The 55,501-nt window shown below is 70.8% G+C and carries 54 protein-coding genes, 2 tRNA genes and 1 pseudogene (2 of these 57 cut by a window edge); 22 read left to right on the top strand and 35 right to left on the bottom strand.

Annotation, left to right across the window (positions count from 1 at the left end):
* Positions 1-315 carry the final stretch of an LLM class F420-dependent oxidoreductase gene (locus tag JKJ07_RS05905; RefSeq protein ID WP_202990774.1) on the top strand. The gene continues 618 nt to the left of window position 1, outside the view, so the window shows 315 of its 933 coding nt (coding positions 619-933); the start codon falls outside the window, past its left edge; its stop codon occupies positions 313-315.
* Here the strand turns inward: JKJ07_RS05905 and JKJ07_RS05900 are convergent.
* Positions 300-935: a response regulator transcription factor gene (locus JKJ07_RS05900; RefSeq protein WP_202990219.1), complete on the bottom strand. Its 636-nt coding sequence runs from the start codon at positions 933-935 to the stop codon at positions 300-302. The genes JKJ07_RS05905 and JKJ07_RS05900 overlap by 16 nt on opposite strands.
* The gene (locus JKJ07_RS05895) at positions 887-2,182 is read right to left on the bottom strand and encodes a sensor histidine kinase (protein WP_202990218.1); all 1,296 of its coding nucleotides are present in this window, start codon (positions 2,180-2,182) and stop codon (positions 887-889) included. Before JKJ07_RS05895 ends, JKJ07_RS05900 begins: the two co-directional genes overlap by 49 nt.
* 101 nt (positions 2,183-2,283) lie before the next feature.
* On the opposite strand from JKJ07_RS05895, the gene JKJ07_RS05890 reads away from it, so the two are divergent.
* On the top strand, positions 2,284-3,282 hold the full coding sequence (locus JKJ07_RS05890) for a fatty acid desaturase family protein (protein WP_202990217.1): 999 nt from the start codon (positions 2,284-2,286) through the stop codon (positions 3,280-3,282).
* Here JKJ07_RS05890 and JKJ07_RS49630 read toward each other — a convergent pair.
* A complete protein-coding gene (locus JKJ07_RS49630; protein WP_307834133.1) occupies positions 3,279-4,091 on the bottom strand; it encodes a thiamine pyrophosphate-dependent enzyme in 813 nt (270 codons plus the stop codon). The two genes, JKJ07_RS05890 and JKJ07_RS49630, sit on opposite strands and share 4 nt — an antisense overlap.
* Positions 4,092-4,169: 78 nt before the next feature.
* Positions 4,170-4,934: a thiamine pyrophosphate-binding protein gene (locus JKJ07_RS49625; protein ID WP_236028436.1), complete on the bottom strand. Its 765-nt coding sequence runs from the start codon at positions 4,932-4,934 to the stop codon at positions 4,170-4,172.
* A gap of 27 nt (positions 4,935-4,961) precedes the next feature.
* Between JKJ07_RS49625 and JKJ07_RS05880 the strand changes: the two genes are divergently transcribed.
* Positions 4,962-5,747, top strand: a complete 786-nt coding sequence (locus JKJ07_RS05880) for an SDR family NAD(P)-dependent oxidoreductase (RefSeq protein ID WP_202990216.1) — start codon at positions 4,962-4,964, stop codon at positions 5,745-5,747.
* Here the strand turns inward: JKJ07_RS05880 and JKJ07_RS05875 are convergent.
* Positions 5,731-6,531, bottom strand: coding sequence for an alpha/beta hydrolase (locus JKJ07_RS05875; RefSeq protein ID WP_236028435.1), 801 nt, complete (start codon positions 6,529-6,531; stop codon positions 5,731-5,733). The two genes, JKJ07_RS05880 and JKJ07_RS05875, sit on opposite strands and share 17 nt — an antisense overlap.
* A gap of 57 nt (positions 6,532-6,588) precedes the next feature.
* Here JKJ07_RS05875 and JKJ07_RS05870 point away from each other — a divergent pair, with 57 nt between their 5' ends.
* Positions 6,589-7,275, top strand: coding sequence for a TetR family transcriptional regulator (locus JKJ07_RS05870; protein ID WP_202990214.1), 687 nt, complete (start codon positions 6,589-6,591; stop codon positions 7,273-7,275).
* Here the strand turns inward: JKJ07_RS05870 and JKJ07_RS05865 are convergent.
* The 4 genes and pseudogenes from JKJ07_RS05865 to JKJ07_RS05850 all read right to left on the bottom strand — a co-directional run bounded on the left by JKJ07_RS05865 (position 7,256) and on the right by JKJ07_RS05850 (position 9,189).
* A complete protein-coding gene (locus tag JKJ07_RS05865) occupies positions 7,256-7,939 on the bottom strand; it encodes an ArsR/SmtB family transcription factor (RefSeq protein WP_202990213.1) in 684 nt (227 codons plus the stop codon). The two genes, JKJ07_RS05870 and JKJ07_RS05865, sit on opposite strands and share 20 nt — an antisense overlap.
* Entirely contained in the window at positions 7,936-8,370 is a 435-nt protein-coding gene (locus JKJ07_RS05860; protein WP_236028434.1) for a DUF6069 family protein, read from the bottom strand. The genes JKJ07_RS05865 and JKJ07_RS05860 overlap by 4 nt, the downstream gene beginning before the upstream one ends.
* 7 nt (positions 8,371-8,377) lie before the next feature.
* Positions 8,378-8,834: pseudogene (locus JKJ07_RS05855) on the bottom strand (SRPBCC family protein).
* The gene (locus tag JKJ07_RS05850; protein WP_202990211.1) at positions 8,824-9,189 is read right to left on the bottom strand and encodes an ArsR/SmtB family transcription factor; all 366 of its coding nucleotides are present in this window, start codon (positions 9,187-9,189) and stop codon (positions 8,824-8,826) included. Before JKJ07_RS05850 ends, JKJ07_RS05855 begins: the two are co-directional and overlap by 11 nt.
* A gap of 316 nt (positions 9,190-9,505) precedes the next feature.
* Between JKJ07_RS05850 and JKJ07_RS05845 the strand changes: the two genes are divergently transcribed.
* The 4 genes from JKJ07_RS05845 (at position 9,506) to JKJ07_RS05830 (ending at position 13,827) form a co-directional block, all read left to right on the top strand.
* Positions 9,506-11,521 carry a TRAP transporter permease gene (locus tag JKJ07_RS05845; RefSeq protein WP_202990210.1) on the top strand — a complete coding sequence of 672 codons (2,016 nt, stop codon included), beginning with the start codon at positions 9,506-9,508 and terminating at the stop codon, positions 11,519-11,521.
* Between the two features lie 5 nt (positions 11,522-11,526).
* Entirely contained in the window at positions 11,527-12,519 is a 993-nt protein-coding gene (locus tag JKJ07_RS05840; RefSeq protein ID WP_438871371.1) for a TAXI family TRAP transporter solute-binding subunit, read from the top strand.
* Positions 12,520-12,657: 138 nt separating this feature from the next.
* Positions 12,658-13,353, top strand: coding sequence for a DUF6745 domain-containing protein (locus tag JKJ07_RS05835; protein WP_202990208.1), 696 nt, complete (start codon positions 12,658-12,660; stop codon positions 13,351-13,353).
* A gap of 401 nt (positions 13,354-13,754) precedes the next feature.
* A tRNA-Trp gene (locus JKJ07_RS05830) sits at positions 13,755-13,827 on the top strand.
* A 105-nt stretch (positions 13,828-13,932) separates the two neighbouring features.
* Here JKJ07_RS05830 and JKJ07_RS05825 read toward each other — a convergent pair.
* Positions 13,933-14,322 (bottom strand): VOC family protein, encoded by a 390-nt coding sequence (locus JKJ07_RS05825; protein ID WP_236028433.1) that lies wholly within the window; start codon positions 14,320-14,322, stop codon positions 13,933-13,935.
* Positions 14,323-14,349: 27 nt separating this feature from the next.
* Between JKJ07_RS05825 and JKJ07_RS05820 the strand changes: the two genes are divergently transcribed.
* From JKJ07_RS05820 to JKJ07_RS05805, 4 genes are all read left to right on the top strand, one after another.
* Positions 14,350-14,421, top strand: a tRNA-Met gene (locus JKJ07_RS05820).
* Between the two features lie 102 nt (positions 14,422-14,523).
* Positions 14,524-15,195 (top strand): dioxygenase family protein, encoded by a 672-nt coding sequence (locus JKJ07_RS05815; protein ID WP_202990207.1) that lies wholly within the window; start codon positions 14,524-14,526, stop codon positions 15,193-15,195.
* A gap of 14 nt (positions 15,196-15,209) precedes the next feature.
* On the top strand, positions 15,210-16,880 hold the full coding sequence (locus JKJ07_RS05810; RefSeq protein ID WP_202990206.1) for an AMP-binding protein: 1,671 nt from the start codon (positions 15,210-15,212) through the stop codon (positions 16,878-16,880).
* A 36-nt stretch (positions 16,881-16,916) separates the two neighbouring features.
* Positions 16,917-18,512, top strand: a complete 1,596-nt coding sequence (locus JKJ07_RS05805; protein ID WP_202990205.1) for a glycosyltransferase family 39 protein — start codon at positions 16,917-16,919, stop codon at positions 18,510-18,512.
* A 248-nt stretch (positions 18,513-18,760) separates the two neighbouring features.
* Here JKJ07_RS05805 and JKJ07_RS05800 read toward each other — a convergent pair whose 3' ends face one another.
* Positions 18,761-19,786: a zinc-dependent alcohol dehydrogenase gene (locus JKJ07_RS05800; RefSeq protein WP_202990772.1), complete on the bottom strand. Its 1,026-nt coding sequence runs from the start codon at positions 19,784-19,786 to the stop codon at positions 18,761-18,763.
* Positions 19,787-19,838: 52 nt separating this feature from the next.
* Here JKJ07_RS05800 and JKJ07_RS05795 point away from each other — a divergent pair, with 52 nt between their 5' ends.
* Positions 19,839-21,422, top strand: a complete 1,584-nt coding sequence (locus JKJ07_RS05795) for an AMP-binding protein (protein WP_202990204.1) — start codon at positions 19,839-19,841, stop codon at positions 21,420-21,422.
* On the opposite strand, the gene JKJ07_RS05790 is transcribed toward JKJ07_RS05795, so the two are convergent.
* On the bottom strand, positions 21,419-22,450 hold the full coding sequence (locus JKJ07_RS05790) for a hypothetical protein (RefSeq protein ID WP_236028432.1): 1,032 nt from the start codon (positions 22,448-22,450) through the stop codon (positions 21,419-21,421). The genes JKJ07_RS05795 and JKJ07_RS05790 overlap by 4 nt on opposite strands.
* A gap of 568 nt (positions 22,451-23,018) precedes the next feature.
* Here JKJ07_RS05790 and JKJ07_RS05785 point away from each other — a divergent pair.
* Entirely contained in the window at positions 23,019-24,650 is a 1,632-nt protein-coding gene (locus JKJ07_RS05785) for a GMC oxidoreductase (protein ID WP_202990203.1), read from the top strand.
* A gap of 10 nt (positions 24,651-24,660) precedes the next feature.
* A complete protein-coding gene (locus tag JKJ07_RS05780) occupies positions 24,661-25,173 on the top strand; it encodes a pyridoxamine 5'-phosphate oxidase family protein (protein ID WP_202990202.1) in 513 nt (170 codons plus the stop codon).
* Positions 25,174-25,179: 6 nt separating this feature from the next.
* On the opposite strand, the gene JKJ07_RS05775 is transcribed toward JKJ07_RS05780, so the two are convergent.
* The 3 genes from JKJ07_RS05775 to JKJ07_RS05765 form a co-directional block, all read right to left on the bottom strand.
* Positions 25,180-25,344 carry a hypothetical protein gene (locus tag JKJ07_RS05775; protein WP_202990201.1) on the bottom strand — a complete coding sequence of 55 codons (165 nt, stop codon included), beginning with the start codon at positions 25,342-25,344 and terminating at the stop codon, positions 25,180-25,182.
* 38 nt (positions 25,345-25,382) lie between these two features.
* Positions 25,383-26,123, bottom strand: coding sequence for an SDR family NAD(P)-dependent oxidoreductase (locus JKJ07_RS05770; RefSeq protein WP_202990200.1), 741 nt, complete (start codon positions 26,121-26,123; stop codon positions 25,383-25,385).
* A gap of 77 nt (positions 26,124-26,200) precedes the next feature.
* Complete coding sequence (locus tag JKJ07_RS05765; protein ID WP_202990199.1) at positions 26,201-26,545, bottom strand: histone-like nucleoid-structuring protein Lsr2; 345 nt, start codon at positions 26,543-26,545, stop codon at positions 26,201-26,203.
* A gap of 282 nt (positions 26,546-26,827) precedes the next feature.
* On the opposite strand from JKJ07_RS05765, the gene JKJ07_RS05760 reads away from it, so the two are divergent.
* A complete protein-coding gene (locus JKJ07_RS05760; RefSeq protein WP_202990198.1) occupies positions 26,828-27,955 on the top strand; it encodes a glycoside hydrolase family 12 protein in 1,128 nt (375 codons plus the stop codon).
* Between the two features lie 73 nt (positions 27,956-28,028).
* On the opposite strand, the gene JKJ07_RS05755 is transcribed toward JKJ07_RS05760, so the two are convergent.
* From JKJ07_RS05755 to JKJ07_RS05740, 4 genes are all read right to left on the bottom strand, one after another.
* Positions 28,029-29,000 (bottom strand): GNAT family N-acetyltransferase, encoded by a 972-nt coding sequence (locus tag JKJ07_RS05755; RefSeq protein ID WP_202990197.1) that lies wholly within the window; start codon positions 28,998-29,000, stop codon positions 28,029-28,031.
* A 161-nt stretch (positions 29,001-29,161) separates the two neighbouring features.
* On the bottom strand, positions 29,162-31,201 hold the full coding sequence (locus JKJ07_RS05750) for a xanthine dehydrogenase family protein molybdopterin-binding subunit (protein WP_202990196.1): 2,040 nt from the start codon (positions 31,199-31,201) through the stop codon (positions 29,162-29,164).
* The gene (locus JKJ07_RS51600) at positions 31,198-32,154 is read right to left on the bottom strand and encodes an FAD binding domain-containing protein (RefSeq protein WP_202990195.1); all 957 of its coding nucleotides are present in this window, start codon (positions 32,152-32,154) and stop codon (positions 31,198-31,200) included. The genes JKJ07_RS05750 and JKJ07_RS51600 overlap by 4 nt, the downstream gene beginning before the upstream one ends.
* Entirely contained in the window at positions 32,151-32,603 is a 453-nt protein-coding gene (locus JKJ07_RS05740) for a (2Fe-2S)-binding protein (RefSeq protein ID WP_202990194.1), read from the bottom strand. The genes JKJ07_RS51600 and JKJ07_RS05740 overlap by 4 nt, the downstream gene beginning before the upstream one ends.
* Positions 32,604-32,662: 59 nt before the next feature.
* On the opposite strand from JKJ07_RS05740, the gene JKJ07_RS05735 reads away from it, so the two are divergent.
* Entirely contained in the window at positions 32,663-33,742 is a 1,080-nt protein-coding gene (locus JKJ07_RS05735; RefSeq protein WP_202990193.1) for an NAD-dependent epimerase/dehydratase family protein, read from the top strand.
* Here the strand turns inward: JKJ07_RS05735 and JKJ07_RS05730 are convergent.
* Positions 33,739-36,762 carry a putative bifunctional diguanylate cyclase/phosphodiesterase gene (locus JKJ07_RS05730; protein ID WP_202990192.1) on the bottom strand — a complete coding sequence of 1,008 codons (3,024 nt, stop codon included), beginning with the start codon at positions 36,760-36,762 and terminating at the stop codon, positions 33,739-33,741. The genes JKJ07_RS05735 and JKJ07_RS05730 overlap by 4 nt on opposite strands.
* A gap of 83 nt (positions 36,763-36,845) precedes the next feature.
* Here JKJ07_RS05730 and JKJ07_RS05725 point away from each other — a divergent pair, with 83 nt between their 5' ends.
* Positions 36,846-37,481, top strand: coding sequence for a class I SAM-dependent methyltransferase (locus JKJ07_RS05725; RefSeq protein WP_202990191.1), 636 nt, complete (start codon positions 36,846-36,848; stop codon positions 37,479-37,481).
* Here JKJ07_RS05725 and JKJ07_RS05720 read toward each other — a convergent pair.
* The gene (locus tag JKJ07_RS05720; protein ID WP_202990190.1) at positions 37,471-38,067 is read right to left on the bottom strand and encodes a TetR/AcrR family transcriptional regulator; all 597 of its coding nucleotides are present in this window, start codon (positions 38,065-38,067) and stop codon (positions 37,471-37,473) included. The genes JKJ07_RS05725 and JKJ07_RS05720 overlap by 11 nt on opposite strands.
* Before the next feature lie 78 nt (positions 38,068-38,145).
* On the opposite strand from JKJ07_RS05720, the gene JKJ07_RS05715 reads away from it, so the two are divergent.
* Positions 38,146-38,718, top strand: a complete 573-nt coding sequence (locus JKJ07_RS05715; protein ID WP_202990189.1) for an FAD-dependent oxidoreductase — start codon at positions 38,146-38,148, stop codon at positions 38,716-38,718.
* Here the strand turns inward: JKJ07_RS05715 and JKJ07_RS05710 are convergent.
* Positions 38,699-39,427, bottom strand: coding sequence for an HAD family hydrolase (locus JKJ07_RS05710; RefSeq protein ID WP_202990188.1), 729 nt, complete (start codon positions 39,425-39,427; stop codon positions 38,699-38,701). The two genes, JKJ07_RS05715 and JKJ07_RS05710, sit on opposite strands and share 20 nt — an antisense overlap.
* Position 39,428: 1 nt before the next feature.
* Positions 39,429-40,181: an ROK family protein gene (locus tag JKJ07_RS05705; RefSeq protein WP_202990187.1), complete on the bottom strand. Its 753-nt coding sequence runs from the start codon at positions 40,179-40,181 to the stop codon at positions 39,429-39,431.
* Positions 40,182-40,244: 63 nt separating this feature from the next.
* On the opposite strand from JKJ07_RS05705, the gene JKJ07_RS05700 reads away from it, so the two are divergent.
* Positions 40,245-41,033 (top strand): TrmH family RNA methyltransferase, encoded by a 789-nt coding sequence (locus JKJ07_RS05700; RefSeq protein WP_202990186.1) that lies wholly within the window; start codon positions 40,245-40,247, stop codon positions 41,031-41,033.
* On the opposite strand, the gene JKJ07_RS05695 is transcribed toward JKJ07_RS05700, so the two are convergent.
* Complete coding sequence (locus JKJ07_RS05695; protein ID WP_202990185.1) at positions 40,993-41,817, bottom strand: oxidoreductase; 825 nt, start codon at positions 41,815-41,817, stop codon at positions 40,993-40,995. The two genes, JKJ07_RS05700 and JKJ07_RS05695, sit on opposite strands and share 41 nt — an antisense overlap.
* 71 nt (positions 41,818-41,888) lie before the next feature.
* Between JKJ07_RS05695 and JKJ07_RS05690 the strand changes: the two genes are divergently transcribed.
* Positions 41,889-42,770: a LysR family transcriptional regulator gene (locus JKJ07_RS05690; RefSeq protein WP_202990184.1), complete on the top strand. Its 882-nt coding sequence runs from the start codon at positions 41,889-41,891 to the stop codon at positions 42,768-42,770.
* 158 nt (positions 42,771-42,928) lie between these two features.
* Here JKJ07_RS05690 and JKJ07_RS05685 read toward each other — a convergent pair whose 3' ends face one another.
* From JKJ07_RS05685 to JKJ07_RS05655, 7 genes are all read right to left on the bottom strand, one after another.
* A complete protein-coding gene (locus tag JKJ07_RS05685) occupies positions 42,929-43,831 on the bottom strand; it encodes a DNA-3-methyladenine glycosylase family protein (protein ID WP_202990183.1) in 903 nt (300 codons plus the stop codon).
* Between the two features lie 282 nt (positions 43,832-44,113).
* Positions 44,114-45,394, bottom strand: a complete 1,281-nt coding sequence (locus JKJ07_RS05680) for a Pecanex-like protein 1 (protein WP_202990182.1) — start codon at positions 45,392-45,394, stop codon at positions 44,114-44,116.
* 42 nt (positions 45,395-45,436) lie between these two features.
* Positions 45,437-46,141: a DUF4142 domain-containing protein gene (locus JKJ07_RS05675; protein WP_307834132.1), complete on the bottom strand. Its 705-nt coding sequence runs from the start codon at positions 46,139-46,141 to the stop codon at positions 45,437-45,439.
* Between the two features lie 141 nt (positions 46,142-46,282).
* Positions 46,283-46,984 (bottom strand): COG4315 family predicted lipoprotein, encoded by a 702-nt coding sequence (locus JKJ07_RS05670; RefSeq protein ID WP_202990770.1) that lies wholly within the window; start codon positions 46,982-46,984, stop codon positions 46,283-46,285.
* Between the two features lie 209 nt (positions 46,985-47,193).
* The gene (locus JKJ07_RS05665) at positions 47,194-47,976 is read right to left on the bottom strand and encodes an anti-sigma factor family protein (RefSeq protein ID WP_202990180.1); all 783 of its coding nucleotides are present in this window, start codon (positions 47,974-47,976) and stop codon (positions 47,194-47,196) included.
* Entirely contained in the window at positions 47,973-48,656 is a 684-nt protein-coding gene (locus tag JKJ07_RS05660) for a sigma-70 family RNA polymerase sigma factor (protein ID WP_133875041.1), read from the bottom strand. The genes JKJ07_RS05665 and JKJ07_RS05660 overlap by 4 nt, the downstream gene beginning before the upstream one ends.
* 707 nt (positions 48,657-49,363) lie before the next feature.
* The gene (locus tag JKJ07_RS05655; protein WP_202990179.1) at positions 49,364-50,155 is read right to left on the bottom strand and encodes a class I SAM-dependent methyltransferase; all 792 of its coding nucleotides are present in this window, start codon (positions 50,153-50,155) and stop codon (positions 49,364-49,366) included.
* 52 nt (positions 50,156-50,207) lie between these two features.
* Here JKJ07_RS05655 and JKJ07_RS05650 point away from each other — a divergent pair, with 52 nt between their 5' ends.
* Positions 50,208-50,759, top strand: coding sequence for a TetR/AcrR family transcriptional regulator (locus tag JKJ07_RS05650; protein ID WP_202990178.1), 552 nt, complete (start codon positions 50,208-50,210; stop codon positions 50,757-50,759).
* On the opposite strand, the gene JKJ07_RS05645 is transcribed toward JKJ07_RS05650, so the two are convergent.
* From JKJ07_RS05645 to JKJ07_RS05630, 4 genes are all read right to left on the bottom strand, one after another.
* Complete coding sequence (locus tag JKJ07_RS05645) at positions 50,740-51,720, bottom strand: hypothetical protein (RefSeq protein ID WP_202990177.1); 981 nt, start codon at positions 51,718-51,720, stop codon at positions 50,740-50,742. The two genes, JKJ07_RS05650 and JKJ07_RS05645, sit on opposite strands and share 20 nt — an antisense overlap.
* Entirely contained in the window at positions 51,717-54,203 is a 2,487-nt protein-coding gene (locus JKJ07_RS05640) for an AAA family ATPase (RefSeq protein WP_202990176.1), read from the bottom strand. The genes JKJ07_RS05645 and JKJ07_RS05640 overlap by 4 nt, the downstream gene beginning before the upstream one ends.
* Before the next feature lie 70 nt (positions 54,204-54,273).
* Positions 54,274-55,425: an exonuclease SbcCD subunit D gene (locus tag JKJ07_RS05635; protein WP_202990175.1), complete on the bottom strand. Its 1,152-nt coding sequence runs from the start codon at positions 55,423-55,425 to the stop codon at positions 54,274-54,276.
* A gap of 9 nt (positions 55,426-55,434) precedes the next feature.
* Positions 55,435-55,501: the 3' end of an ATP-binding protein gene (locus JKJ07_RS05630; RefSeq protein WP_202990174.1), read on the bottom strand. The gene runs 1,682 nt beyond the window's last position; 67 of the gene's 1,749 nt are visible here — the last part of the coding sequence; its start codon lies beyond the right edge, outside the window; its stop codon occupies positions 55,435-55,437.

Raw genomic sequence — 55,501 nt, 5'->3', positions numbered from 1 at the left:
GCGGCGGCGTTCGACCGGGTGCGTCAGGTGTCCGAGAAGCTGGGCCGCGAGAAGCCGCTGACCCTGTCGGCGGGCATCGTGGTGGCGATCGGCCGCAGCGACGTCGAGGCGCGGCGCCGGGCCGCTCCCCTGCACGTCAAGAGCGTGCTGCCGCCGGAGGATCCGGTAATGGGCTCGCCCGACCAGCTGGTGCAGCGGATCGGCGAGATGCGCGAGATCGGCGCCACCCGCGTGCACCTGCGGATCGTCGAGATGGACGATCTCGACCACATCGACCTGATCGCCGGCGAAGTGCTGCCTCAGCTGTCCAAATAAGCGAGCACGGCCAAGACCCGGCGGTTGTCGTCTTCGGAGACCGGCAGGCCGAGCTTGGTGAAGATGTTGTTGATGTGCTTGCTCACGGCCTTCTCGGTGACGAACAGCTTGCCCGCGATGGCCGCGTTGGACCGCCCCGACGCCATCTCGCCCAGCACCTCCCGCTCGCGCGCGGTCAGCACGTCGAGCGGGCGCGAGCGGTCGAGCAGGCGGGCCACCACCTCGGGATCCATGACCGTGCCGCCGCCGGCCACCTGCTGCACGGCGTCGACGAACTGGGCCACGTCCGAGACGCGGTCCTTGAGCAGGTAGCCGACGCCGCCGCGGCGGTCGGAGAGCAGCTCCCGGGCGTACAGGGGTTCGACGTGCTGCGAGAGCACCAGGATGGGCAGGCCGGGAACCTCACGCCGTACGGCGATCGCGGCCTGCAGCCCCTCGTCGGTGAACGTGGGCGGCAGGCGCACGTCGAGCACGGCCACGTCGGGCTTGCATTCGAGCAGCGTGGGCAGCACGTCGGGCCCGCGGCCGGCCACCGCGACGACCTCGTGGTCGAACGCCTCCAGGATCCGGGTCAGTCCGTCCCGGAGGAGAGCATGGTCCTCGGCGATGACGACGCGCACGGCAGCTCCATGGTCACGATGGTCGGCCCACCCGGCGGGCTGGACACGGACATCGTGCCATCGAAGGCGGCGAGGCGTCGCTCCATTCCGGCCAGCCCGGTGCCCTTGGCCATGTCGGCGCCGCCCTGCCCGTCGTCGCCGACCTCGAGCCGCAGCAGGTCGCCGACGCGGTGCATGCTCACGTAGGCGAACGTGGCGGCGCTGTGCCGCTGCACGTTGGCCAGCGCCTCGGCGACCGCGAAATACGCCGCCGACTCGACCGGCGTCTCGAGCCGCCCCTCGACGTCGGAATCCACAGTGGTCGGGATGCGCGACGTCAGCGCGAGCGCCCGCACCGCGCCGTCGAGCCCACGCTCGGCCAGCACGGGCGGGTGAATTCCCCGTACGAGGTGGCGCAGCTCGACCAGGGCCGTGGAGCTGTTCTCGCGCGCCTCGGCGAGCAGCTTGCGGGCGGTCTCGGGGTCGCGTTCGACCAGCTCCTCGGCCAGGCCGATCGTCATGCCGAGCGAGACCAGCCGGGCCTGGGCGCCGTCGTGCAGGTCGCGCTCGATCCGGCGCAGCTCGGCGGCCTGGGCGTCGACCGTGTCGGCCCGGGTGACGGTGAGCTGGGTGACCCGCAGGCGCAGCTCGGCGGCGCGGGTCGGGGCCAGGAACAGCTTGGCCCAGAGCCCCTCGAAACGGCGCGGATACGGCGCGACGACCAGGCCGAGCGCGAGGAACATCAGGCCCTGCGGGAGCGAGAGAAAACCTTCGCCGATGCTCTGGATGGGCCAGTTCACGCCGTAGCCGGACCAGCCCTCAGCCAGATAGATCCAGAGCGGGAGCAGGACGATCCCCTCGACGCCGTACGCCGGCAGGGCCAGCGTGAGGATGCCGAGCACCAGCCCGCCGATCGCGCCGGGCAGCAGCCAGGCGAAGTCGCGCCAGGTGGCCGGGTCGGTGATCACCCAGTGGTAGCGCTTCCACCCGATCGCCCGCACGCCCTCCGGCTTCGGCCTGTACGGCCGGGGGATGCTCACCCCGTGCCAGCCGGCGATCCGGCGGGCCAGGTTGGCCTTGGCCCGGATCAGGACGGTCACGGCGGGCAGGGCGACCAGCCCGATCCCGAGCACCGGGGTCAGCACCAGCGACACCACAAAGAGCACGAAGAGCGGGATGTTCAGGACCGCGAGCACGATCGAGAACAGCCCGGCCGCCATCGCTCGCAGCCCGTCACGAATCCAGTCTCTTGTCTCCACGCTCCCCATCCTGAAGCACCGCGGTCGCCAACTCAGTAGTGCTAGCCCTACCAACACCTGGGGGCCCTGCACCAATGACCTTGCGGGGGTCCCCACGGTGTGCTTGAGGCATGACGACGATGGCAGAGCGGCCGCGCACGGCCGGAAGCGACTTCGCGGAACTGGGGCGGCGGATCAACCAGGCGGGACTGCTGCGTCGGCGGCCGGGCTACTACGCCCTCCGGCTCTCGCTGGTCGCCGGCGCGCTGATCTGGGGCTGGGGCGCGTTCTTCCTGATCGGCGCCTCGTGGTGGACGCTGGCGGTGGCGCCCTTCCTGGCGGTGGTGTTCGCGCAGACCGCGCTGGTCGCCCACGACCTGGCCCACCGGCAGGTGTTCCGCACCAACAAGCCGAGCCGGCGGGCCGGGCTGATCGCGGGCAACCTGGCGATCGGCATGTCGTACGGCTACTGGATGGACAAGCACACCAAGCACCACGCCAACCCGAACCACGACGATCTGGACCCGGACGTCGGGCCGGGCGTGCTGGTCTGGTCGCGCGAGGCGGCCCAGGGCAAGGGGTTCCTCACGCGCTATCAGGCGTACTTCTTCTTCCCGCTGCTCACGCTGCTCGGGCTCTCGCTCAAGCGGGACAGCCTGCGGTGGATCAACGAGCAGAAGAACCCGCTGGAGGCCGCGCTGATCGGGGTGCACCTGATCGCGTACGTGGGCGCTTTGTTCATCGTGCTCAACCCGCTGCAGGCGCTCGTGTTCCTCGTCGTCCACCAGGCGATCTTCGGGGTTTACCTGGGGATGACGTTCGCGCCCAACCACAAGGGCATGCCGCACCCCGACGGCACCGAGGACTTCCTCCGCAAGCAGGTGCTGACCTCACGCAACGTGCGCGGCGGCCGGTTCGTCGACGCGGCCCTGGGCGGGCTCAACTATCAGATCGAGCACCACCTGTTCCCGGCCATGCCGACCCCGAACCTGCCCAAGGCGCAGCCGATCGTGCAGCAGTACTGCGCGGAGATCGGGGTCCCGTACGAGATGACCAGCCTGACCGATTCGTACCGGCAAGCGCTCGTCCACCTGCACGACGTGGGCGCCGACCTCCGCGCTGCCGCTTAACGGGGGATGTTGCGCAGGTTCGTGCGCGCCAGGTGCAGCATCTGACCCACGCCGCCGGACATGACCGACCGTCCGGCGGCGAGCGCGAACCCGGCCGCCTCCTCCTTGGTGATGTGCGGCGGGATCTCCAGCGCGTCCGGGTCGGTGACCACGTCGAGCAGGGCCGGACCGTCGTGGTCGAGCACGTCGCGCAGAGCACCCCGTACGTCGGCCGGCTTCTCCACCCGTACGGCGTGCAACCCGGCCGCCCGGGCGATCGCCGCGAAGTCGACGTGCTCGTGGTCGGTCTCGAACGGCGGGTCGCCGGCCACCAGCATCTCGAGGCGCACCATGCCGAGGCTGGAGTTGTTGAACACGACCACCTTGACCGGCAGGTTGTGCAGCTTGGCGGTGAGCAGCTCGCCGAGCAGCATGGCCAGCCCGCCGTCGCCGCTCATCGACACGACCTGCCGCGACGGGTCGACCTTCGAGGCACCGAGCGCATGCGGCAGCGCGTTGGCCATCGTCCCGTGCACGAACGAGCCCAGCACCCGGCGGCGCCCGTTCGGCGTGATGTAGCGGGCGGCCCAGCTCGTGCACATGCCGGTGTCGGCGGTGAAGATGGCGTCGGCGGCGGCCTCCTCGTCGAGCACCGAGGCCACGTACTCGGGGTGGATCGGCACCAGATCCTCGACCTTCTTCGTGTACGCCCCCACCACGCGCTCGAGCTCGTCCACGTGCTTCTTCAGCATCTTGCCGAGGAACTTGTGATCCTTGCGTTCCAGCTTGGGCAGGACCGCCCGCAGCGTGGCGCCCACATCGCCGGCCACGCCGAGTTCCAACGCCGTACGCCGGCCCAGGCGCGACGGGTCGATGTCGATCTGGATCGTGTTCTTCTGGGGCAGGAACTACAGCCCCTCCTTGCCACGCAGCGAGTGCCCGATCGGGGCGCCCACCAGCTCGGCCAGCTCGAGCACCTCGGCCCGCGCCCCGGCCGCGCCGACGCCCCCGAAGATCGCCACCGTCCCGGCCGCGTTGATCCGCGCGGCCAGCTCCTCGATCACGTCGGCGGGCGGCGCGCCCAGCACCGGCCCGGCCACCGGACGCCCGGTTCCGGTCTCGTGGGCCGCGTCCGCCTCGAGCACGTCGCCCGGCAGCACCAGCACGGCCGCGCCGCGCAGGCCGACCGCCTGCTGGATGCCGATCCGGGCCATCCGCGGCATCTGCTCAGGCGACGACACCAGCTCGGTCCAGTGGCTGGCCTGCTCGAACAGGCGCTTGGGGTCGGTCTCCTGGAAGAAGCCGGTGCCGATCTCGGTCGAGACGATGTGCGAGGCGATGGCCAGCACCGGGGCGGCCGAGCGGTGCGCGTCGAACACCCCCTGGATCAGATGGGTGTTGCCCGGCCCGCAGCTGCCCGCGCAGACGGCCAGCTTGCCGGTGACCTGGGCCTCGGCAGCCGCCATGAACGCCGCCGACTCCTCGTTGTGCACGTGCACCCACTCGATGGCGTCGTTGCGGCGGATCGCGTCGGACAGCGCGTTGAGGCTGTCCCCCACGATGCCGTAGATCCGCTCCACGCCCGCCTGCACCAGCACCTCGACCAACTGGTCGGCGACTGTCTTGTTTCTCCCGAACACCCCGGCCCCCTCATCGTGCGACTGTGCTGGCATTACCCGATCGTGCGAACGGAGAACAGGATGGATCTGCACCTCACAGACAAGGTGGCCGTCATCACCGGGGGCAGCGCCGGCATCGGCGCGGCGATCGCCCGGGGACTGGCCGCCGAGGGGGCGCACGTCGCGCTGGTCGGCCGAAACCCCGCTCGACTCGACGAGGTGGCCGGCTCACTTGCGGGCGTACGGGTCCTGACCGTCCCCGCCGACCTGGTCGAACCCGACGCCGCGGACCGCGTGGCGGCCGCCGTGCGGGCCGAGTTCGGCGGGGCCGACATCCTGATCAACAACGCCGGCACCGGGAGCGAGGAGACGATCCTGGAGGCTCCCGACTCGCGATGGCAGCACTATTGGGAGCTGCACGTGATGGCGGCCGTCCGGCTCGCCCGCTCGATCGCGCCGCAGATGAAGGCCCGCGGCGGGGGCGTGATCCTGCACAACGCGTCGATCTGCGCCACCCAGCCGCTGGGCTACGAGCCGATCTACAACACCACCAAGGCCGCGCTCGTCATGTTCTCGAAGTGCCTGGCCAACGAGCTGATCGGCGACAACATCCGGGTCAACGCGGTGAACCCCGGCCTGGTGATGACCGGGGACTGGATCAAGACCGCCAAGTCGCTCACCGATGGCACCGAGCAGACGTGGGAGCAGTACCTGCAGAAAATCGCCGACGACAACGCGCCGATCGGGCGGTTCGCCACGCCCGAGGAGGTCGCCGACTTCTTCGTGTTCCTGTGCTCGTCGCGGGCCGCCTATTCGGTCGGGTCGACCTACTACGTCGACGGGGGCTGGCTCAAAGTGACGACCTGAGGAAGGGGACCAGGATCGGGAGCACGGCTGCCGCCTGCATCGCCACCATGTGATCGGCGTCTTGGACAAGTCGAACATCCCACCCTCGCTGTAGGATGTCCGTTTTGCGCTTCATTAGTGGCTCGGCGAGCGCAACGTAGGCGTTGTCCCAGGCCGGGCCGTACTGGATGTTGTCGTTCTCGCCGGCGAACGCGAGCCGGGGGATGTCGAGCCGCACCTGCGAGTCGTCGAACTGCCGGAGCGACTTGTAGAGCGTGACGAACTGCCGGGTCTGGTCGGGCGTCTGGGTGAAGGCCACCGAATCCCAGTCGCCCGGCACGGCCTCACCCGACGGCGGGGGCGGCGGGTCGCCGGCCATGCGGTGGGCGGTGTTGGTGACGGCCAGCATCGCCTCGTACGGCCCGTCGAGCGGCGGGAAACCACCCATGGCCAGGGCGGTGAGCCGGTCGGTGCGGATGGCCAGCTGCAGGCCGGCGAGGGCCGTCCAGGAATAGCCGTAGTAGGCGAACCACTCGGCGCCGGCCGCGTCGGCGATGGCCAGCAGGTCGGCCGCCACGGCGTCGGCGGTGAGGGTGAGCGGGGCCGGGTGCTCGTTGAGATGGCCCTCGTAGTCGGCGGTGATCACCGTGAAGCCGGCCTCGGCCAGGCCGGTCGCCAGGGTGTGCCCGAGGTGGGGGTCGGCGCCCCAGGCCCGCATGGTGTCGGCCTGCTCGCCCTCGATCAGCCGGGTGCTGACCGGGGTGAGCACGGCCGGGCCGCTGCCTTGGACCTTGACATCGATCATGGATCCGTCGTGAAGTCGCGCGGTAGGCATGCAAAACACTATACACTGTCAGGAGTTATGGACGATCACCTTCGGCGGCTCTGGCGGCATCGCGGGACGACGCTGCCCACCCCCAGACGCGGCCCCCGCCAGCAGCTCGACCTGGACGCCATCCTCGATGCGGCCATCGCCCTGGCCGACGCCTCCGGGCTCGACGCCGTCACCACCCGGGCGGTGGCGGCGCGCTTCGACAAGACGGCGATGGCCCTCTATCCGTACGTGGGCGACAAGGAGAACCTGCTCGCGCTGATGCAGGACCACGCGAGCGCGCTGCCCGCTGAAGTTCCGACGACGCTGCGGGACTGGGCTACGGCGCTGTTCGAGGTCTATCTGGCGCATCCCTGGCTCACCGAGCGCTCGTGGGCGCAGGGCAGCCAGGGCCCCCACGAGCAGGACTGGATGGAGGCGCTGCTCGCGATCCTCGACCGCTCCGAGGTCCCGGCGGAGTCACGGGCGCCGGCCGTCACGATGCTCTACGCCACCACCCGCGCCACGGCCCAGACGGCGGCCGCCTACCGCCGTTTGACGCCCGCCGACGAGGCCGCGTGGGTCGCCCGGGCCACCGCGATCCCCGACTTCGCGGCCCGCTATCCGCACTCGACCCGCCTCGTGCCGCACTCCGGCGACTGGCGGGACGCGCCCTACGCCGGCTTGATGGCCGCCGTCGACCTGCTGACCGCCGGCCTCAGACAACCTCCGTCTTGAGCAGCGAACGCAGCGCGCGGGTGCCGTCGGGGGTGACGCGGACCGCGCGGCCCGTACCGATTCTGGTCACCCAGCGCCGCTCCAGGAAGGCCTCGCACAGCCTCGCCCCGGCCACTCCGGCCAGATGATGCCGCCGCTCAGTCCAATCCAGACAGGCGCGCGCGAGCGGCCGGCGTCCCGCTTCGAGCGACACCCCGAGCGTCGAGACGAGCCATTCCTTCCCGTACGCCGTGAGAGCGAACCCGCCGTCCTGATCCAGCATCTTCCCGGCCGTCATCGCGTCCGTGACCGCCACCCCGAGCCGCCCCGCGAGGTGGTCGTAACACGTGCGCCCCCGCCGCAGGGCCGCCGACGCGGTCACCGCCCGCAGGCCGCCCCGCGGGGTCTCGGGCTCGAGGCGAGCGGCCAGATCCTCGACCAGCTGGGCGGCCGCCGGGTCGGCCAGCTGCACGTATCGGTGGCGCCCCTGCTTCCGCTCGGTCAGCAACCCGCCCTTGACCAGCCGATGCAGATGCTCGGTGGCCGTGGACGGCGCCACCCCGGCGTGGCCGGCCAACTCCCCCGCCGTCCACGCCCGCCCGTCGAGCAACGCCAGACACATGGCCGCCCGCGTCTCGTCGGCCAGCAACCCCGCCAGCGCCGCCAGATCAGAAGCCGAGCTCATACCCCATTCTGAGCCCCCCTCAGTTCGGCCGGCCCCGAACTCTCACCCGCTCGGATTCGCGGGAGGCGCCCGAGTGCCCTGACAGCAGCGACGCTGATCGGGGCGAGGGTCACGTGGCACAGGGACAGGGCGATCGTGCTCGCCCCGTCGAGGTCGGCCGGCAGGGTCATGACGAGGATCGTGACCACCGCCAGCACGGGCGCGACGATCGTCGCCGTCCGCGTGACCCAGTCGCCGAAGCGGACCAGCAGGACGACCACCACAAGACCGATCAGCAGGGGCACGGCGCTGAAGCCGACGACCGTCAGCGCGTCGACCTGGTTGACGACGCCGTTCGACGTGAACTCGAAGCTGCCGCCCAGGGCCCGCCCCACAACGAAGACGAGCAAGTTGACGACGGCGGCCATGACGACCACGGCCGCGATGACCATCGGCGCTCTACGCATCGGTTCGGGCCCGCTTGAGGTAGGCCTCGATGCGGGCGAACGCACCCTGCCAGACCTCGGCGACGAAGAAGTCGCGGACCTCGGGCACGGGGAAGCCGCTCTGCACGACGGTCATGAGCGTGCCGTCGCCCTGCGCCTCGAAGGTGACCTCGACCCGCGTGGTCATCTCCAGGCCGTCCGGCCCCGACCCGGTCGACTCGGTCACCAGCCGGCGCGGGCGGTCGATCTCGAGGAACGTCTGCGTCTCGCGGAACAGCGTGTCTTTGTCGGGTCCCCAGACGGCGGTCTGCTTACCCCCCCACCCGCAGATCCACGTCGATCTCGACGATGCCCGGCTCCTCGTCAAGAATGCTGAACCAGATCTTCTGCTTCTCGGCGTCGGTGTACGCGTCGAACACCTCCTCGGGCGTCGCCGGGAGCTGCCGGGTGACTCGCAGGTCAAGCGTCATCGTGGTGCCCTCTCTCGTCGGTCGGCTGCGCGCCACGGCGCAGGGTGAAGTAGGCGTCCAGGCCGTCGAGGCGGCGAGCCCACAGTCGCTGGTAGAAGCTGATCCAGGTCATCGCCGGGTCGAGCGGCGCCGGGGCCAGGCGGCACTGCCGGCTGCGGCCCACCTTCTCGGTGACCACCAGGCCGGCGTCCTCGAGCACCTGGACGTGCTTCTTCATCCCGGTCAGCGTGATGCCGGCCGGCTCGGCGAGCTCCCCGATCGTGGCCGGCCCCTCGCCCAGCCGGATCAGCACACCGCGGCGGGTGGCGTCGGCCAGCGAGCCGAACACCCGATCCAATTCCTCTTGCTGAACCACATGGTTCACCATACGAAACTGAACCAAGAAGTTCAACATCAAGCTCCGGACGACTCGACACTGCTACCCCGCGGCAACGCTTGTGGATATCTCGCAACCCCGATTCAGCACCTGTGGACAACGCGGCCGCCCCGCTTGACAACCGCGTAGTGTCCCCAGCCAACGCCCCCCTGGGTGGGTGGTCGGGCGGTGGGGGGCCAGCACTACCTATGGCGGCGATCATGGCGTTACCAGGGGATTCGTTACGTGACTTGCTGTTAATCCGTTATGAGTCGTGCGGTTACCAAGCGCCGCCCCAGCCGGTACTGTCCGTTTCATGGGTGAAGATCGATCTTCCGAAGTTCGGGAGCGGTCCGAGGCGTCCACGTTGGACGCCTTGCACTACGACGACGAGGAGCTGCCCGCCCGCGAGCTCAAGGGCCGGATCGGCCTGGCCGTCGCGATAGTCGCCTTCGCGGTGGCGGTGCTCGTGCTGTGGCAGGTGTTCCGCCCGCTCGCCCGCGGCAGCCAGTACTACCTGATCATCTTTCTGGCCGGCACGCTCCCGCTGGTCTTCCTGGCGTACCGGTCCCGGATCTTCAAGAGGAAGAGCGACAGCCCCACGGTCGCCGACTGGGTGCTGGCCGCGGCGGCGCTGGTCGTCTGTCTTTACCCGATCAGCCCGTTCGGCGGTGGCTACGACGGGTTCCTCGACCGGCAGGGCCTGCTCGAGCCGGCCGACATCGTGTTCGGGGCCGTCCTGCTGGTGCTGGTGGTCGAGGCGTGCCGGCGCACCACCGGGTGGGCGCTGCCCGTGGTCTGTCTCGCTTTCCTGGCGTACGGGTATTACGGCGGACTGCTCCCGCAGAGCTGGCCGATCGCCCACGCGGGACTCGACTTCTCGCAGATCGTCGACGCGCTCTACAACTCGGGCAGCGGGTTCTACGGCACCCCGCTCGACGTCGCCGCGACGTACATCGTGCTGTTCACCATCTACGGCGCCGTGCTCGATCTTTCCGGGGCCAGCCGGTTCTTCGTCGACCTGTCCGTGGCCGCGTTCCGCAAGTCGCGCAGCGCCGCCGGGCGTACGGCGGTGGCCGCGGGCTTCCTGCTCGGCACGGTCTCCGGCTCGGGCACGGCCACGGCGGTCAGCGTCGGCGCGGTCACCTGGCCGATGCTGCGCCGCGCGGGCTATCCGGCCGAGCAGGCGGGCGGCATGCTGGCCGCGGCCGGGGTCGGGGCCATCCTGTCGCCGCCCACCCTGGGCGCGGCCGCGTTCATCGTCGCCGAATACCTCGACGTGTCGTACCTGACCGTCCTGGGCTGGGCGATGATCCCGACGGTCCTCTACTACCTGGGCATCCTGCTCGCGGTCGAGATCGACGTCCGCCGGTTCCGGGTCCGTTCCTTGGAGACGCCGCAGGTCAGCACGCTGCGCCTGCTGGGCCGGTTCGGCTATCACTTCTCGTCGCTGGTGCTGATCGTCGTGCTGCTGGCCCTGGGGCAGAGCGCGACGCGCGCGGTCGTCTACGCCACGCTGCTGGCCTTCGCCCTGTCGTTCCTCGACCGCCGCTCCTGGCTGACCCCGCAGCGGCTGTTCACCGCGTTGAGCGCCGGGGTGCGCGGGGTGCTGCCGGTGGTCGCGGTCTGCGCCGCCGCGGGCATCATCACCGCCACCACGACCAAGACCGGGCTGGGCGCCCAGCTCGCGTCATTGCTCGTACGGGGTGCGCAGGCGGTCACCGACAACCCGACCGTCGTGCTGGCCCTGACCGTGATCCTGGCCGCGATCGCGCTGTCCATCCTGGGCCTCGCGGTGCCGGTCACGGCGAGCTTCATCATCGGCTGGGTCATCATCGGGCCGGCGCTGCTCGCCCTCGGGGTGCCCGCACCGGCCGCGGCCATGTTCGTCTTCTACTACTCGGTGCTCAGCGAAGTCACCCCGCCGACGGCCCTGGCCGCGGTGGGCGCGAGCGCGATCACCGGCGGGCGCACGATTCCGACGATGTGGCAGGCGCTCAAGTACGCCCTCCCGGCGTTCCTGGCGCCGATCGCGTTCGTCCTCACGCCGTCCGGGTCCTATCTGCTCGCGCGCGGGCCGTTCCTCGACATCGTCTGGGCCTCGCTGGCCGCGATGCTGGGCGTGGCGGGCCTGGCCGTCGCCACCGGGGGCTGGGTGCTGGGCGTGGGGCGCGCGGGCACGGGCGCCCGGGTGCTGGCCGCCCTGGCCGGACTGCTTCTGCTCTATCTGGAGCCGCTCACGATCGGCCTCGGCATCTTGCTGCTGGCCGCGGCCGCCGGTTGGTCGGCAATGGGGAAACGCCGCAACGAGACAGGAACGGGGTTGACATGAGACGCATGGCAGCAATGGGCGCCGCGCTCGCCCTGGCCGGAGCGCTGACGGCCTGCGGCGGACGGCAGGACGCCGCCTCGACCGACGCCGGCGGGGAGGTGACCTGCGACGTCGCCAACGAGACCCGGATCGGCATCGCCACCGGCAACGCGACCGGTGTCTACTTCGCACTCGGCAACGCGTACGCCGAGCAGATCGGCGCCGCCGGCGGCAAGGTCAAGGCCACGGCGGCCGAGACCGGGGCGTCGGTGCAGAACATCCAGCAGCTCGTCGCGGGCACGTACGGCGTCGCGTTCTCGCTGGCCGACACCGCCGCCGACGCGATCAACGGCACCGGCAGCTTCGACAGCAAGCAGCCGATCGCCGCGCTGGCCCGCATCCACACCAACTACACGCAGGTGATCGTGCGCAAGGCGGCCGGCATCAAGGACGTGGCCGGCATGAAGGGCAAGCGCGTCTCGACCGGCTCCCCGAAATCGGGCACCGAGGTCATCGCCAACCGCCTGCTGACCGCGGCCGGGCTCGACCCCGCGAAGGACGTCAGCGCGCAGAAGCTCGACCTGACCAAGACCGTCGACGGCATGAAGGAAGGCTCGATCGACGCGCTGTTCTGGTCGGGCGGCCTGCCCACGCCCGGCATCACCGACCTGCTCACCACCGCCGGCGGCCAGGTCGAGTTCCTCGACATCACGCCGCTGCTGCCGGAGCTGCAAAAAATCAACGAGGTGTACGAGGAGGGGTCCATCCCCGCCGCCACCTACAAGCTGGCCGCCGACACCAAGACGATCGTCGTCCCCAACGTGCTGCTCGTGAAGGACGACCTCGACGCCAACGTCGCGTGCACCCTGACCAAGACCCTGTTCGACCGCAAGCCGCAGCTCGAACAGGCCAACGCGGCGGCCAAGGAGATCACCCTCGAGCAGGCCCGCAAGACCGATCCGGTGCCGCTCCACCGCGGCTCCGCGAAGGCCTTGGACGATCTGGGCGCCCCCAAATAACGGGTTGCACAACCCGCTGGGAGAAGGTCATCATGGGTGCATGATGACCTTCTCCCGGAAGGGCGCGTGCGCCCTCGCGCTTTGATCGCGACCGCGCGGCGACAGGCCGCGCTCCGTTCAGAACTGTGGTCCCAGGCGGTGCGGATCCGCCAGGAGTGGCTTGAGGTCGGGTTCTCCACCAAGCCGGTCGACCACACCGTCACCGAAGATGCGATCGCCTCGATCTACGCCCGGCATCGCCGGCGGCGTCCCGAGTTCGTCTGGGTCACGTCACCCCGAGCCGCGCTTCGGTTGCTCGACGGGCTCCCGGCCCACGAGGATCTGCTGACCGAGTTCGGCGTACGCCCGGTGGCCAGCGACATCGCGGCCGGCCTGTCCCGGTTGCGGACAGCCCTCGAGGCCGACTTCACCGAGCCGCCCGCCGACCGGCCCCCGCCCAAGCGCAAGAAGGGCGAACGCTGGCCCCGCATGCGCCCAGAGCAGGCCCTCGAGGCGGGACTGCCGTTCCACGAGGTGCTGGTTCAGGGCGTACGGGAAGAGGTTTTCCGCCGCCTGTCCGAGAGCTATCTGCCGATCCGGGCGGCGCTGGGCCCGGTCCCGGTCGGCTGGTACGGCCACCAGGACGCGTGCTGGATCGCGTTTGCCGACGTCCTGCGAAAGACCAACCTCGTTCCCGTACGGGAGAGTCGCGAGTTCGAGGACTGGACGGCCCTGACCCGCTCGGGCGGCTGGTGGTGGCCCGGCGACAACCGGTGCGTGCTGGTCGAACGCCCGGTGACCCTGCGCACCGACCCCCTGTTCGTCGAATACGGCGACGGCTGGTCCGTGGGCTGACCCGTTGGCGCCCGGCGGCTCACGGGGGTCGCCGGGCTCGGCGGAAACGGCGGCTCGAAAAACGATTGCGGGGCTCGGGCGATGGGTCCTATGTTCAGTGGGTCCGCAAGAGCGCCACACGAAAGGGGATCGAGATGAAATGGCTTGACGCCATTGTTCTTCGCCTGTGTGTGAGTGCCGCGGAGATGTGGCGGTCCGCCCCGCGTCGACGGCATTCCATGCCGGCCCGGGCGTTCTGACGCCGCAGCAGTCCCGTCGGCCTGACCATGCGTGCGCCGTTGCGCCTCTAGGCTGCGCTCGCTGGTCTTGTGGACGGTTCCGAATGGGCCCGTCTCTTCGACGAGATCACGGATGACTTCTCGATCAGCGGTGCCGGATCATCCGGTTCCGGAATTGGTCCTATGGGTGTAGCTCAATCGGGAGAGCGCCGGCCTCCAAAGCCGTCAGATGCGGGTTCGAATCCTGCCGCCCGTGCTTCCCCGGCGACAATTGAATAAGGGGCGGCGGCGTACGCGCCGGCTCAGGCTCGCCGGCGGGGAATACTTGCGCTACCCCGCCAACGTACGACCGCCGCCCCAATCAGCCGTCGTCGCGCACCAGGCAGAACGGGTGCCCGGCCGGGTCCAGCAGCACTTTTACGTGCGACTGCGGCTGATGCTCGGCGACCGTGGCCCCCAGGGCCTCGGCCTCGGCCACCGCGGAATCGAGGTCGCCGACCTGAAAATCGAAGTGCATCATCGGACGCTGCCGCCCGTCGAGCGGCGGCCAGACCGGCGGCTCATATCCGTCGGCCTGTTGAAAGACGACGAAGTTCGAGCCGTCGGGCCGGGTGGCCAGCACGGTGGTGCCCGGCTCCTCGTGCACCACGGCCCAGCCGACCAGCTCCGCATAGAACCGGGCCAGCGCCGGCGGGTCGGGGGCCTCGACGGCCATGCCCCACCACATGTCCTCGGTACGTGATCGCAGCATGCCCAGCACAGTAAGGCCGGAAAGCACGTCGTCGTAGCTCAGTGGCAGAGCGCCGCCCTCATAAGGCGGAAGCCGGTGGTTCGAGCCCACCCGACGATACGACGCCCCCGGGGACGCTGCACCCGGACTGCAACCGGACGCGACCGAGCCCCGCAACCATCAAGCCACGTAATGGAGCCTGATCGTCGACGAGGGGGCCGGATGACCACGCAGGTGAAAGCGGACGTGCAGCAGCAACACGGCGTTGGGCTCGCCGTGGACTTCCCGGTGCTGCGCCGCCGCCGCATGATGGGCCTGGTCAACGGCGTCACCGTCGCGACCCTGGCGGGTGCGGACAAGGACGTCCTCACCCGGTCGGGCATTGTTCGCGACGACCTCCGGCGCAGCTTCGGCAAGGCGTCGGGGGTCGCTCGCGGCGTCCGGCTCTCGGTGCGGCTGCGGCTGGTCAGCGCGGCGGACGGGCGGCCGCTGGCGGGGCACGCCCTCTATCTGTGGCACGCCGACCGGCACGGCGCCTACTCGCTGTATTCGCCGGGGCTCGAGGATCAGAACTTCCTGCGCGGCGTTCAGGTGGCCGACGAGGACGGCCGAGTGGCGTTCTCGACGATCTTCCCGGGCGCGAGTGAGAGCCGCTGGCCGCATTTGAGCTTCGAGGTCAGCCCCGAGGTCAACGCGGAGCCGGTGCGCGCGGGGCAGATCGGCCTGCCCGCCGACGCCTGCGTGCTCGTCTACGGCACCTCCGCGTACTGGGAGAACGCCACCCACCTGGCGCTGGCCGGCCCGGTCGAGGACGACGGCGGCCCGCTCGACATGGCGACCGTCACGGGTGATCTGGGACGTGGCCTGGTGGCGACGGGGACGATTAGCATCTGAGCCGGGAGGACCAGATGACTAGTTTCCAGGCGGCGCGCGATTTCCTGCTGGCCCACGGCGACGACTACGACACCGCGGTCGAGCAGTTCCGCTGGCCCGACCTGGGCGACAGCGACTTCAACTGGGCGCTCGACTGGTTCGACGTGATCGCCGAGGGCAACGACAAGCCCGCGCTCTGGATCGTCGAGGAGGACGGCTCGGAGCAGCGGTTCTCGTTCGCCGAGATGGCGCACCGGTCGGGTCAGGTGGCCACGTGGCTGCAGGCCCAGGGGGTGCGCCGGGGTGACCGCATCGTCGTCATGCTGGGCAACCAGGTCGAGCTGTGGGACACGATCCTGGCCGCCATCAAGCTGGGCGCGGTCCTCATCCCGGCGACGCCGCTGCTGGGCCCGGCCGACTCGGCGGAGCGGGTGGCCCGCGGCGGCGCCCAGCACGTCATCGCCGCGTCCTCGGCCGCGAGCAAGTTCGCCGACGTCCACCCCGAGGTCACCCGCATCGCGGTGGGCGAGCCCGTCGAGGACTGGCGACACCTGCAAGACGCGTACGAGGGAAATGTCGGGTTTGTCGCAGACGGGAAGAGCAAGGCGAGCGACACCCTCCTGCTCTACTTCACCTCGGGCACGACCGCGCGGCCCAAGCTGGTCGAGCACACCCACGCCTCGTACCCGGTCGGGCATCTCTCGACCATGTATTGGATCGGTCTGCGCCCGGGCGACGTGCACCTCAACATCTCGTCGCCGGGCTGGGCCAAGCACGCCTGGAGCAACGTCTTCGCGCCGTGGAACGCCGAGGCTTGCGTGTTCATCTACAACTACACGCGGTTCGACGCGGGCCGGCTGCTGGCCGAGATGCAGCGGTGCGGCGTGACCAGCTTCTGCGCGCCGCCGACGGTGTGGCGCATGCTGATCCAGTCCGACCTGTCGGCGCTGGCCACTCCCCCGCGCATCGTCGTGGGCGCCGGCGAGCCGCTCAACCCCGAGGTCATCGACCAGGTCAGCAAGGCCTGGGGCGTGACGATCCGCGACGGTTTCGGCCAGACCGAGACGACCGTGCAGATCGCCAACTCGCCCGGCCAGCCGGTCAAGCCGGGCTCGATGGGCCGCCCGGTGCCGGGTTACCGGATCGCGCTGATCGACCCGACCACTGGCGAGGAGGCCGACGAGGGCGAGATCTGCGTCGCGCTCGACCCGCGTCCGACCGGGCTGATGGTCGGCTATCACGGCGATCCCGGGCTCACGGCCGAGCGGATGGCCGGCGGCTTCTACCACACCGGCGACGTCGCCTCGCGTGACGAGGACGGCTACATCACGTACGTGGGCCGCACCGACGACGTGTTCAAGGCGTCCGACTATCGCATCTCCCCGTTCGAGCTGGAGAGCGTGCTGATCGAGCACGAGGCGGTGGTCGAGGCGGCGGTGGTGCCCTCCCCCGACCCCGTACGCCTGAATGTGCCCAAGGCGTACGTCGTGCTGGCCGAGGGCTGGGAGCCCGGCGCCGCCACGGCCGACGCGATCTTCGCCCACGCGCGGGAGCACATGCCGCCGTACGCACGGATCCGCCGCCTCGAGTTCGCCGACCTGCCCAAGACGATCTCGGGCAAGATCCGCCGGGTCGAGCTGCGCCTGGCCGAGGCGACCAAGAACGCCGACCCGGCCACGATCCCGGCGGGCGAATTCCGCGGCTGATGTGATCTTGCAGCGTCGCCGGGCTAATGTGGCGCGATGCTGCTGCGGCGTTGGCTCTATCCGCTCGCCGTGGTGCTGTTGCTGGGGCAGATGGCGTTCGCCATGCTCACCACCGCCGTGCAGCAGTCGCCGACGATCGACGAGCCGGTCTACATCGGCACGGCGCAGTTCTACCTCGACCAGCATCAGGTGCTCTACAACCCGGAGCATCCGCCGCTGGCCAAGCTGTTCATCGCGGCCGGGCTCGCCTTCACCGGCGCCACGCTCGACCCGGCGTACCGGGGAAATCAGACGAACCTGGGCCGGCACCTGCTCTATGAGAGCGGCAACAACCCGTTCGAGCTGATGCTGGCCGCGCGGCTGCCGATCATCGTGCTCACGCTGCTGTTCGGCCTGGCCGTCCTGTTCTTCGCGCGTGATCTCGCCGGGCGCTGGGCCGGTCTGATCGCCCTGGCCCTGTACGCCTTCTCGCCCGACATCATCGCGCACGGCTCGCTGGCCACGCTCGACGTGCCGGCCGCGGGGTTCGTCCTGGTCACGTTCTGGATGCTGTGGCGGGCCCGCGAACACCCGCGCCGCTACCTGCCGCTCGCCGGCCTGGCCCTGGGTGCCGCGCTCGCCACCCGGATGAGCACGCTCCCGGCCGTACCGCTGGCGCTGCTCTTGACCTTGCTCGCCCCCGCCGTCATCAACCCGGGCCCGATGAAAACGTGGCGCGAGCTCGGCAAACGCGTGCTCGCGGCGATCGGGGTGGGCCTGATCGCCGTCGCCGTCGTCTGGCTCGTCTACTTGATCGTCGACCCGCGGCTGCGCTGGACCACCCCGAGCTACCTGAACCCGAGCGGCCTCAAGGCCCAAGTGGCCGACCTGCTGCCGCTCCCCCCGTCGTACCGGGACGGGATCATGATTCAGTTCCGGCTCGAGCAGAAGGTCACCAACGGGTTCCTGTTCGGCGAGGCGTACAAGGGCTCGCTCTGGTATTACTTGCCGGCCGCCTTGCTGATCAAGACGCCGATCGGCATGCTGCTGCTCTGGCTCGCGGGCACGGTCACGCTGCTGATCAAGAAGTGGATCGCCGCGCTCTATCTGCTCGTGCCGGCCGGGGTGCTGATGCTGGTCGCGATGACCGGGTCGCGCAACTACGGCACGCGTTACGTCATCTTCATGCCGATGATGCTGGCCGTCGTGGCCGGCACGATCGTGCTGCTCCGGTGGCGATGGACGTGGGCCCCGGCGACCGCGCTGGCCGGCTTCGTCGCGGTGAGCTCGCTGCTGACGTTCCCGTATTACCTGCCCTACTCGAACGAGGCCTTCGGTGGCACTTCCCGCACCCACGAGGTCTTGCACGACTCAAATGTCGACTGGGGCCAGGATCTGCCCCGCCTCTCCCGGCATCTGAAGGACAAATATCCCGGTCAACCGGTCTGGCTCGTCTACAAGGGCTCGGGCGCGCCGGCCTATTACGACATCGACGGCCGCAACCCGCTCACCGTGCCGATCGACGAGGTCCGCGGCCTGCTCGTCGTCTCCGACTCCCGGGTCGCGCTGGCCCGCAACCGCCTCAAACAACTGATCGACACCAGCACCCCGATCGATCAAGTCGGCTACTCGTTCACCATTTACCGCCGCTGAAACATTTCCCGTACGAGTTCCGGCAAGTCCCGCTTCTTCGGAAACGCTGAGTGCGACACCGGGCCGTCCCCCGCTACCGGCGGCCCGGTCACTACCACCTCTCGCCGCCGCCGACGTGTTCGTCACATCACAGTCGTCGGCCTGTGGACAACCCGATTCCGCCCCCGTCGGCGTCGTAGTCTTCGAGCACGTCTTGACGGACGGCTCAGGCCCGTTTTCGGCCAGCCCCCTGGGTGGGCGGGGTGGGCCTAGTGGGGGCGATCTTGAGCGGTCAGCAGGACCTTCAGGTGGCGCCCCGAAGCGGCCTCGGCAAACCCGGCGGCCGCCTCGTCCAGCGGATAAGTCGCCGTGATCATCCGGGACACGTCCACCTCGCCCGCGCTCAGCAGCCGCATCGACTCGGCGAAGTCGGCCGGCAGATACGTGGCGCTGCCCTGAATCCGCAGCTGCGCGTCCTGAATCAGCGGCAGCGGAATCCGTACGTCGGCCGGCGGCACCCCCACCACGACGACCGTCCCGCCCTTCATCACCATGCCCAGCGCCTGATCGGTCGTCGACTGCTCGGCGACGCAGTCGAACACCACGTCGGCGCTCTCGCCCAGCGCCTCCCGCACGTCGTCGGCGCACGTCGGCGAGGTGGCGTCGATCGCGGCATCGGCCCCGAAGTCGAGCGCCCGCTGCCGGGACGCCGCCGACCGCGCGGTCACCACCACCCGCCGCGCCCCGTAGGCCCGCGCCACCTGCAGGGTCAGGATCCCGATGGTGCCCGCCCCGAGAATCGCCACGGCCCTGTCCCGTACGCCGCCGGCCAGCCCCACGGCGTGCACGGGAGTGCCCAGCGGCTCGATGAACGCCGCCTGCTCCCACGTCAGCCCGTCCGGGATCACGTGCAGCCGCCGCTGGTCGATCGTGAACCAGTCGGCCATGCCGCCCTGGTCGTGGGCACACCCGAAGAAGCGCAGCCGCTCGCAGATGTTCTGCCGCCCGGCCAGGCACTGCTTGCATTCCCAACAAGGCAGGAACGGCTCGAGCGTGACCCGCTGACCCACTGTCACTCCGGTTACCGACGGCCCGACCGCCTCGACCGTGCCGCACACCTCGTGCCCCGGCGCGTACGGCAGCACGATGAACGGATGCAGCCCGGCCAGCGCATGCGTGTCCGACCCGCAGACCCCGGCGACGGCCGTCCGCACCAGCACCTCGCCCGGCCCGGCTTCCGGCGCCTCGACCGTGGCCACCGACACTCCGTCACCCGAGACGATCACTCGACGCATTCCCACGGCAAGACACTAGCCCGCGTACGGGGTCCTGGGTGATGCTGCCCACATGACGTCCTATGCCTCGGGTGTGTCGGACCTGCCCCTGCTCGGTGAGACCATCGGCGCCAACCTCGACCGTACGGTCGCGCGGTTCGGGGATCGGGAGGCGCTGGTCGAGGTGGCGTCGGGCCGGCGGTGGACGTATGCGGAGTTCGACGAGGACGTGAACCGGCTGGCTCGGGGGCTGCTCGCGCGCGGCATCGAGAAGGGCGACCGGGTCGGGATCTGGGCCCCGAACTGTGCCGAGTGGGTGATCACGCAGTACGCGACGGCCAAGATCGGCGCCATTCTGGTCAACGTCAATCCGGCGTACCGGACGCATGAACTGCGCTTCGTGGTCGAGCAGTCGGGGCTCAGACTGCTCATCAGCGCGACAGAGTTCAAGACCAGCAACTATCGCGCGATGATCGACGAGATCGGGTTCGCCGACGCGGTCTACATCGGTGAAGAGAGCTTCAGCGAGCTCAGCAACCGCGGGGACAAATACGACTTGTCCGGAATAGCGTTGGCGTTCGACGACCCGATCAACATCCAGTACACCTCGGGCACGACCGGCTTCCCCAAGGGTGCCACCCTCTCGCACCACAATATCCTCAACAATGGTTACTTCGTCGGCGAGCTGATCAACTACACCGAGCACGACCGCGTGTGCCTGCCGGTCCCGCTCTATCACTGCTTCGGCATGGTGATGGGCAACCTCGCGGCCACCTCGCACGGCGCCTGCATCGTGCTGCCCGCGCCCGGCTTCGACCCCGCGGCCACGCTCGCGGCCGTCGGGCAGGAGAAAGTCACTTCCCTGTACGGGGTGCCGACCATGTTCATCGCCGAGCTCGGCCTGCCCGACTTCGCCGGCTACGACCTGTCCACCCTGCGTACGGGAATCATGGCCGGCTCGCCGTGCCCGGTCGAGGTGATGAAGCGGGTCGTCGCCGAGATGAACATGAGCGAGGTCGCGATCTGCTACGGCATGACCGAGACGTCGCCGGTCTCGACCATGACCCGCCCCGACGACAATCTGGCCCGCCGCACCGAGACCGTCGGCCGCGTGATGCCGCACCTCGAGTCCAAGGTCGTCGACCCCGACACCGGCCGGCCCCTGCCGCACGGCGAACCGGGCGAGCTCTGCACCCGCGGCTATTCGGTGATGCTCGGCTACTGGGACCAGCCCGACGCGACGGCCGAGGCGATCGACACCGCCCGCTGGATGCACACCGGCGACCTGGCCACGATGGACGCCGAGGGCTACGTCAACATCGTCGGCCGGATCAAGGACCTGGTCATCCGCGGCGGCGAGAACGTCTACCCGCGCGAGGTCGAGGAGTTCCTCTACACCCATCCCGACATCGCCGACGTGCAGGTGATCGGCGTGCCCGACCCCAAGTACGGCGAGGAGCTGATGGCCTGGATCGTCATGCGACCCGGCACCACCCCACTGACCGCCGACGACGTGCGGGCGTACAGCGCGGGCAAGCTCAGCCACTACAAGATCCCGCGCTACGTCCACGTGGTCGACGGCTTCCCGATGACCGTCACCGGCAAGGTCCGCAAGGTCGAGATGCGCGAGCAGGCGGCGACGATCCTGGACCTCTAGGGCACTACGCGGGCGATCTTGATGGACGAGCTGGCCGGGCCGGCCGCCGGGTAGGCCGCGCTGCCGTCCGCGTACGGCTTGAAGGCCTGGTAGTCATGGTCCTTGACGGCAATCGTGAACGGCTGGCCGACCGTCGCGCCCGTGCCCGCGTCGTGCACCTGCGCGCGCATCGACGAGCCCGACTGCCAGGTCAGAAGCATGCGACCTTTCCCGTACGCGACCAGGTGCGGATGCTTCGACGAGGCCGCCGTGGTGATCGACTTGGTGGCCGCCGAGCCGCCCTTGAAGTGCGACAGGCGCACCTTGCCGCCCTGGCTCCACGCCGTCCAGTAGCCGCTCGACTTGGCCAGCACGACATCGCCGCCGAAGAGCGTGCCGTCGCAGGTGCCCTTGGCGACCGTACGGTAGGGCGCGGGCTGGGCGATGCGGCAGTTGTTGTCGGTGGCGCAGACGGTCACGAATTTCTTGACCCGGGGATCCCACACGATGCGCGGCGTCCAGGCGTGGCTGCAGCCGACCTCGAATCCCCCGCTTCTGGTCTTGCCGCCCGCGGTGACCACCTGCATGCGGTCGCCCTGGTGGATGTCGACGCAGCTGCCGTTCTTGACGGTGATCGCGACCCCGAAGTACGCCGCGTAGTTGCCGCCGTCCGACGCGAGCCGCCCGTGATGCTGATACCACCAGACGAACCGGGCCCCGTCGTCATAGCCGTCCCGGCCACCGGTCAGGTTGGTGACCTGGCGTTCCCAGACGAGCTTGCCCGCATTGTTGAAGCGCACCATGTGCATCGTGTTGCACGGGCTCGACTCGCCCCCGCACAGCGGCCCGGTGCCACAGGTGCCCTTGCGGGTCAGCAACAGCACCCCGCCGTTGGCGTCGGCCTGCACGTCCTGCAGGTCGATGCCGGTGAACGTGGTCGGCTTGCCGATCAGCTTGTCGTCGCAGCCCAGCCTGCCCAGGTGTACTTGGCCGTCGGTGCCGAGCCAGGCCAGCCAGGAACCACCGCCGGGGGTGGCCGCGATCGCCATCGGCAACTTCTCGGTGTCACCCTCCCCGCCGTAGCCTACGACTTTGGACCCGAGGCTGACCTGCGTGATTCTGGTGCCGGACTTCCGTCCACAGGGGCCGGTCGCCGTGGCTGAACTGGCGGCCGAACGTGCAGCCGACTGCGACGGGGCCGCGGACGGCTGGGCTGCTGACGACGGGGCCGCTGACGTTCGGGCGGCGGGAAACCCGGGAGAGTCCCCCAGGGACGTGGGCGCGGCGGACCCGGCGGCGGCTTCCGGCGACTTCGAAGGACCGCTCCACCAGCCCAACGCCCACGCCCCGGCCGGAAAGGCGACGGCGGCGACAAGCACCCCGGCCAGCGCAGCCATCAGCACCGACCGCCGAGCCGGCCGCCGATGCCGCACCGGCGTACCGGGTTGTGCCGAACTCTCGCCCATCGCCCCATCCCCTCGTCATTCCGCGGCGACTCTAGTGGGAGCGCTCCCGCAAGAGGAGAAAGCAAAGAAAAAGAAAAGAAAGCCGCCGCACTCGGGGCGGGCTGACTCCGGACCAGTGACGGTTACCGGTGAGTAGTGGCAGAGTGAGGCAATGGCGGACTACGACGTCGTGATCGTGGGTAGCGGCTTCGGTGGCAGTGTGAGCGCCCTGCGGCTGGCCGAGAAGGGCTACCGGGTCGGCGTGCTCGAGGCGGGCCGGCGGTTCACTCCCGAGACGCTGCCGAAAACGTCGTGGGACCTGCGCAACTTCCTCTGGGCGCCGAAGCTGGGCCTGCGCGGCATCCAGCGGATCACCCTGCTCAAAGACATCGTGGTGCTCTCTGCGGCTGGTGTCGGCGGTGGCTCGCTGGTCTACGCGAACACCCTCTATCGCCCGCCCCGCACGTTCTTCGACGACCGGCGCTGGGCCGCCATCACCGACTGGGCCGACGAGCTGGCGCCGCACTACGACCAGGCTTCGCGCATGCTCGGCGTGACCGAGCAGCCCTCGATGACGCCGTCCGACGTGGTGATCCGTCAGGTCGCGGAGGACATGGGGGTGGGTGCGACCTTCCGCCGTACGCCGGTGGGGGTCTTCTTCGGCGAGCCCGGCAAAGAGGTCGCCGACCCGTTCTTCGGTGGCGCCGGCCCCGCCCGTACGGGGTGTATCGAGTGCGGGAATTGCATGATCGGCTGCAGGATCGGGGCGAAGAACGCGCTCGACGTCAATTACCTCTACCTGGCCGAGCGGGCCGGGGCGGTCGTGCATCCGTCCATAGAGGTCACCTCGCTGCGGCGCGGCGGCGACGGCTGGGTCCTCAACGACGGCGCCTTCACGGCCCGCGACGTCATCCTGGCCGCCGGCGCCCTCGGCACTCAGCGCCTGCTGCACGCCATGCGCGACAAGAAGATCCTGCCCGACTTGTCCCCACAGCTCGGCTCACTGACCCGTACGAACTCGGAAGCGCTGCTCGGAGCGCAGACGGCCGACGTCCCGGCCGAGCCGTTCTCGCGCGGCGTGGCGATCACCTCGTCGTTCCATCCCGACGAGACCACGCACATCGAACCCGTGCGCTACGGCCCCGGCAGCAACGCGATGGGCCTGCTCACCACCATGCTCGTCGACGGCGGCGGCCGGCTGCCCCGACCCGTGCGCTTCCTGGGGCAGGCACTGCGCCACCCGTACGTGTTGGTCCGCTCGCTCTCGGTGCGGCGCTGGAGCGAACGCACGATCATCGCGCTCGTCATGCAGACGGCCGACAACTCGCTCACCGTGCGCCGCACCCGCCGCGGCCGCCTGACCACCGGTCCCGGGCACGGCGCGCCGAATCCGACGTGGATCCCCGTCGGCCATGACGCCGTCCGGCGGATCGCGACGCGAATCGGCGGCTTCCCGGGCGGCGGCGTGGGCGACATCTTCAACATCCCGATGACCGCACACATCCTGGGCGGCGCGACGATCGGCGATTCGCCCGCGTCCGGCGTGATCGACGCCTATCACCGCGTTTTCGGGTACGAGGGTCTGCACGTCATCGACGGCTCGGCCGTGCCCGCCAACCTCGGCGTGAACCCGTCGCTGACCATCACGGCACTCGCCGAACGGGCATTGTCGCTGTGGCCCAACAAGGGTTCGGCCGACCCGCGCCCGCCGCTGGGTTCGGAATATGTGCGGCTGCCCCCGATCGCGCCCGCCCACCCCGCCGTGCCCGCGCACGCCCCTGCGGCACTGCGCCCCGCACCCTAGGCTGGGCCGCATGACGGACCCCACCGAACCCGACGCGAGCCTGGTCGAGCACGCCCGTGAAGTGCTCGGCATCAACCGCTTCCTGACGCTGGGCACGGTCTCGGCGGCCGGGCAGCCGTGGACCAGCCCGGTTTACTTCTCGTGGGTGTCCGTGGCCGAAAGCTGGGAGTTCTTCTGGGTCTCGGCGGCCGACGCCCAGCACTCGCTCAACCTGCTCGATCGCCCCGCGGTCGCCCTCACGGTCTTCGACTCGTCAGTTCCGCCGTATCACGGCCGGGCCGTGTACGCGGTGGGCGAGGCCCGCGAGGTGCCGCTCGAGGATCTCGACGAGACGCTGCAGCATTACCCCGGCCCGGAGTCGCGCGGCGGCCGCGTGCTGACCCGCTCGGACGTCACCGGCGACCAGCCATGGCGCTTCTATCAGGCCGGCGCGTCCGAACTGTGGGTGCTGTGCCCCGGCGAGCCCGGTGCGGCCTGCGACCGCCACGACATCATGCGGGATCACCGGGCCCGGGTGCTCTGAGCCGCCCTACTCGGGCGCCTCTTTCAACGGCGGCAGTTCGTCGGACAGATGCTCGGGCACGGTCGGCTCGTCCCCGCCGCCGTGCGCCTCGTCGTACTCGTAGTCCCCGCCGGTCTCCCCGGCCTCATCCGCCCCGGTGGCCCAGGGCTCGGCGCTGCTCGGATCGGTCATGCCATCCGCATACCCCGGCCGGCCGCGTTGACGCACGATCAGAGCCTGCCCTTGACGTCGCCCTTGCCCGCGGCCTTGCCGGCGTACATGCGGTCGGCGATGCCCGGGAACACGTTGGCGGCCAGCACGGCGGCGCGATATTTGGCCGGGACGATCACGCGGCGGCGCGGGCGGCGCAGGGCGCTCTCCACCGCCGCGGCGACGATCTCGGGCCCGGGCAGCCCCGAGCGGTTCTTGTTGGCGTCGCCGGCGATGTAGCCGGGTTCGATCAGGGTGACGCCGATCCCGGTTCCCGCGAGCTCCCGCCGTACGGAATCCGTCATGCCCCGCAGCGCGAACTTGGTGGCCGAGTAGACGCCGCTCATGCCGACCTCGCCCGCGACCGAGCCGATGTTCACGATCGCGCCGCTGCCCTGCTCGCGCATGATCGGCACGACCGCGCGCATCAGCCGGATCGGGGCCAGCAGGTTGACCTGGATCATGCCGTCGACGGCGGCGTCCTCGGAGAGCACCGACGCCACCCCGCCCACGCCCGCGTTGTTCACCAGCCCGTCGATCCGTCCGGTGACCGCCACGGCCCGCTCGACGAGATTCGCCAAGGCCGCGGAATCCCGTACGTCGGTGGGCACCGCGACGGCGTTCGGCAATTGCTCGGCGAGGGCCGCGATTTTGTCCGCGCGACGGGCCGCCAGCACCACCGTGACGCCGTTGCCGGCAAGTCGTTCCGCGGTGACCCGCCCGATTCCGCTCGACGCGCCCGTCACGATTACCACCGGCATGGCCGCACCCCATTGTCGAAGAAAACGGCGCCGCCGTGGAGGGGCGACGCCGTCATTTCAGCGCTTGCTGGGTCAACCTATCGCTTGCTGTGGTACGCCTCCACGATGTGGCTCGGGATGCGCCCGCGCTCGGAGACCTCGTAGCCGTTCTTGTTCGCCCACTCGCGAATCGCCTGATTCTGGTCGCGGCTGGCCCGGCCCGTGCTCGCCGGGGCGACACGGCGGGTCGGCGACACGACCGCGGTGCGGCCCACGCGGGTCGCCGCGCCCAGGAACGGGTCGAGCGCCTTGCGAAGCTTGCCGGCGTTCTTCTCCGAGAGGTCGATCGTGTAGTTCACACCGTCCAGTCCGAACTCGACAGTGCGATCCGCCTCGCCACCGTCGATGTCGTCGGTCAGAAGGGTTATTACCTGCTTGGCCATGGTGTGCCCCGCTCCTACCACGATGTCATTTGAGCCACGACTTTGCGCGTACGGCTGCGCCGTGGAATGTCGATACGCTTTCATTCTGGCTTGCGATAAGTCCTAGTGCAAATTGCCCCTTCCGCATGTCGCAATTCTGCCGCCGGTTACGCCCCTCGGGTGGCCCGTCGCGCTACCCCCGGCACAGACTCTTTTCACCCTCGTGAATGTCCTGTAACGTGACGTGGGAGCGCTCCCACAGACCCGTCCCCGCGGGATCCCCCTCCCCTAGGAGCTGACGAAATGCGACGTCTTCTCCGCGCCGCCCTGGCCTCCGGCCTGCTCGCGGCGGCCGCCCTGACCTCCCTCGCCGTCGCCGGCCCGGCCGCGGCCGACACCCAGATCTGCGAGCAGTACGGCAGCACCACGATCGGTGGCCGCTACGTCGTGATGAACAACCGCTGGGGCACCTCGGCCCAGCAGTGCATCAACGTGACCAGCACCGGATTCGCCATCACCAGCCAGCAGGGCACCGGCAGCACGAGCGGCGCCCCGGTCTCCTATCCGGCCGTCTACCTCGGCTGTCACTACACCAAGTGCTCGCCCGGAACGAACCTGCCGATCCGGGTCAGCGACATCGCGAGCGCGACGAGCAGCATCAGTTATCAATACGTGTCGGGGGCGACCTACGACGCCGCGTACGACATCTGGCTGGACCCGTCGCCCAAGACCGACGGCGTGAGCCAGCAAGAGATCATGATCTGGTTCAACCGGCAGGGTTCGATCCAGCCGATCGGCTCGATCGTCGGCAATGCCACGATCGGCGGCCGCACGTGGCAGGTCTGGCAGGGCAGCAACGGCTCGAATGCCGTCGTCTCCTACGTCGCCCCGTCGGCCATCAGCAGCTGGAGCTTCAGCGTCCTCGACTTCATCCGAGACGTGCAAAATCGGGGCGCCATCACAAATAGTTGGTATTTGACAAGTATTCAGGCCGGATTCGAGCCCTGGATCGGCGGCGCGGGCCTGGCGGTAACCGATTTCAGCGCCGCGGTGAACGGCAACGGCGGAACCACTCCGAGTAATCCGCCGACCACGACGCCGCCCACCGGGACGTCTTCCTGCCGCATCACCTACGCCACCAACACGTGGAATACCGGCCTCACCGCCAATGTGACCGTGGCCAATACCGGATCGACCGCCTTGAACGGCTGGGCGCTCGCCTTCACACTGCCGGCCGGCCAGTCGATCACCAGTTCCTGGAACGCGGCATTGACCGGTTCGAGTGGCGCGGTGACCGCCCGCAACATCGCCTGGAACGGCGCAATAGCCCCCGGCGCCAGCGCCTCGTTCGGATTCCAGGCCACCCACACCGGCTCAACCGCGGCGCCGTCCGCCTTCTCACTCAACGGTTCCCCTTGCACCACCGCATGACCCGCTGAATCCCCCGAACCCGAGCCGCCTCGTCGCCGATTCTCCGGTGCCGGGGCGGCTCGTCCAATCCACGTCATAAACGAATGCTCACCTGCTTACCAAGTTCGGCGAATCCCAGCGCCCTCGCCACCCGGCGCGACGCCTCCGGCCGGGCCCGCCATTGCGGCAACAACCCGTTCGCCAACGCGTCCGCCGTCGCCGCCGAAGCCACCCGCCGGCCCCACCCCCGCCCTCGCCAGGCGACAGCCGTAAGCACACTCAGATGCGCCGTCCCTTGCGGCCACAGCTCATAACCCGCAACAGCCTTCCCCCGTACGACGAAGGCCGCCGACGTGATGTCCTCGAGCCCCGCCTCCCCGTCCTCCTCGACGCTGACCCCCGCCCGCAGCGCCGTTACCGCCGGATGCCCCGCCGAGACCGCCTCGACCTCGTCGCGATCGCCCGACCGGGAGCTCTCCCCGTCGTCGTCAGCCGGCTGGAGAAGCACCCCACCGTTCCCGTCCTCGTCAGCTGGCTGAAGAAGCGCCCCGCCGTTCCCGTCCTCGTCAGCCGGCTGAAGAAGCGCCCCGCCGTTCCCGTCCTCGTCAGCCGGCTGAAGAAGCGCCCCGCCGTTCCCGACAAGCCCTCCGCCCGCCCCGACAAGTTCGTCGCCACCTCCTGGTAGCCCGACAGGCTCGCCGGCCGGCCCGACAAGCCCCGCGCCGCGCCCCGCCGGCCCGACGAGTTCGCCGCCGCTTCCGGCCGGTCGGAAGCGCTCCGCGTCGCAGTAGGCAAGGCTCGCCGGCCCCAACACCCGATGCGACGGCAGGTCTCGCAACGGATCGCCAGTGGACAGCACCCGCCGCAAGGCGGCCGCCGCCTCCTCATCGGGCGCTGTCGCGATGCTGCCGTCGCCGATCTCGACAACCCCGCACCACCCCGGCGGACACAACAGCGACCGCGGCGAGACGACCACGTCGACCGCCCCCGCCCGAAACCCGACCGGCGCCCCGGCCAGCTCGACCCATAGACTTCGCACACGCCGCAACAGAGGTTCGTCGGTCACGCAGGCATCGTGGCAACCGCCCGATCCCCGCGCCACCACAAATCCGCCGCCCTGTGGATAACCCAGCCCCTGTGGATAACCCGGCTCTCACGCCCGGCGTCTGGTTAGGGTGGAGGTCCCCCGGTGGGCGGGCCTTTAATAGGGACCAGTAACCAGACGATCTACAAGTGCGGCAGCAGTTTGTCCAGGCGTACCGGCAGGTCGCGCACCCGTACGCCCGTTGCGTGCCAGACCGCGTTGACGATGGCGGCCGGGGAGCCCACGATGCCGATCTCGCCGATTCCCTTGCTGCCCATCGGGTTTTGGCCCTCGCCGGCGTCGTCGAGCCACTCGGCCGTGATCGATTCGATGTCGGCGTGGGTGGGCACGTGGTATTCGGCCAGGTCGTGGTTTACCCAGGTGCCCACATTGGGGTCGAGCACGCCTTCCTCGTGCAGCGCCATGCCCATCCCCATGGTCATGCCGCCGATGAACTGGCTGCGGGCCGTGCGCGGGTTGAGGATGCGGCCGGCGGCGTAGAGGCCGTAGAGCCGGGTCACCCGCACTTCCCCGGTGACGGCGTCGACGCGTACCTCAGCGAAGTGGGCGCCGTAGGCGTGCTTGCCCTCCTGGTTCAGCTGTTCGACGAGGTCGGAGCTGTCGAACGTGGCCTCGTCGGACCCGCCCGAGTCGCGCAGGGCACGGCACGCGCCGGTGACGGCCCAGCCCCAGGAGGCGGTGCCCGAGGAGCCGCCGGCCACCGACGCGAAGGGCAGGGTGCTGTCGCCGATGCGTACGCGCACCCGGTCGTGGGGAACGTCGAGCGCGTCGGCCGCGATCTGGGTCAGCACCGTACGGGCGCCGGTTCCCAGGTCGGCGGCGGCGATCGAGACCTCGTAGTCGCCGGTGGACAACCGCCGGGCCCGGGCCGTGGACGGCTGGACCATCGCCGGGTAGGTGGCCGAGGCGACGCCGGTGCCGATCCACCAGTCGCCGTCGCGTCGCTGCCGGGGGCGGGGGTCGCGGTCGTGCCAGCCGAACCGGTCGGCGCCGTGCCGCAGACAGTCGGTGAGCAACGAGGAAGAAGCGTTGCGAACGCGAAGCTCGATCGGGTCCAAGGAAAGAGCGATGGCCAGCTCGTCCATCGCGCATTCCAGCCCGACCATGCCGGGCGCCTCGCCGGGGGCCCGCATCCAGCGCGGCGTCGGCATGTCGAGGCGGGCCAGCCGGTGGCCGGTGCGCACGGCCGGGGCCTCGTACAGGTGCCGGGTGGTCACCGCGGTCTGCTCGGCGAACTCGAACAGGCGGGAGGTGTGCGCGACGGCCAGGTGGTCGATCGCGGTCAGCTTGCCGTCGGGCGTGGCGCCCAGTCGCAGCTGCTGGATGGTCGGGGTGCGGTGGCCGACCATGCTGAACAGCGCCTGCCGGGGCAGGGCCAGGCGCACGGGACGGCCGGTGACCCGGGCCGCCATCGCGGCGAGCACGGCGTTGGGGCGAGCGGTGCCCTTCGAGCCGAAGCCGCCGCCGACGTGCTCGGTGATCACGTGGACGCGCTCGGGCGGCAGCTCGAACAGCGTGGCCAGGGTGGCCGCGACGCCCGGCGGGTGCTGGTTCGAGTCGTACAGGACCAGCTCGTCGCCTTCCCACAGCGCCGTCGTGGCGTGCGGTTCCATCGGGCTGTTGTGCAGCGCGGGCGTGCTGTAGGTGACGTCGACCCGCACCGGCGCGGCGTCGAAGGCGGCGGACACATCGCCGGTGGAGGTCTCGCTGGGGAAGTCCGGGTTGACCTTTTCCGGGGTGTAGAGGTCGTCACGCGCGAAAGACAGCACAGTGTCGGCCGGCGACGGATCTATCGAAAGCTGCAACGACGCCGCCGCTGCCCGGGCGGCCTCCAGCGTACGGGCCACCACGAGGGCCAGCGCCTGCCCGCGATAGCTGATCCGGTCGGACTGCAGGACGGCCAGCTCGGGGTCGTCGCCCTCGGCGAGCCGCGGCGCGTTGCCGTGCCAGAGGACGGCGAGCACGTCGTCCGCCTCCACCAGCGGGTCGACGGTCACCCCGGTCAGGGTGCCGCCGGCCACCGGCGACTGCGCGACCCACCCGTACGCGAGATCGTCGCCTACCTGGTATTCCGCGGCGTAGCGGGCGGCGCCGGTGACCTTGTCCGGCCCCTCGATGCGGCGCAGCGGCTGCCCGACGGCCCGTTCCGAGGTGGCGGTCATGACAGGCCCTCCAGCACCGAGGCGACGAGGTTGCGGATCAGCGTGATCTTGAAGGCGTTGTCGCGCAGCGGTTCGGCCGCGGCCAGTTCGGCGTCCGCGGCGGCCAGGAACGACTCGCGGGTCGCGGGCCGGCCTCGCAGCGCCTCCTCGGCCGCATGCGCCCGCCACGGTTTGGGGGCCACAGCACCAAAAGCCAGCCGTACGTCGGTCACCGTGCCCTCGGCGACGGTGAGCACCGCGGCGACCGAGCCCACCGCGAAGGCGTACGAGGCTCTGTCACGCACTTTGCGATAAGCGCTCGAACCGGAGCCACCCGGCAGGTCCACCGCAGTGATCAGCTCACCATGCTCGAGAGTAAATTCACGATGAGGCGTCTCCCCGGGCAAAAGATACAAATCGCCAAGCGGAAACGAGCGCGCTCCCGCCGGTCCACTGACTTGCACCACGGCATCAAGAGCGGTCAGAGCAACAGCCATGTCGGACGGATGAGTAGCGATACACGACGAGGACCCGCCCAGAATCGCCAGGTTCCGATGATCACCGGAACGGGCCGGGCACCCCGACCCCGGCGAGTGCTTGTTGCACGGCATGGTCGCGTCCATGAAGTAGCGGCACCGCGTCCGCTGCAGCAGATTTCCGCCGGTGGTGGCCATGTTGCGCAGCTGCCCCGACGCCCCGGCCAGCACGGCCTGGCTGAGCACCGGATAGTCGCGCCGCACCCGGGGATGGGCGGCGAGGTCGCTGTTGCGCACGCCCGCCCCGATCCGCAGGCCGCCGTCCGGCAAGTCGGTCACCTCGTCCAGCGGCAGCTTGGTCACGTCGACCAGCACCTCGGGGGTGGCCACGCCGAGCTTCATCAGGTCGACCAGGTTGGTGCCGCCGGCCAGGAAGGTCGCGCCCGGTTCGAGGCCGTCGTCGAGCGCGGTCGCGGTGCGATAGGTGAACGTCTTCACCGGGCCGCCACCTCCCGGATCGCGCGGACGATGTTCGGATAGGCCCCGCACCGGCACAGGTTGCCGCTCATCCGTTCGCGAATCTCGGCGTCGGAAAGCTCGGGAGGATCGTCGTCGGAAAGAGCCTCGTCGAGCATCCCCACGGACGAGCAGATCTGCCCCGGCGTGCAATAGCCGCACTGGAACCCGTCGTGCTCCAAGAACTTCTCCTGTACGGGGTGAGCCAGCCCCTCGACCGTGGTCACCGACGCGCCGTCCAGCGTGACGGCCAGAATCAGGCAGCTGTTGACTCGCCGCCCCTCCAGCAGCACCGTGCACGCGCCGCACTGCCCGTGGTCGCAGCCCTTCTTGGCGCCGGTCAGCCCGAGGTGTTCGCGCAGCGCGTCCAGCAGCGTCGTGCGCGGATCCATTTCCAGGGTGTGCCGGTCACCGTTCACGACGAGATCCATGGCCGCCGCGTACCCGAGCCGAAGTGGTTCAACCGCCGCGCCCCGGGTAGGCGATAGGCATGCGTGTCGTGATCGTCGGAGCCACGGGGAACGCCGGAACCGCCCTCCTGCGCCGTCTGAGCGCCGAGCCGGGCGTCGAGATCGTGGGGGTGGCGCGCCGGTTGCCGTCGCCCACCGGGGTGTATGCCAACGCCACCTGGCACTCGGTGGACATCGGCTCGTCGCCGGCCGAGGACAGGCTGGCCGAGGTCTTCGCCGGGGCCGACGCGGTGGTGCACCTGGCCTGGCAGATCCAGCCGAGCCACGATCAAAAGCTGCTTTACCGTACGAACGTGCTGGGCAGCCGGGCGGTGGTCAAGGCGGTGCTGCGGGCGGGGGTGCCGGCGCTGGTCCACGCGTCGTCGGTCGGCACCTACTCCCCGGGCCCCAAGGACGCCTTCGTCCGGGAGAACTGGCCGCGCGCCGGGGTGCTGCAGTCCTCGTACAGCCGGCACAAGGCGCTCGTCGAGTGGATGCTCGACCAGGTCGAGTCCGACCACCCCCAGCTGCGGGTCGTCCGGCTGCGCCCGGGGCTGATCTTCCAGCGCGCGGTCGGCACCGAGATCTCCCGCTACTTCGCGGGCCCGCTGCTGCCGGCGTGGCTGCTGCGCCCGCAGTGGCTGCCCGTGGTGCCGTCCCATCCGGGGCTGCGCATGCAGGCGGTGCACGCCGACGACGTCGCCGACGCGTACGCCCGGGCGGTGCTCTCCGACGCCCACGGCGCGTTCAACATCGCCGCCGGCCCCGTCCTCGATCCCGCCGTGGCCGCGCGCACGTTCCACGGCGTCCAGCTGCCGGTGCCCGGTTTCGCCCTGACCGGCGCGGCCGCCGCGAGCTGGTGGCTGCGCCTGCAGCCGGTCGACTCGGGCTGGGTGCACCTGGGCCTGCGGGCGCCGCTGATGTCGTGCGACCGGGCCGCCACCGAGCTGGGCTGGAGCCCGCGCCGCGATGCCGTCAGCGCCCTGAAGGAGCTGGTCGCGGGCATGGCCGATCGGGCCCACGACGACGCCGGCCCGCCGCTGGCCGGCCACCCCGACCTGCCGGGCCGGCTCGGCGGCCTGCTCAAAGGACGCCTGCCGGGCACCGGCAACCCCTACTAGGCGACCAGCGGGAGCCCGACGCTGCCGGTCATGCGGCTCAGGGCTTCCGTGCCGTCGAGCGGGCTCGAGAGCAGATAGCCCTGACCCAGCGGGCAGCCCATCCGCAGCAGCATGTCGCGGTGGGCGACGTCCTCGATGCCCTCGGCGATCACGGTCAGCCCGAGCGACTGGGCCAGCGCGACCAGACCGGTGACCAGCGCCGTGTCGTCCAGGAACGTCTTGTCGATCTTCACCACGTCGAGCGGGCGGCGGCGCAGGTCGCCCGGCGCCGAGTGGCCGGTGCCGAAGTCGTCGATCGCGATGCCGACGCCGAGCTCGCGCAGGGCGGCCAGGTCGGCCCAGATCGCGTCGTGCTCGGCGGCCAGCAGGTTCTCCGAGAGCTCGAGCATCAACGCCTGCGGCGGCACCCCCGCGTACGCCAGGGACTGCTTGACCTGCTCGACGAAGGCGCCGTCGCGGAACTGGCGGGCCGACACGTTGACGCTGACGTAAGGCCGGCGGCTGCGGGGCAGCGTGCGCCACCACTGCGCCACCGTGTGCAGCGCCTGGTCGAGCACCCAGCGGCCCATCGGCACGACCAGGCCGCTCTCCTCGGCGACCTCGAGGAACTCGGCCGGCGCGATCACCCCGCGGGTCGGGTGGTGCCAGCGCACCAGCGCCTCGAAGCCGACCGCCTCGTCCGTCCGCAGATCCACCACCGGCTGGTACGCGAGCAGGAAGTGTCCCTCGTGCACCGCGTGGCCGAGGGCCGAGCGCAGTTCCAGCCGCTCCACCATCGAGTCGTGCAGGTGGGCCTGATAGGGGCGCCACTGGTTCTTGCCGGCGCCCTTGGCCACGTACAGGGCGAGGTCGGCCTGGCGCAGCAGCTCGTCGGCGGTGTCGGCCTCGGGCGTGGTCGTGATGCCGATGCTGGCCACGGCGGTCAGCTCCGAGCCGTCGGCCATGGCGATCGGCTCGGCCAGCGCGGTCAGGATGCGCTGAGCCGTCTCCTCGACCGCCCCCGGATCCTGCACGTTCTCGACCAGGGCGGCGAACTCGTCGCCGCCGAGCCGGGCCGCGGTGTCGTCGGCCCGCAGCGCGCCCGCGATCCGGTCGGCCACGCCGATCAGCAGCTGGTCGCCGGCCGCGTGCCCGAGCGTGTCGTTGACCTTCTTGAAGTCGTCCAGGTCGATGAAGAGGACCCCGACCACCGAGCCGTCGCGGGCGCCGCGGGCCAGGGCGTGGCCGAGCCGGTCGTGGAAGAGCACGCGGTTGGCCAGCCCGGTCATCGCGTCGTGGAACACCCGGTGGGTCAGCTCGGCCTCGAGCCGCCGCCGCTCGGTCACGTCGCGCAGGGTGATCACGAGCGCGGCCACGGTCGGGTCGGCCCGCAGGTCCTGCCCGTGCATCTCGAGCACCACATCGGCGAGGGCGCGAAAATCGAGACCCTCGTGCGGACCTTCCCCCGTACGCAGGGCGGCCAGCACCTCGGTCAGCCGGGCACGCTCGGCCGGGTGCATCACCGCGGGCAGCGGGAACCCGGTCGGGTCGTCGCCGAGCACGCCGGCCGCGGACGGGCTGGCGTACCGGACCCGGTCCTCCTCGTCGACGATCAGGATCACGTCGGAGGTCTTCTGCACGAGCGTCCGGAAGTAGGTCTCGCTGTTGCGGCGGATCACCTCCTGGCTCAGCCCGATCCGCTCGAGGGCCAGGGCGGCCTGGGTGGCCAGCACCTCGATCGCGCGCAGCAGGCCGGGCAGCTCGGGGGCGGGCGCGGCCACGTGCAGCACGCCCAGCAGCGGGTCGCCGGTCGGCCGGTCGGCCAGCACCAGCGGGCAGCGCAGGGTCATCGGGAAGTTGGTCAGCCGCACCGAGACCGCCCAGTCGACGTCGCGCGTCGCCATGATCCGCGCGGCGGTCCCGGTCGACCGGTCCGCCGCCGCCTCGGACGACTGCGGCCCGTCCTGAACGATCGTCACGGCGAGCACCACCGCGTGCGGGGTGTCCGGGGGCAGCAGGTGCGCCACCGCCGTCCGTACGGCGTCGGAGACCTGATCGGTGTCGGCGGCCGAGACGAGGGCCGCCGAGGCCTCGCGCAATGCCCGCTCGCGACCCAGCGCCCGCCGGTGACCGGCCATGATGTCGGCCATCCGCACCAGCACGAGCAGGAAGGTGAGGGCGCTGAGGGCGGCCACGACGGTCAGGTCGGGCACCTCGCCGTCGCGCACCATGCGCACCAGCAGCACGACGGGCGCGGTCATCGAGGCGATCCCGAGCAGCACCAGCCGGCCCCGGCCGAGCTGGGCCACGGGCAGGCCGGCCGGGCGGTCGAGCTCGGCCATCGACGGGTGCAGCGCGGCCAGGCCCGCCGCGGTGTAGAGCGCGAACCGGCCCAGGCCGACGATGTAGGCAGGCCCGCCGAGCAACGACATCTCGTAGCCGACGTCGCTGATCAGCATGACCGCCAGCCCGGCCCCGAGCACCCGGCCCGCCCACGCGGTGGCCCCGCTGACCAGCAGCCGGGCCAGCATGCCGACCAGCAGCAGGTCGCCCAGTGGGAACGCCACCTGCTGCCAGGTCTGCGCGGCCGCGCCCTGCAGGTTGGGGCCGATCACGAAGCTCCACGACAGCAGCGCGACCCCGGCCGTGACGGTCAGCGAGTCGAGCAGCGCGGCCCGGTCGCGGGGGTCGCCGGCGCGGCGCCGCAGGAAGGCCACGAGCATGAAGGCGAGCACCGGATAGCTCGCGAGCACCAGCACCGAGCCGACGTTGTCGAGGCCGGGCAGCCGCACATGGGCCCAGTCGGGGGCGCGGAACATCGCCGTGCCCAGCACCGAGAGCACGAGCGCGGTGGTCAGCATGCGCCAGGGGAAGCGGTGGACGGGCCGGTTGCGGCGGACGCCGAGCGTCACCACGACCACGGCGGTGACTCCCGCGAGCAGGCGTACGGGGGTCTGCGCGCCGGTCGGCACCAGCACGAAGAGCACCGCGAGCACCGCCATCCAGCCGCCGAAGAGGGCGGCGGCCCAGCGAGCCGGCATGTGTGTTCCTTTTTCCGCAGGGGACGTGCGCCGTCTGATCGGTCCGCCGTGGCCGTGGTTGAGGAACCAGGGACAATCGGCTGGTGCTACTGGAGTTCATTCGCGGCAACACCACCCCCGCGCCCGTCCCGTTCGTCCCCGAGATCACGCTCTTCCAGGCGGACGAGCCGATCGCGCTGTGGGAGAAGACCGAGGCGGCGGGGGTGGCCCAGCCGCCGCCGTTCTGGGCGTTCGCCTGGGCCGGCGGGCAGGCCCTGGCCCGGCACGTGCTCGACCACCGCGACCTGGTCGCGGGGCGCTCGGTGCTCGACTTCGCGACGGGCTCGGGCCTGGTCGCGGTGGCCGCCGCCGTCGCCGGGGCACACCCGGTGACGGCCAACGACATCGATCCGTATTCGCTGGCCGCCGCCACCGCGAACGCGGCCGCCAACGACGTCGACGTGATCGCGCTGGAGGAGGACATCCTCGACCGCGACGACGACTACGGGGTGATCCTGGCCGGCGACGTCTTCTACAGCCGCGAGATGGCCGCCCGGGTGCTGCCCTTCCTGCGCCGCGCGGCCGGCCGCGGCTCGCTGGTGCTGGTGGGCGACCCCGGCCGGGCCTACCTGCCCGATTCCGGCCTGATCGAGCGGGCCGCGTACGACATCCCGGTCCCGGTCTCGCTCGAGAGCGTCCCGACCCGGCACACGAAGGTCTGGCAGCTGATCAACCGCTGATCCCGCGCAGGAAGATGTCCACGCCGGCCAGGAACTGCGCGCGGTCGTCGTGCTCGCTCAGCAGCGCCGCCGCCTCCTGCACCACCGGATCGGGGTCGCTCCCGGCCCACTGCGCGGCCAGCGCCTCCAGGTAGTCCTTCCGCGCCGCCTCGTCGGGGGCGCGCCGGGCGGCCGCCGCGCCGAGCACGTAGTTGACCAGGGCCGCCCCCGCGTCGCCGAGCGCCGTCCCGGTCAGCCCGAGCCGGTGCAACTGGGTCCCGACGCCCTTCCAGATCCGCAGGACGGCGGGCTGGGCCGGGTCCCGGGCGAGCTGCGCCCCCAGCCAGGGGTGCGCGTCGATCGCGTCGAAGACGGCCAGCGCCAGCTCCCGGATCGGCGCGTCGCCCAACCGGACGACGTCGTCGGCGGCGGCGGCGAGCAGCTCGTCCTTGTTCGCGACGTGGTGATAGATCGCGCCGCGACCGGTCGCCAGGCGATCGGTGACCGCCCGCAACGTCAGCCCGCCCTCGCCCTGCTCGTCGAGGATCCGTACGGCCGCCTCGACGATGCGCTCGCGGGACAACGCGTCGGTGCGCCGAGGTGTCATGAACACCATCTTGACAGAGTTGGACCGACGGTCCAATAGTGGAGTCAATGGACCGCCGGTCCAATCCCAGGAGGGGGGATGAGCTACGTCGATACCTACCTGCACGACGTCGACCGGCGGCATCCGCGAGCGGCCGCGGCGGTCGGGGCCGGCGCCCTGTACGCCCTCGAGCCCGGCCAGGGCTTCCTGGCCCATCGAGAGGCCGGGAACGTCATTCACACGTACGTCGTGCTCAGCCGCCCGGTCGAGTGGTTCACCCGCGCCGCCCTCACCCGGGAGCGCGTCGCCGCCGAGTTCACGGGCTGGGCGCCCGAGCTCGTCGCGCTGATCGCCGGCAGCGACACCCCACCCGTCCTGCGCAGCATCCACCAGCTTCTCGATCGCCACCGCTGGGCCCGTACGCCCGGGGTCACGCTGCTCGGCGACGCGGCCCACGTGACCGTGCCCGGCGGCGAGGGCGCCAACCTCGCGATGCTCGACGGGGGCGAGCTCGGTCAGGCGATCGCCGCGGATCCGGGGACGGCCCTGGCGACGTACGAGGAAAGGATGTTCGCCCGCGCCGAGAGCGAGGCCGTCGCCGCGCGCGAGACGATCGAGCTGATCTTCGGGGCCGGCGCGCCGCGGGGGCTGGTCAGCCTGTTGAACGGTTGAGCAGGGCGCGGAGGGCGAAACCATCCTCGACTGTGTCGTCGGGATCCGGGCCACCGGGCTCGGCGGCGGTGCGCGGCGACGGCATGAGGATCGCCCGGCCGATGCCCGCGCGGCGGCCGCAGACGATGTCGCGCCGCGGGGTGTCGCCGACGAACCAGCAGGCGGCCGGGTCGACGCCCAGCGCGTCGGTGGCGTTCCAGATCATCTGCGGGTTGGGTTTGCGGACGCCGGCCTCGTCGCTGTAGACCTGCACCGCGAACAGCTCGCCCAGGTGCGACTTGTCGAGGAAGTCGCGGTGGGCGGCGCCCGCGAGGGTGTTCGAGACGACGGCGAGCGCCACACCGGCGTCCGCGGCGCAGTGCAATGCCTCGACGATGCCGGGCCGCACCGCCCAGCTGTCCCGATAGGCCCACTCGTAACTCAGCTTGCGCACGGCGCCGCGGACGGGGACCTGGGCCGCGGGCGGCCAGCCGGGCAGGATGAACCGCTCCCACACCTCGGCCTGGCTCAGCTCGTCCGGCCAGTCCTCGTCGCGCCACGCCGCGTAGGCCTCGGCGCCCGTGGTGAGCGCGCGCTGGATCTCGCCCGGCGTCAGCGCGCCCCGGGTCAGGTTGAAGATGCGCAGCACGAGCCCGGGCGGCGCCGTCCGCTGCGGGGGCGCGTCGGCCAGCACGCCGCCGAAGTCGAGCAGGATCGCCGCGGGTCGCATGTCAGCGCGCGTTCAGGGTCCAGGCGCGCACGCCGCCGACGATGCCGGCCGTGTTCGGCACGACCACCACCTCGTCTCCCATCCGGGCCAGCTGGGCGGCGGTGATCAGCCGCGAGTTGCCGCCGCCGAGATACAGCCTGTCCCACAGGAAGACGGGCCGCAGCCCCTCGACCACGTTGCGCACCCGCCGCGACCAGAGCGCGTCCCCGAGCCGACGACGCTCGTGCTCCCCGATATACGTGTCGTAGGACATTCCCCACCGTACGGGGGCCTGGCTCATCTCCAGATGCGGCGCGAGCGCGCCCCCGTCGAAGAGCGCGCAGCCCAGGCCCGTGCCGAGGGTCAGCACCAGCTCGCAGCCGGTGCCCGCGACCACCCCGGCCCCGTGCACCTCGGCGTCGTTGAGCACCAGCGTGGGCCGGCCGAACGCGTCCTCGAGCGCGGTGCGGGCGTCGAAACCGAACCACGCCTCCTGCAGCTCGGGGTCGATCTTCGTACGGGGGCCGGAGCGGGTGATGTAGTGCGGGGTCGCGACGACGACGCCGTGGCGCAGCATGCCCGGCATGCCCACGGTGACCCGGTCGTGCGCGGGCAGCCGCTCGCCGAGCTGCGTCAACGTCTTGACGAAGAGCTCGGGGGGCAGCGGGTACGGAGTCGGGACGCGCAACGGCTGGGCCCGCATCGTGCCCGCCTCGTCGAGCACGGAACCCTTGATGCCGCCGCCGCCACAGTCGATCGTCAGGGTGAAAGCCACGCCGCCAGTTTGCATGGAGTACACCTCCTCGCACAGCCATTGTGACCCGGTATCGTCGCTGCGGTGTCGAGGGCAGTCCGGGTCAGCACCCGCAACGCGAGCTTCCAGCAGTGGCAGGCGCTGCTCACCAACCGCACCAAGCGGCACCGGGCCGGCGAGTTCCTGGTCCACGGCGTGCGCCCGATCACGCTGGCCGTCGAGTACGGCTGGGAGATCCGCGACCTGATCTATCCGGACCGGCAGTCACTGTCGGCGTGGGCGCGCGACATGCTCGACCGTACGGGCGCCCGGCCCGTCGCGATGGACCCGGCGCTGGTGGCCGAGCTGGCGGACAAGGAGTCGGCGGAGCTCATCGCGGTCGTGGGACTGCCTTCTTTCTCTGATTTGCCGGAGGCGGACCTCGTGGTCGTCTTCGATCGGCCGTCGACGCCGGGCAACATCGGCACGCTGATCCGCTCGGCCGACGCGTTCGGCGCCGCCGCCGTGGTGGTCACCGGGCACGCCGCCGACCCGTACGACCCCAAGGCCGTACGGGCCAGCACAGGTTCACTCTTCGCGCTGCCGGTCCTCCAGCTCGACCGCCACGACCGGCTGCTCGACTGGGCCGCGAAGGGCGGGGTTCAGCTGGTCGGCACCGACGAGCACGGGGCCGTCGACGTGGCCGACCACGACCTGACCGGCCCGACCGCGCTGCTGATCGGCAACGAGACCAGCGGGCTCAGCGCGGCCTGGCGCGAGGCCGCCGACGTGCTGGTCCGCATCCCGATCACGGGCGCGGCCAGCTCGCTCAACGCGGCCACGGCGGCCACCGTCATCCTGTACGAGACCAGTCGCCAGCGGTCCCGCGGCTGACCTTCTCCCACGCCCGCAGGTCGGCCGCCCGGCTCGCCTGGGCCGCCGCGATGGCGTCCACCGCGTCGTGCCCCAGCGCCAGGTGCAGCGGCGCGTCCGGGTCGTTGACGGCCGCGACGATCGCCGCGGCCGCCTTGGCCGGGTCGCCGGGCTGCGAGCCGTCCATGCCGTCGACGGCGGCGCGGGTCTGCGAGGTCGAAACCCCGTACGCGTCGATGGTGCGCGAGCGGTGCATGCCGCCGCCCCCGAACCCGGTGCGGAACGCCCCCGGCTCGACGATCAGGACCCGTACGCCGAACGGCACGACCTCGGCCGCCAGCGACTCGGAGAGGCCCTCGAGCGCGAACTTGGCCGCGCAATAGGCCCCGAACCCCGGCATGGTGACCTGGCCGCCCATCGAGCTGATCTGCACGAAGGTGCCGGATTTCTGGGCCCGCAAATGGGGCAGGGCGGCCTTGGTGACGGCGACCGCGCCGAAGAACATCACGTCCATGATCGCGCGGAGCTCGGACATCGTGAGCTCCTCGACCGCGCCCACACTGCCGTGCCCGGCGTTGTTGACCACCACGTCGAGCCGGCCCAGGTCGCGCACGGCCTCGGCGACCACCCGCTCGACCTGCTGTTCGTCGGTGACGTCGAGAGCGGCCGTACGGGTGGCGCCCAGCCCGTCGAGGGTCTCGGGGCGGCGGGCGGTGGCGACGACCTGGTCGCCCGCGGCGAGGGCGGCCTCGGCCAGGGCCCGGCCGAATCCGGAGGAGCAACCGGTGATGAGCCAATTCTTCATGCGCTCCACGCTGGCTCGCCCGCCCCCGGCGCACCAACACCGGTTCCCTGCCGCCGCTACAGTCCCAGACTGTGAGTGTCGAGCTGCGCCACCTGCGCTACTTCGTCGCGGTCGCCGAGCAGTCGAGCTTCAGCCGGGCCGCGCAGCAGCTGCACATTGCCCAGCAGTCGCTGTCGCAGCAGGTCGCGGCGCTGGAGCGGATGCTCGGGGTGCGGCTGTTCGACCGCGACACCCGCGGCGCCCGGCTGACCGCGGCCGGTGCGGCGTTCCTGCCCTCCGCCCGTCTCGTTTTGGAGCAGATGGAAAAGGCGATTTCCTCCGTACGGGGTGGGCTTCATCTCGCGTTCCTCGAGTCGACGGCCAACTACATGCTCCCGCCGATCGTGCGAGCCGTTCGATCCCGGTTCCCCGACGCCTCGCTGACCACCCACAACGTGCCGATCGCGGCCCTGGTCGAAGGACTGCGGGACGGGCGATTCGACGCGGGGTTCACCCGGCCCCCGCTGGTCGCCGACCTGGCGACGCGCGAACTGGTCACCGAGCCGGTCTGCATCGTGCTGCCCTCGGCCCACCGGCTGGCCACCCGCCCGTCGCTGCGCCTGCCCGACCTGGCCGACGAGGACTGGGTGTTCACCCCGCGCGCGTCGTGGCCGCCGTGGCACGAGAAGTACGACCGTGACTTCGCCGCGGCCGGGTTCACCCCGCGGATCGTCCAGCGGGCGGCCGGCGTACCGAACCTGCTGGGCCTGGTCGCCGCCGGCGTCGGGGTGACATGGCTGGCCCAGTCGGCGCGCAGCATCCGCGGTGGCGGGGTCGCATTCGTGCCGCTCGAGGACCAACGCGCAACGACGGTGGTGGCGTGGCGGCCCGGCCACGAGAACCCCCTGCTGACCGACCTGCTCGCACTGGCCGACGAACTGGCCCGCACCCTCGACCTGACCAGCTGGGGCTGAACCCGCTTCTGGCGCGCCCTTCCTCTTGCGCGGCTCTCCCTAACGCGGCCTCTCCCCCACGCCGGCTCTCCCCGCGCGGCCTCCCCCTCACGCCGGCTCTCCCCACGCGGCCTTTCACACGCAGGCTCTCCCCACGCGGTCTCTTCCCCGCGCGGCGTTCAGAAGCGGGCGAACGAGCGGATCGTCATGCGAGGGCCGAACTTCGGGGCGCCGATGCCGCCGTGGCCGAACAGGTCGCAGACCCGCCCCCGGTGACCCGCGAACGGCGTGAGCAGCTCCAGCATCCGCTCGTCGGTGCCGCGCGCCTCCCCCGCCAGCGCCCACGCCACCGTGTTCGGGATGTGGAAGTCGCCCACGCTCACCGCGTCCGGATCCCCGTACGCGACCCGGACGACCTCGGCCGCCGTCCACGGGCCGATGCCGGGCAGCGCGACCAGCCGGGCCGTGGCCTCGGTGGCGTCGGCGCAACGCTCCAGGCGGGCGGCGACCACGGCGGCCCGCTGCAGGGCCTGGGTGCGGCGCTGCTCCATCCCGAACGGGTGGAACACCCAATACGGCGTCTCGGCGATCACCGCGGGGTCGGGCGGCAACATCAGCTCGACCGGCCCCGGGGCGGGCTCGCTGAGCTGGGTGCAGATCATCCGGTACGCCCGGTGGGCCTCCTTGCCGGTGACCTTCTGCTCGAGGATCGCCCGCAGCACGCTTCGGAAGACCAGTCCGGTGGCTGGCATCCGTACGCCCGCGAAGGTCTTGGCCAGGCGCGCGACGAGCGGATGGGCCGCGGCGAGGGCCGGGAAAGCGCTGAGGTCGTCGCGCAGGCCGGCGATCGCGTCGGCGCGGTCGAGCACCCAGCCCGCGGCCGGACCGTAGCCCGTGGCCAGCAGGCCGTCGCCGTCGCGGCACAGGTGCAGCGTGGCCGGGCCGTCGGGGGTGCGCACGGCCAGCCAGAAGTCGTCGCCGGTGAAGCGGCCGCACGGGTCGTGCTTGGGGACCAGCAGCGACCGGACCGAGGCGCCGAACTGGTAGCGCTCGGGCGGGGACAGCCTGCGGGTCGAACTCACCGGAATACTGTGCCACCTTCGCGAGCCTCTGCCCACTCCCCGCCGCCTTTCGGTGGGCAGGCCGATGGCCCTGACCGCGCTCCCGGTCAGGGCCATCGGAAGGGCGAACCGGACACCCGAGTGGTCCGGACCGCCGTGGAGCTGCCGCTGCTGGTCGTCCGTCAGGGGGAAGGACGACTACCCGGATTTGATGGGGGGCCCTGTCGGGGACGGGATCATGTCGGTGACCCCGTCCCGTCCAGGTTCGCCTCCGGGATGAACGGCGTGGCTCCTAGTTCTTCATCAGTTGCGACCGCCACCGCGGCGGTTGCCGACCTGGATCTTCACCACGTCGAAGGCGGGCGTCTGGTTGGCCCGGACCATCATCGGGATGCGGTGCGAGCCGTCACCGGCCCACGAGGCGCACTGCGCGGTGCCGGCGTCGGGCAGGCCCGGCACCTGGATCTGCACCGAGTCGGGCTGCGCGCCGCCGCGGCTGTCCTCGGTCGCCACGAAGAACGCGGGGACCGGGTCGGGCGCGGGGGCCTCGTTGAGGTTGGGCAGCATGCGGCAAGCGGTGTGGAAGTGACCGCGGACCAGGCCGTTGGCCAGAACCGAGGACTCCACGTAGTAGCCACCCTGGCCGGCCGCGAGGAACCGGTCACGGATCAAGTTGCGGGTGCTCACGGTGATCGTGAACGGGGTGTTCGGGGCGACCCGAGTGGGCGCGTTCGTGATCAGCAGGCTCGGGTTGGCGTTGGCCTCGCCGACCTCACCGAACTCGGTCGAGACGCAGCGGCTGCCTTCCTGGAAGCCGTTGTGCGGGGTCAGGTTGCTGGTGTCACAGCTGTTGGTCAGCACGCCCAGCCCGGCGCCCGGAGGCGGGGTGGTCTCGCCACCGTTGCCCTGGTCACCACCCTGGTCGCCACCGTTGCCCTGGTCGCCACCGTTGCCCTGGTCGCCGCCCTGCTCGCCACCGTTGCCCTGGTCGCCGCCCTGCTCGCCACCGTTGTTGCCCTCTTCGCCGTTGCCCTGGCCGTTGTCGCCGCCATTGCCCTGGCCGTTGTCGCCGCCATTGCCCTGGCCGTTGTCGCCGTTGCCGGCACCCTCTTCGCCGTTGCCCTGACCGTTGTCGCCGTTGCCGGCGCCCTGGTCGCCGCCCTGCTCGCCACCCGCGCTCGGGTCGGCGGCGGGCTGGGTCGCGGCCTCGGTCGGCGGCGTCGTCTGGTTGCCACCGTTGTTGCCGACGTTGTTCATCACCCAGTTGCGGCAGCGCGTGCGCAGCGTCTGGGTCGACACGGTGTCACCGGCGCCGTCGTCCGGGTGCTGGGTGACCTTGCCACCGTTCGTGGAATACGTGCCGCGGCGCGTCTCCGTCGAAAGGTTCGTGCGGTTGGGCGCCTGCACCCTGTCGCATGCGGCCAGCGCCTTGCGCTGAGTCCGGTCGGTGCTTGCGTTGGAGACCTGGGTGACGGTCACGATGCCGCCGAAGGCCACCAGCGTGGCTGCTACCGCGATGATGCGGCGCTTGCCACTGAACCAGTTGTTGCTCCTGGATGCGCGCCGGTACTTGGACCTTCGCATGGGGGTGACACCTTTCTGTTACGCGACTGAACTCGGCTGGGGCTACCGAGCCCGGAAGATGCGCATGGACGTGATGACGCCGGCCACGAGAGCGGCGGCGAGGACAAGCAGGATCACGGTGGTGCTGACGCCCGGAATGCCGCCGCTGCTGCTGGCTGCCGCGAGCATCTGCCCGTCCACCGGGACCGGTCCACTGCCGGGGTTCGCGGGGGCGGGAGCTGTGGGAAGAGCCGCGTAGTCGACGATGTTGCTCGACTCCAGCAGCGTCATGTGGGTCATGACGAACTGGTTGGCCTCCTGAGCGAGCTTGCGCACGGAGTCGTTACGCGTGGTGGAACGGATCGTGGCGATGGCCGGGAAGATCTTGCCGTGCGCGGCCCGAAGCCGGTCGATGAAGATCTGGTCGAACGTCGTCGCGTTCGCGTCCTTCATCTCCTGCAGCCAGAACTGCTGGTCGTCGTTCGGCTTGCTCGGCAGGTCGATGTTGAGCTTCTTGGCCACCTCGCGGTCGAGCTTGTCGAGCACGACGTGCTGCGCCGCGATCGACTGACCGATCTTGACGACCCGCTGGTCGTTCGACTTCTCGACCGCCATGTTGCCGGCGGGGATCTCCCACAGGCCGGCCAGGCGCACCTTGATGACGAAGTCCTTGTCGGCGTCGCTGATCGCGCCGACGCCCTTGTCGCTCAGCCCGTTCGAGCTGGGCACCGGAATCGGGTCGCCGGGAGCCGCCTGAACCGGGCTCACCGGCGCGAGCACAAAGGCCAAGGCCGCCGTGGAAATGCCCACCAACCAACGCGTCGTCCGGCGCGATGTGCGAGTGGTAAGCATTTTTCCTCTACCTCCGAGTCAGCGATTTAATGAAGGACTTATTAAGCGCGGGGCTGATCAGTAGCTGTAGTCACTGCCGGTGCCGGAATCGTCACTCGAACCGGCGCCGTCACCCGCGGAATCGTTGGCGGGCGGCGCGACGGGCTTCGACACCTTCGGCAGGCAGGTGAGGTTCTTGGCGCCGTCGGGCTGGATCACGAACCAGGTGCCGTTGACGTTCTGGCCCTTCCAGTTGCCCGGCTTCTTGTCGCCGATGTAGGTGTAGAGCGGCCAGCCCTTGAGCGTCAGCTGCTTGCTGCCGTCGGCCCGGGTGACCGTGCCCACGAGCTTCGAGTCGACGCCCTTGAGCTTCGGCTTGCCGTCGTTGGTGAGCGACGGCGGCCAGATCTCGGCGCAGTCGCCGACGCAGTTCGACTTGGCCGGGTTGTTGCCGTCGTTGTCGAAGCGGTAGAGCACGAAGCCCTCGTCGTTGACGACGACCTTGCCCATCCGCGCGACCTTGCTGCCGGTCAGGGAGTTCGTCGCCTCGTCGTCGCTGAGCTCGGGGGCGGCGTTCGGATCGCCGGGGCCCTCGGTCGCGTTCGGGTCGGCCTGGGCGGCCGGGTCGCTCGTCGCGGCGGGGTCGGCCTCGGGGCCGGCGGTGGCGGCGACGTTCTCGGCGGCCGGCTCAGCGGCGTTGCCGTAGTCGCCTCCGTCGTACCCCTGCGGGGCGCAGCCGGTCACTGCGAACGCCGCGGCGATTGCGGCGCCGACGACCATCAACTTTCGCTTCTCCGGTACCACGTGCCCTCCAGGCTTGTTTCTTCGTCTGGCGTTTCCGGGCTGTAGTACGCGGGCGGGGTCGTGGCGGTTGAAGAAAGTTCCCATCAATTTCCGAGTTTTTGGCGAGACCTCGCCGGACCTGCTTCCCTAAGGAAAAGGAAAGGACCCCGGCCGTTTGGCCGGGGTCCTTTTCCGTACTGGACTCGTTACGGAACGCGCACCAGGGTCTCGCCGGCACCGTTGGCGCCGATCTCCTGCACCTGCACGTGAGCGATCTCGTCGCGCGGGGTGGCCGTGACCGCCTGCAGCAGCAGCGGCTCGGAGTTCTTGGCCGTGCCCCAGCCGTTCTCCCCCACCGTCCACGTCGACAGCGGCTCGGTCGTGCCGTCGGTGTGCACGGCCACCAGCCGGCAGACCTTCGGACCGGTGATGTTGGAGATCGAGAACGACACCTGCGTGCCGAACGTCTTCGTCTCGAAAGCCACCGAAGCCTGAACGCCCGAGCGCGGGTCGGAACCGTCGAACCGCTCGCCCGCGAGGTCGGGCCCGCCGATGCCGGGGCCGCCCTGCGCGTTGGGCAGGGGGTCGAGCTGACCCTCGCCACGCTGCGCCGTGTTCGTCGTCGCCGGATCGTTCGTCTCGCCGCCGAAGACCTGGCCGCCCACGAAGAACGCGCCGATCGACAGCATGGCGAAGACGACGACCGCGGCGGCCAGGCTGTAGAGCCGCCGGCTGTTCGCCCGCTGCCGCTCGTGGCTGACCTCGCCGATCACCTTCTGCAGCATGAACCCGTCGCGCCGGGTCTCCTCGGCGACGACCACGGAGTTCGCGTCGACGTCGGCCAGCAGGTCGGCGACCTCGACGAACGACTCCAACTCGTATGCGCACTTCGAGCACTCGATGAGGTGGTCCTCGAAGCGAGCGGCGTCGTGTTCGTCGAGCACACCCAAGGCATACGACGCGACGTCGAAGTGATCTTCCTGTGTCATTCGGTCACCCCCCGTTGCTGCAACGCCGTCCGCAACGCACGCAGAGCGTAATACACCCGTGACTTGGCGGTGCCCAACGGAAGGTTGAGCTTCTCCGCCGCTTCCGGCACCGTGCGGCCCCGGAAGTACGTCTCGATGAGGATCTCGCGGTGCGACTGGCTGAGCTCGCGCAGCGCGTCGGAGACCGTCATCGACTGCAGCACGCGGTCGGTGTCGTCGGCCTGGCTGGGGAAGCTCTCCAGCTCGCGGTCGTACGTCTCGGCGGGCCGGGCGCTCGCGCTGCGGTGATCGTCGATCGCGATCCGCCGAGCCACGGTCACCAGCCACGGCCGCAGCGACTGCTGCCCCTGCGCGCCGAGCCGGTGCGCGTTGCGCCAGGCCCGGAGCAGGGTCTCCTGCACGATGTCTTCCGCGCGCTGCCGGTCGCCGCCGGTCAACCGCAGGACGAACATCAGCAGGGGGCCGGCGTGCTCCTCGTAGAGCATCTTGACCAAAGTGTCTTCGTGACTCGCCCCCGCCGGGGTCGCGGCCTCGTGCCGCGGCGCCTGCCGGGGAATCACCGAACCACCATCGCCCGCACTACGGCCTCCGTCGAGTGACTGCCACCGTCCATCGGAACGCTGCTGTGTCATCAGGCGCACCCCGCCCGGCGCCAGCCGATGCTCGGCCACCGCATGCATTGATACCTCCGCCCGGAGTTTTCCCCGTCGCCTGAGATACGGCTGGGGACCGCCATCGGGATCAACGCGGACGGGAAAATTTCGGGGAGCGGTCTCAAACGGTCCTCCGGTCTCGTGTGGGGGGTCACGAGGCACATGGAATGCGGAGCAAATTTCATCGATCTGCACCGATATTCCGGCCAGGGCAGCCGAATAATACTCAGCCACACGCGTCCCATGAAACGCCCTTCTGAGCAGCCGGGACGCACCGCTCGTGCGGCGCTACCGCTGAGTAGGCAACCTTGTGCGGAGCGTCTCCGTCTCGCATACTGGGAGCGCTCCCAGGAGCGTTTGCTAGCCCGTTCGGAGGACATCCGCCCTCCATCCGGCCTGTTCACGTGTTCCCTGTCTCAACGATCCCGGTTAGACCGTTCTGTCGGATCTCCCAACCGGCCGCCCCGCATAGCCCCACCGCCACAGCCTGTGGATAACTCGACGCCGCCGATTCGCCGCTGCCGTAAAATGTGGACAGCCGCGCGCTCCGGCCGGCGTCTCGAATTAGGGTGGGGGTCCCCCTAGGTCGGGCGGGTTAGGGCTGGTTGCGGGTCGAGCCGATCATGAGGCCGACCGGGCGAGCCACGCGCCCACCGGGGCCAGGCCAACCACGAACCGACCGAGCGGGTCAGAAGCTCCCCAGAAACCGTGCCGACGACAAGGCCGGCCGCCGATCAGACCTGGAACCGCCTGACCGCAGTAGTGGTAAGCGTCGTGAAGTGCATCCGGAAGCTCCCACCCACCGCATCAACAACAGCTCCGATCGCCCCCAGCACCTCGGCCAACTGCCCCGCCGGCATCCTGGTGAACAACCCCTGGGTAGGCAACTGATCAAGCCACTCGTCCCGCGTATAGACCCGCGACCACTCATCGCTCCACCGCTCCACGGCCCCAAACCCGCCCGAGGCGCGTAGCCCCTCATCGGCCCGGTCAAGCAGCGCCCCATACCCCACAGCCGCCGAGACCCCGCGCACCCCGGCCAACGGGCTCCCCGGCATGAGCCGCTCGAAGACGTCGGCGAAGCCCGCACCGACCGCCCCCACGGGCTCCGCCGCGTTCCACAGCAACGCCACCCGCCCACCCGGCCGCAACACCGAGGCGGTGGCGACGGCTCCGGCCGAGGGGTCGACCCAGTGCCACGTCTGCCCGGCCACGACAGCGTCGAAGACCCGCCCGCCCGGCGACCAGTCCTCGAACCGCCCCTCGTCGACCTCGAACCCCTCCCCCCGGGCGTAGGCGGCCATCCGCGGATCGGGTTCGACCCCGAGCACTTCACAGCCGGCCGCCCGCAGCTGCCGGGCCAGAATCCCGGTGCCGATGCCGACGTCGAGAACCGACCGCCCCGGGCTGCGAGACACGATCCGTTCGATCAGGGCGTCCGGGTAGCGAGGCCGGCTCCGGTCGTAGCGGGCGGCATCAACCCCGAAGGACTCGGCGATCCGGCGTTCACGATGCGGAGTGGGCATGCGCCCACTCTAATGGGCAAGCGCCCACTACGCCATGTGCGAGGCTGGACCCGTGCCGACCGGAGTGGCGCTGCGCGACGTACGCCAGCAGTTGTTCGACGCCGCCGAGCGCGTTCTCGTGCGCGATGGTCATGCCGCGCTGACCAGCCGCGCCGTCACCGCCGAGGCCGAGGTGGCCAAGGGTGTGCTGCATCGGCACTTCGCCGACTTCGACGAGTTCCTGGCCGAGCTCGTGCGCCGCCGCGTCGCCGGCCTCGAGGCCTGGGGCGCCACCATGATCGAGCACGCCGGCACGGGTGACGTCGCCGAGAACATCGCCGACTTCCTCTTCGGCGTCTTCGACCGGGTCGGGCTCGGCCTCATCTCGCTCGTCATCGGGCGCGGCGAACTACGGACGCGCCTGCACCGGTCCTTCGGAGTGCCCATCCTGGCCGAGGCCACGGCCGTGATCGCCGCCTACCTGAACGCGGAAAGGCGGATGAATCCGGAGATGTCGGCGCTCGGTGTGGTCGGCGCGGCTCACCTGGTCTTCAGCGAAAAAGAACCAACTGATCCCGACCGCGTACGGGATCTGGTCGCCAAGCTCATCGCGACCGGGCGGTAGCCAGCGTCAACGCCCGATGCAGCACCCGCGAGTCGCCCAGCATGCCCCGCAGCCGGCGCTCCAGCCCGGCGATCGGCACCAGATTCTGCGGCGCCCGCGGGTCCTTGTACGCCGACGACGCGAACCGCGGCAGCGTCGCCACCGAGACGTCGGCCAGCTCGATCGCCTGCTCCGGGGCCAGGTCGGGCGAGCACTCGACCCGCACGATCCCCGACCACGGCGCCCCCGACGCGCCGGGCAGCCGCAGATACCACGACCAGCCGCCCCACACCGTGCCCAGGTGGAAGACCGGGGTCCGCTGCCCGGGCCGCAACGACGTCACGACCGTGGTCAGCGAGGCCGGCAGATACTGCTTCTGCTGCGTCTTGACGTAGCCGATCGTGCGCGGCAGCTGACGCCGGTTGCGCAGCGGCCCGTCCACGACCAGCAGGTCGTCGGCGGCCAGGGAGGCGCCCATCTCGCGCGCGGCCGACGAGATGTCGATCTCGAGCGCGGTCAGCGGCGCCTGCACGGCCGCGGGCAGCTTGCTCGCCTCGCCCGTGCCGTGGATGCGGTGCACCTCGTAACGCACCGAGCCGGCCTGCACGTCCTCGGCCGACGGGCTGGCGGTGAACAACCCCCGGCCGACGCGCGCACCCACCAGCTCGGCGGCCCCGCGGGCCAGGTCGCAGCGCACCACCCCGGCCGCGTACGAGGCGGCCAGCCCCGCGTACGACGTGCCGTCCTCCTCAGCCGTCCACAGCCCGGCGTCGTTGCGCCGCACCCCGTCGACCAGGAACACCACGTCGGGGCAGCGCACCGCGGGGGACGCGTCGATAGGCGCCCACTCGGCCGCGGGCACCTCGACGTCGGTGTCGACCTGGGCGCTGCTGGGCGAGGCCGGCCCGTCCCCGCCCTCGGCGCCGCCCTCGAAGGACGACCCGTACGACGGGTCCCACGCGTCCACGAACATCCTGGTCAAAGGCCCACCCTCGTCACGTGCGCCGTCCGCGCGTCCTTGTGCACCTCGAACCGCACCGGCACCCGCTCGGCCAGCGCGTTGACGTGGGTGACCACGCCGACCATGCGATCGCCCCGGGCGGCCAGGTTTTCCAGGGTCGCCGCCACCACGTCGAGGGTGGCCGCGTCGAGCGTGCCGAAGCCCTCGTCGAGCACGATTGACTCGAGGCTGGCGGCCGTGGTCGACATGCCCGCGAGCTGCTCGGAGAGGGCCAGCGCGAGCGAGAGCGAGGCCTGGAACGTCTCGCCCCCGGAGAGCGTGCGCACCCCGCGCCGCAGCCCGGCGTCGTGGTGGTCGATCACGTAGAACTCGCCCTTGTCGTGGATCAGGTCGTACTGCCCGCCGGTGAGCTCGCGCAGGATCCGCGACGCGCCGTCGACCAGCATGTCGAGCGCCTCCTCGAGCAGCCAGCGCTCGAAGTTGTTGGCCCGCAGGTGCCCGGCCAGCGACTTGGCCACCCGCATCTCGCGCTGCAGGGCCATCCGCTGCTCGGTGAGCTCGCCGACCTGGTCGCGCCGGTCGGCCAGCCGCCGCCAGGTCGCCTCGGCCCGTTCGACCGCCACCGCGGCCGCCCGGATCAGGGCCGACTCGTCGGGCTGGGGCACGGCGACCCCGGCCGCGGTGAACAGCGCCGAGATCTGCTGCAGCACGGCGACCGTGGACTGGTGGGCGTCGGCCACGGCAGCCTCGGCCGCGGCCCGGGCGGTGGCACGCTCGGCCGCCTGCTCGGTGGCCCAGCCGGCCAGCGTCGACCACGCGCCGGCGAGATCGTCGCGGTCGGCCGGCGGCGGGGAGAACCGGGCGACCCGATCCCGTACGCCGTCGAACTCGCGCCACGCGGAGCGCTGACGCTCCTCGGCGGCGACCACCGCGGCCTGGGCCTGCCGCTGCGCGGAACGGGCCGTGCGCACGGCCGTGCCCGCCCGGTCGAGGTGCTTCTGCAGCTTCTCGATCTCGGCCAGCTGGCGGCGCAGCGCGTCCGCCCCCGGCGACTCGGCCACCGCGGCCCGCGCCTCGGCCATCCGCGACAGGTGGTGCTCGTGCTGGGCGCGCTTGCGTTCGAGGTTGCTCTCGAGCTTGCGGGCCACGGCGTCGCGCTGCTGCCAGGCGGCCTCGGCGACCTCGGCGGCGGCCCGGGCGGCCTTGCCGGTGGTCTCGGCCGCCCGCACCGAGGACTCCTCGGGCACGGCGGGCACGGTCGTCACGGTCTGCTCGCACACCGGGCAGTGGTCGCCCGCCGCCAGGTGTGCGCGCAGGGCGGACGCCCGGTCGATGCGCTGGGCCTCCACATAGTCGAGCCGGGCCTGTTCGAGCAGCTGGGCCGCGCCGAGGTGGGCGCTGTGGGCGATCTCGGCGGCGGTCGCGGCGTCGCGGTGCTCGACCTCGGCCACCGACACCTCGCCCGCGAACCAGTCGGCCTGGCCGGTGAGCCGTTCCAGCTCGGCGTGCCGGTCGAGCATCAGGCTGAGCGAGCCGGCGTCGCCGGCCGCGGCGAGCTCGCCGCGGATCTTGTCTTCCTTCTCCTCGGCCCCGCGCACCTCGTCCGCGGCCTCGGCGGCGGCCGCGCGGGCGGCCGCGGTCACGCCGGCGGTCTCCACGCTTGCTTGCGGCGTCCGCACGGAGGAGAGCAGCCGCAGGTCGGCGTCGAGCGCGTCGCGGGTGGCGGCGGCCTCGGCCTCGGCCGTGCGCCGGGCGCGCAGACCCGGCATGGCCGACTCGACGGCGGCGGTGAACTCGCGCATGCGGGTGACGTGCTGACCGGCCGCCTCGACCGCCTCGTCGGTGGCGTCGGTCAGCCCGGCCAGGCTCTGGTCGACCACGGCCAGCTTGCCCTCGGCGGTCTGCGCGCGGCCGGTCGCCTTGGTCTGCACCTCTTCATAGATGTGCAGGCCGAGCAGGTTGACCAGGATCTGCTGGCGGGTGGCCGGCTTGGCGTGCAGGAAGTCGGCGAACTGGCCCTGCGGCAGCACGACGCAGCTGGTGAACTGCTCGAACGGCAGGCCGACGGCCTCGAGCACGGCCGTGTCCATCTCGGCCGGGGTGCCCGCCAGCACCTCGCCCAGGTCGTCGAGGTCCATGCCGGTGTCGAGCTTGGTGACGTCGAACCCGGGCGGCATCAGCTGCAGGCCGGCGCCGGCGGTCTTGACGTTGCCCCGGCCGTCGCGGCGCACCACGCGGGTGGCCACGTAACGGTCGCCGGCCGACTCGAAGACCAGCCGCACCCGGGCCTCGGTGGCCGACGGGGCGAGCGCGTTGACGATGCCGCGGGCGCCGCCCCAGCGCGGGACCGTGCCGTAGAGCGCGAACGTGATCGCGTCGAGGACCGTCGACTTGCCCGAGCCGGTCGGCCCGACCAGCGCGAAGTAGTCGGCGTCGGTGAAGTCGACGGAGGTCTCGTCCCGGAAGACGGTGAACCCTGCCATGTCCAACCTGATGGGCCTCAAGATCCGTCTCCACTTCGTTCCGCCGGATCAGAGGCCAGGGCGCTGAGCCAACCGCGCTCACTTCGTTCGCTCATGAGTGAGTGCTCACCTCGTCGTACAGCTCGTCGAAGAGTTCGCGGACGCCGTCCTCGGCGTTCTCACGACTGTCCAAGTAATCGCCGAAGAGCTCGCGTGGCGACCGCCCGGCCCGCTGTGCCATTCGCTCCCCCACCCGGTTGGGCATCATCTCGGGGTCGATCCGCACCTCGAGGGCGTTGGGCAGGAGCTCCTGCACGTCCTCGCGGAGACCGACCCGCGGCTTCTCGCGCACGAGGACACGGAGCCAGGCATCCGGAAGGTTCACCGTTGAGAGCTGTTCGAGCGTGCCGCGCACCGTCCGCAGGGCGACCGCCCCGGTGATCGGCACGTCGCGCACCCGGGCCGCCTTGTCGACGCTCACGTCCACGATCGCGACCGACGAGACGTTCTCCTCCTCGCCGAAGTCGATCGCCAGCGGGCTGCCGCTGTATCGCGTCGGGCACGGCGAGATCACCTGCTGGGCGCGGTGCAGGTGGCCGAGCGCCACGTAGTGCGCGTTGCGCGGGAAGACCGTGGCCGGCACGGCGTATCCCATGATCGTGTGCGCCTCGCGCTCGCCGCCGCCGGCCGACGCCCCGACGATGGTCAGGTGGGCGGTCAGCAGGTTGACCACGCCGGGATCGCTGAAGCCCTCGGACAGCTTCTCGATCAGGCGGGCGATGTGATCCGCGTACGTCTGGGTGGCCTCGGCCGCGGTCAGGTCGTACATCTCGGCGGCCCGGATCGCGTAGCGCTGGGAGAGGAACGGCAGCGTGACGAGCTGCCACTTCTCGCCGCCGGCGGTCTCGCCCTTGATCAGCAGCTCGTCGGCCTTCTCCTTGACCGCGCCGCGCAGCGTGATGCCGGCCGCCTCGGCCCACGGGCGCAGCGCGTCGAGCGCCGGGCCGTTGTCGTGGTTGCCGCCGATCGCCACGACCTGGGCGCCGGTGTTGCGCAGCGCGGTCAGCGCCCGGGTGACGACCCGCGTCGCGTCGGCCGTCGGGGCCGCGGTGTCGTAGAGGTCACCGGCGATGACGACGAGGTCGGGACGCTCGGCCCGGGCCGTGTCGACCACCTGGGCCAGCACGCGGATGTGCTCCTCGTGCCGGTTGCGTCCCTTGAGGACCTTGCCGACGTGCCAGTCGGACGTGTGCAAAATGCGCATCGCGGAACCTTAGAACGGAATGTCGTCGTCGGACGAGCCGGCGCGGCTGCCTACGACGGCGAACGGATCGGCCCCC

The organism is Paractinoplanes lichenicola (assembly GCF_016785085.1).
GTDB classification, from domain to species: domain Bacteria; phylum Actinomycetota; class Actinomycetes; order Mycobacteriales; family Micromonosporaceae; genus Actinoplanes; species Actinoplanes lichenicola.
The sequence above is the reverse complement of the archived record's forward strand: the minus strand, read 5'-3'. Positions and strand labels throughout refer to the sequence as shown.

Excerpts from the sequence above, each read along its gene's own strand:
- JKJ07_RS05720 (WP_202990190.1), bottom strand. The coding sequence starts at position 38,067 with ATGACACCTCGGCGCACCGACGCGTTGTCCCGCGAGCGCATCGTCGAG.
- JKJ07_RS05810 (WP_202990206.1), top strand. The coding sequence starts at position 15,210 with ATGACTAGTTTCCAGGCGGCGCGCGATTTCCTGCTGGCCCACGGCGAC.
- JKJ07_RS05785 (WP_202990203.1), top strand. The coding sequence starts at position 23,019 with ATGGCGGACTACGACGTCGTGATCGTGGGTAGCGGCTTCGGTGGCAGT.
- JKJ07_RS05795 (WP_202990204.1), top strand. The coding sequence starts at position 19,839 with ATGACGTCCTATGCCTCGGGTGTGTCGGACCTGCCCCTGCTCGGTGAG.
- JKJ07_RS05670 (WP_202990770.1), bottom strand. The coding sequence starts at position 46,984 with ATGGTCGTCGGCGCCGCAATCGCCGCGGCGTTCGCAGTGACCGGCTGC.
- JKJ07_RS05840 (WP_438871371.1), top strand. The coding sequence starts at position 11,527 with ATGGCAGCAATGGGCGCCGCGCTCGCCCTGGCCGGAGCGCTGACGGCC.
- JKJ07_RS05825 (WP_236028433.1), bottom strand. The coding sequence starts at position 14,322 with ATGCTGCGATCACGTACCGAGGACATGTGGTGGGGCATGGCCGTCGAG.
- JKJ07_RS05695 (WP_202990185.1), bottom strand. The coding sequence starts at position 41,817 with ATGAAGAATTGGCTCATCACCGGTTGCTCCTCCGGATTCGGCCGGGCC.
- JKJ07_RS05660 (WP_133875041.1), bottom strand. The coding sequence starts at position 48,656 with ATGCATGCGGTGGCCGAGCATCGGCTGGCGCCGGGCGGGGTGCGCCTG.
- JKJ07_RS05790 (WP_236028432.1), bottom strand. The coding sequence starts at position 22,450 with ATGGCGATCGCGGCCACCCCCGGCGGTGGTTCCTGGCTGGCCTGGCTC.
- JKJ07_RS05635 (WP_202990175.1), bottom strand. The coding sequence starts at position 55,425 with ATGCGCATTTTGCACACGTCCGACTGGCACGTCGGCAAGGTCCTCAAG.
- JKJ07_RS05760 (WP_202990198.1), top strand. The coding sequence starts at position 26,828 with ATGCGACGTCTTCTCCGCGCCGCCCTGGCCTCCGGCCTGCTCGCGGCG.
- JKJ07_RS05715 (WP_202990189.1), top strand. The coding sequence starts at position 38,146 with ATGAGCTACGTCGATACCTACCTGCACGACGTCGACCGGCGGCATCCG.
- JKJ07_RS05805 (WP_202990205.1), top strand. The coding sequence starts at position 16,917 with ATGCTGCTGCGGCGTTGGCTCTATCCGCTCGCCGTGGTGCTGTTGCTG.
- JKJ07_RS05890 (WP_202990217.1), top strand. The coding sequence starts at position 2,284 with ATGACGACGATGGCAGAGCGGCCGCGCACGGCCGGAAGCGACTTCGCG.
- JKJ07_RS49625 (WP_236028436.1), bottom strand. The coding sequence starts at position 4,934 with ATGCCAGCACAGTCGCACGATGAGGGGGCCGGGGTGTTCGGGAGAAAC.
- JKJ07_RS05770 (WP_202990200.1), bottom strand. The coding sequence starts at position 26,123 with ATGCCGGTGGTAATCGTGACGGGCGCGTCGAGCGGAATCGGGCGGGTC.
- JKJ07_RS05800 (WP_202990772.1), bottom strand. The coding sequence starts at position 19,786 with ATGCGTCGAGTGATCGTCTCGGGTGACGGAGTGTCGGTGGCCACGGTC.
- JKJ07_RS05775 (WP_202990201.1), bottom strand. The coding sequence starts at position 25,344 with ATGACCGATCCGAGCAGCGCCGAGCCCTGGGCCACCGGGGCGGATGAG.
- JKJ07_RS05845 (WP_202990210.1), top strand. The coding sequence starts at position 9,506 with ATGGGTGAAGATCGATCTTCCGAAGTTCGGGAGCGGTCCGAGGCGTCC.
- JKJ07_RS05860 (WP_236028434.1), bottom strand. The coding sequence starts at position 8,370 with ATGGTCATCGCGGCCGTGGTCGTCATGGCCGCCGTCGTCAACTTGCTC.
- JKJ07_RS05710 (WP_202990188.1), bottom strand. The coding sequence starts at position 39,427 with ATGCGACCCGCGGCGATCCTGCTCGACTTCGGCGGCGTGCTGGCCGAC.
- JKJ07_RS05815 (WP_202990207.1), top strand. The coding sequence starts at position 14,524 with ATGACCACGCAGGTGAAAGCGGACGTGCAGCAGCAACACGGCGTTGGG.
- JKJ07_RS05735 (WP_202990193.1), top strand. The coding sequence starts at position 32,663 with ATGCGTGTCGTGATCGTCGGAGCCACGGGGAACGCCGGAACCGCCCTC.
- JKJ07_RS05765 (WP_202990199.1), bottom strand. The coding sequence starts at position 26,545 with ATGGCCAAGCAGGTAATAACCCTTCTGACCGACGACATCGACGGTGGC.
- JKJ07_RS05665 (WP_202990180.1), bottom strand. The coding sequence starts at position 47,976 with ATGACACAGGAAGATCACTTCGACGTCGCGTCGTATGCCTTGGGTGTG.
- JKJ07_RS05740 (WP_202990194.1), bottom strand. The coding sequence starts at position 32,603 with ATGGATCTCGTCGTGAACGGTGACCGGCACACCCTGGAAATGGATCCG.
- JKJ07_RS05730 (WP_202990192.1), bottom strand. The coding sequence starts at position 36,762 with ATGCCGGCTCGCTGGGCCGCCGCCCTCTTCGGCGGCTGGATGGCGGTG.
- JKJ07_RS05895 (WP_202990218.1), bottom strand. The coding sequence starts at position 2,182 with ATGGGGAGCGTGGAGACAAGAGACTGGATTCGTGACGGGCTGCGAGCG.
- JKJ07_RS05680 (WP_202990182.1), bottom strand. The coding sequence starts at position 45,394 with ATGCGAAGGTCCAAGTACCGGCGCGCATCCAGGAGCAACAACTGGTTC.
- JKJ07_RS05870 (WP_202990214.1), top strand. The coding sequence starts at position 6,589 with ATGGACGATCACCTTCGGCGGCTCTGGCGGCATCGCGGGACGACGCTG.
- JKJ07_RS05750 (WP_202990196.1), bottom strand. The coding sequence starts at position 31,201 with ATGACCGCCACCTCGGAACGGGCCGTCGGGCAGCCGCTGCGCCGCATC.
- JKJ07_RS05865 (WP_202990213.1), bottom strand. The coding sequence starts at position 7,939 with ATGAGCTCGGCTTCTGATCTGGCGGCGCTGGCGGGGTTGCTGGCCGAC.
- JKJ07_RS05655 (WP_202990179.1), bottom strand. The coding sequence starts at position 50,155 with ATGCCCACTCCGCATCGTGAACGCCGGATCGCCGAGTCCTTCGGGGTT.
- JKJ07_RS05880 (WP_202990216.1), top strand. The coding sequence starts at position 4,962 with ATGGATCTGCACCTCACAGACAAGGTGGCCGTCATCACCGGGGGCAGC.
- JKJ07_RS05780 (WP_202990202.1), top strand. The coding sequence starts at position 24,661 with ATGACGGACCCCACCGAACCCGACGCGAGCCTGGTCGAGCACGCCCGT.
- JKJ07_RS05875 (WP_236028435.1), bottom strand. The coding sequence starts at position 6,531 with ATGATCGATGTCAAGGTCCAAGGCAGCGGCCCGGCCGTGCTCACCCCG.